Annotated in this window: 59 protein-coding genes; 46 read left to right on the top strand and 13 right to left on the bottom strand. The window is 73.7% G+C overall.

What is annotated here, in order from left to right; genetic code table 11:
- Positions 1-214: 214 nt before the first annotated feature.
- The 20 genes from rplN (at position 215) to LGQ04_RS09305 (ending at position 12,071) form a co-directional block, all read left to right on the top strand.
- Positions 215-583, top strand: coding sequence for a 50S ribosomal protein L14 (gene rplN / locus LGQ04_RS09400; RefSeq protein WP_021480431.1), 369 nt, complete (start codon positions 215-217; stop codon positions 581-583).
- 2 nt (positions 584-585) lie between these two features.
- Positions 586-927: a 50S ribosomal protein L24 gene (gene rplX, locus LGQ04_RS09395; protein WP_191612729.1), complete on the top strand. Its 342-nt coding sequence runs from the start codon at positions 586-588 to the stop codon at positions 925-927.
- The gene (rplE, locus tag LGQ04_RS09390; RefSeq protein ID WP_087471317.1) at positions 927-1,496 is read left to right on the top strand and encodes a 50S ribosomal protein L5; all 570 of its coding nucleotides are present in this window, start codon (positions 927-929) and stop codon (positions 1,494-1,496) included. Before rplX ends, rplE begins: the two co-directional genes overlap by 1 nt.
- 1 nt (position 1,497) lies before the next feature.
- Positions 1,498-1,683: a type Z 30S ribosomal protein S14 gene (locus LGQ04_RS09385; RefSeq protein ID WP_021480434.1), complete on the top strand. Its 186-nt coding sequence runs from the start codon at positions 1,498-1,500 to the stop codon at positions 1,681-1,683.
- A gap of 81 nt (positions 1,684-1,764) precedes the next feature.
- A complete protein-coding gene (rpsH, locus tag LGQ04_RS09380; protein WP_229243421.1) occupies positions 1,765-2,163 on the top strand; it encodes a 30S ribosomal protein S8 in 399 nt (132 codons plus the stop codon).
- Positions 2,164-2,184: 21 nt separating this feature from the next.
- Positions 2,185-2,721 carry a 50S ribosomal protein L6 gene (gene rplF / locus LGQ04_RS09375; protein ID WP_229243420.1) on the top strand — a complete coding sequence of 179 codons (537 nt, stop codon included), beginning with the start codon at positions 2,185-2,187 and terminating at the stop codon, positions 2,719-2,721.
- A 2-nt stretch (positions 2,722-2,723) separates the two neighbouring features.
- On the top strand, positions 2,724-3,095 hold the full coding sequence (gene rplR, locus LGQ04_RS09370; RefSeq protein ID WP_229243419.1) for a 50S ribosomal protein L18: 372 nt from the start codon (positions 2,724-2,726) through the stop codon (positions 3,093-3,095).
- Positions 3,096-3,135: 40 nt separating this feature from the next.
- Positions 3,136-3,789 carry a 30S ribosomal protein S5 gene (gene rpsE / locus LGQ04_RS09365; RefSeq protein ID WP_229243418.1) on the top strand — a complete coding sequence of 218 codons (654 nt, stop codon included), beginning with the start codon at positions 3,136-3,138 and terminating at the stop codon, positions 3,787-3,789.
- Positions 3,789-3,971: a 50S ribosomal protein L30 gene (gene rpmD, locus LGQ04_RS09360; protein WP_021480439.1), complete on the top strand. Its 183-nt coding sequence runs from the start codon at positions 3,789-3,791 to the stop codon at positions 3,969-3,971. The genes rpsE and rpmD overlap by 1 nt, the downstream gene beginning before the upstream one ends.
- Before the next feature lie 2 nt (positions 3,972-3,973).
- Positions 3,974-4,486 (top strand): 50S ribosomal protein L15, encoded by a 513-nt coding sequence (gene rplO / locus LGQ04_RS09355; protein ID WP_229243417.1) that lies wholly within the window; start codon positions 3,974-3,976, stop codon positions 4,484-4,486.
- A 309-nt stretch (positions 4,487-4,795) separates the two neighbouring features.
- Entirely contained in the window at positions 4,796-6,094 is a 1,299-nt protein-coding gene (gene secY / locus LGQ04_RS09350; RefSeq protein ID WP_229243416.1) for a preprotein translocase subunit SecY, read from the top strand.
- Positions 6,091-6,690 (top strand): adenylate kinase, encoded by a 600-nt coding sequence (locus tag LGQ04_RS09345; RefSeq protein ID WP_267494606.1) that lies wholly within the window; start codon positions 6,091-6,093, stop codon positions 6,688-6,690. The genes secY and LGQ04_RS09345 overlap by 4 nt, the downstream gene beginning before the upstream one ends.
- 48 nt (positions 6,691-6,738) lie before the next feature.
- Complete coding sequence (gene map, locus LGQ04_RS09340; protein ID WP_229243415.1) at positions 6,739-7,578, top strand: type I methionyl aminopeptidase; 840 nt, start codon at positions 6,739-6,741, stop codon at positions 7,576-7,578.
- A gap of 226 nt (positions 7,579-7,804) precedes the next feature.
- On the top strand, positions 7,805-8,026 hold the full coding sequence (infA, locus tag LGQ04_RS09335) for a translation initiation factor IF-1 (protein WP_012867920.1): 222 nt from the start codon (positions 7,805-7,807) through the stop codon (positions 8,024-8,026).
- 102 nt (positions 8,027-8,128) lie between these two features.
- Positions 8,129-8,242 (top strand): 50S ribosomal protein L36, encoded by a 114-nt coding sequence (rpmJ, locus tag LGQ04_RS09330; protein ID WP_003956441.1) that lies wholly within the window; start codon positions 8,129-8,131, stop codon positions 8,240-8,242.
- Positions 8,243-8,461: 219 nt separating this feature from the next.
- Complete coding sequence (gene rpsM, locus LGQ04_RS09325) at positions 8,462-8,836, top strand: 30S ribosomal protein S13 (protein WP_229243414.1); 375 nt, start codon at positions 8,462-8,464, stop codon at positions 8,834-8,836.
- 93 nt (positions 8,837-8,929) lie between these two features.
- Complete coding sequence (gene rpsK, locus LGQ04_RS09320) at positions 8,930-9,337, top strand: 30S ribosomal protein S11 (RefSeq protein WP_229243413.1); 408 nt, start codon at positions 8,930-8,932, stop codon at positions 9,335-9,337.
- Between the two features lie 231 nt (positions 9,338-9,568).
- Positions 9,569-10,588 carry a DNA-directed RNA polymerase subunit alpha gene (locus tag LGQ04_RS09315; protein WP_229243412.1) on the top strand — a complete coding sequence of 340 codons (1,020 nt, stop codon included), beginning with the start codon at positions 9,569-9,571 and terminating at the stop codon, positions 10,586-10,588.
- An 85-nt stretch (positions 10,589-10,673) separates the two neighbouring features.
- On the top strand, positions 10,674-11,219 hold the full coding sequence (rplQ, locus tag LGQ04_RS09310) for a 50S ribosomal protein L17 (RefSeq protein ID WP_229243411.1): 546 nt from the start codon (positions 10,674-10,676) through the stop codon (positions 11,217-11,219).
- Between the two features lie 138 nt (positions 11,220-11,357).
- On the top strand, positions 11,358-12,071 hold the full coding sequence (locus LGQ04_RS09305; RefSeq protein WP_229243410.1) for an alpha/beta fold hydrolase: 714 nt from the start codon (positions 11,358-11,360) through the stop codon (positions 12,069-12,071).
- On the opposite strand, the gene LGQ04_RS09300 is transcribed toward LGQ04_RS09305, so the two are convergent.
- Entirely contained in the window at positions 12,068-12,829 is a 762-nt protein-coding gene (locus tag LGQ04_RS09300) for an ROK family protein (RefSeq protein ID WP_229243409.1), read from the bottom strand. The genes LGQ04_RS09305 and LGQ04_RS09300 overlap by 4 nt on opposite strands.
- A 132-nt stretch (positions 12,830-12,961) precedes the next feature.
- Here LGQ04_RS09300 and truA point away from each other — a divergent pair, with 132 nt between their 5' ends.
- Positions 12,962-13,858 (top strand): tRNA pseudouridine(38-40) synthase TruA, encoded by an 897-nt coding sequence (gene truA, locus LGQ04_RS09295; protein ID WP_229243533.1) that lies wholly within the window; start codon positions 12,962-12,964, stop codon positions 13,856-13,858.
- A gap of 10 nt (positions 13,859-13,868) precedes the next feature.
- Here the strand turns inward: truA and LGQ04_RS09290 are convergent, their stop codons facing one another.
- Positions 13,869-14,267, bottom strand: coding sequence for a DUF5709 domain-containing protein (locus tag LGQ04_RS09290; protein ID WP_229243408.1), 399 nt, complete (start codon positions 14,265-14,267; stop codon positions 13,869-13,871).
- Between the two features lie 96 nt (positions 14,268-14,363).
- Between LGQ04_RS09290 and LGQ04_RS09285 the strand changes: the two genes are divergently transcribed.
- From LGQ04_RS09285 to LGQ04_RS09255, 7 genes are all read left to right on the top strand, one after another.
- On the top strand, positions 14,364-16,073 hold the full coding sequence (locus LGQ04_RS09285; protein WP_229243407.1) for an ABC-F family ATP-binding cassette domain-containing protein: 1,710 nt from the start codon (positions 14,364-14,366) through the stop codon (positions 16,071-16,073).
- A 37-nt stretch (positions 16,074-16,110) separates the two neighbouring features.
- The gene (trhO, locus tag LGQ04_RS09280) at positions 16,111-17,037 is read left to right on the top strand and encodes an oxygen-dependent tRNA uridine(34) hydroxylase TrhO (RefSeq protein WP_229243406.1); all 927 of its coding nucleotides are present in this window, start codon (positions 16,111-16,113) and stop codon (positions 17,035-17,037) included.
- 169 nt (positions 17,038-17,206) lie between these two features.
- Positions 17,207-17,650, top strand: coding sequence for a 50S ribosomal protein L13 (gene rplM, locus LGQ04_RS09275; protein ID WP_229243405.1), 444 nt, complete (start codon positions 17,207-17,209; stop codon positions 17,648-17,650).
- A 44-nt stretch (positions 17,651-17,694) separates the two neighbouring features.
- Positions 17,695-18,183 (top strand): 30S ribosomal protein S9, encoded by a 489-nt coding sequence (gene rpsI / locus LGQ04_RS09270; protein ID WP_229243404.1) that lies wholly within the window; start codon positions 17,695-17,697, stop codon positions 18,181-18,183.
- A gap of 148 nt (positions 18,184-18,331) precedes the next feature.
- Positions 18,332-19,690 (top strand): phosphoglucosamine mutase, encoded by a 1,359-nt coding sequence (glmM, locus tag LGQ04_RS09265; protein ID WP_229243403.1) that lies wholly within the window; start codon positions 18,332-18,334, stop codon positions 19,688-19,690.
- A gap of 3 nt (positions 19,691-19,693) precedes the next feature.
- Positions 19,694-20,323: a peptide deformylase gene (locus LGQ04_RS09260; protein WP_229243402.1), complete on the top strand. Its 630-nt coding sequence runs from the start codon at positions 19,694-19,696 to the stop codon at positions 20,321-20,323.
- Between the two features lie 249 nt (positions 20,324-20,572).
- On the top strand, positions 20,573-21,346 hold the full coding sequence (locus tag LGQ04_RS09255) for a DedA family protein (protein ID WP_229243401.1): 774 nt from the start codon (positions 20,573-20,575) through the stop codon (positions 21,344-21,346).
- 42 nt (positions 21,347-21,388) lie between these two features.
- Here LGQ04_RS09255 and coaA read toward each other — a convergent pair whose 3' ends face one another.
- Positions 21,389-22,378: a type I pantothenate kinase gene (gene coaA / locus LGQ04_RS09250; RefSeq protein WP_229243400.1), complete on the bottom strand. Its 990-nt coding sequence runs from the start codon at positions 22,376-22,378 to the stop codon at positions 21,389-21,391.
- A 142-nt stretch (positions 22,379-22,520) separates the two neighbouring features.
- Between coaA and glmS the strand changes: the two genes are divergently transcribed.
- Together glmS and LGQ04_RS09240 are read left to right on the top strand one after the other, a co-directional pair.
- Entirely contained in the window at positions 22,521-24,398 is a 1,878-nt protein-coding gene (gene glmS / locus LGQ04_RS09245) for a glutamine--fructose-6-phosphate transaminase (isomerizing) (protein ID WP_229243399.1), read from the top strand.
- A 161-nt stretch (positions 24,399-24,559) separates the two neighbouring features.
- A complete protein-coding gene (locus LGQ04_RS09240; RefSeq protein WP_229243398.1) occupies positions 24,560-24,910 on the top strand; it encodes a holo-ACP synthase in 351 nt (116 codons plus the stop codon).
- Between the two features lie 100 nt (positions 24,911-25,010).
- Here the strand turns inward: LGQ04_RS09240 and LGQ04_RS09235 are convergent, their stop codons facing one another.
- Entirely contained in the window at positions 25,011-25,934 is a 924-nt protein-coding gene (locus LGQ04_RS09235) for a type IV toxin-antitoxin system AbiEi family antitoxin domain-containing protein (protein ID WP_229243397.1), read from the bottom strand.
- A gap of 211 nt (positions 25,935-26,145) precedes the next feature.
- Complete coding sequence (locus LGQ04_RS09230; RefSeq protein ID WP_229243396.1) at positions 26,146-27,165, bottom strand: LLM class F420-dependent oxidoreductase; 1,020 nt, start codon at positions 27,163-27,165, stop codon at positions 26,146-26,148.
- A 129-nt stretch (positions 27,166-27,294) separates the two neighbouring features.
- On the opposite strand from LGQ04_RS09230, the gene LGQ04_RS09225 reads away from it, so the two are divergent.
- The 7 genes from LGQ04_RS09225 to LGQ04_RS09195 all read left to right on the top strand — a co-directional run bounded on the left by LGQ04_RS09225 (position 27,295) and on the right by LGQ04_RS09195 (position 34,140).
- Positions 27,295-28,854 carry a bifunctional ADP-dependent NAD(P)H-hydrate dehydratase/NAD(P)H-hydrate epimerase gene (locus tag LGQ04_RS09225; protein ID WP_229243395.1) on the top strand — a complete coding sequence of 520 codons (1,560 nt, stop codon included), beginning with the start codon at positions 27,295-27,297 and terminating at the stop codon, positions 28,852-28,854.
- A gap of 152 nt (positions 28,855-29,006) precedes the next feature.
- On the top strand, positions 29,007-29,915 hold the full coding sequence (locus LGQ04_RS09220; RefSeq protein WP_229243394.1) for a pseudouridine synthase: 909 nt from the start codon (positions 29,007-29,009) through the stop codon (positions 29,913-29,915).
- A gap of 14 nt (positions 29,916-29,929) precedes the next feature.
- A complete protein-coding gene (gene alr, locus LGQ04_RS09215) occupies positions 29,930-31,285 on the top strand; it encodes an alanine racemase (protein ID WP_229243393.1) in 1,356 nt (451 codons plus the stop codon).
- Positions 31,282-31,902, top strand: a complete 621-nt coding sequence (gene tsaE, locus LGQ04_RS09210) for a tRNA (adenosine(37)-N6)-threonylcarbamoyltransferase complex ATPase subunit type 1 TsaE (protein ID WP_372470030.1) — start codon at positions 31,282-31,284, stop codon at positions 31,900-31,902. The genes alr and tsaE overlap by 4 nt, the downstream gene beginning before the upstream one ends.
- A 35-nt stretch (positions 31,903-31,937) precedes the next feature.
- Complete coding sequence (tsaB, locus tag LGQ04_RS09205) at positions 31,938-32,660, top strand: tRNA (adenosine(37)-N6)-threonylcarbamoyltransferase complex dimerization subunit type 1 TsaB (RefSeq protein ID WP_229243392.1); 723 nt, start codon at positions 31,938-31,940, stop codon at positions 32,658-32,660.
- A complete protein-coding gene (gene rimI, locus LGQ04_RS09200; RefSeq protein WP_229243391.1) occupies positions 32,657-33,199 on the top strand; it encodes a ribosomal protein S18-alanine N-acetyltransferase in 543 nt (180 codons plus the stop codon). Before tsaB ends, rimI begins: the two co-directional genes overlap by 4 nt.
- On the top strand, positions 33,196-34,140 hold the full coding sequence (locus LGQ04_RS09195) for a sulfurtransferase (protein WP_229243390.1): 945 nt from the start codon (positions 33,196-33,198) through the stop codon (positions 34,138-34,140). Before rimI ends, LGQ04_RS09195 begins: the two co-directional genes overlap by 4 nt.
- A 27-nt stretch (positions 34,141-34,167) precedes the next feature.
- Here the strand turns inward: LGQ04_RS09195 and LGQ04_RS09190 are convergent, their stop codons facing one another.
- Positions 34,168-34,788, bottom strand: a complete 621-nt coding sequence (locus LGQ04_RS09190; protein WP_229243389.1) for a malonic semialdehyde reductase — start codon at positions 34,786-34,788, stop codon at positions 34,168-34,170.
- A 98-nt stretch (positions 34,789-34,886) separates the two neighbouring features.
- On the opposite strand from LGQ04_RS09190, the gene tsaD reads away from it, so the two are divergent.
- Positions 34,887-35,954, top strand: a complete 1,068-nt coding sequence (gene tsaD / locus LGQ04_RS09185) for a tRNA (adenosine(37)-N6)-threonylcarbamoyltransferase complex transferase subunit TsaD (protein WP_229243388.1) — start codon at positions 34,887-34,889, stop codon at positions 35,952-35,954.
- Positions 35,955-36,135: 181 nt separating this feature from the next.
- Here the strand turns inward: tsaD and LGQ04_RS09180 are convergent, their stop codons facing one another.
- Both LGQ04_RS09180 and LGQ04_RS09175 read right to left on the bottom strand, forming a co-directional pair.
- Positions 36,136-37,281 carry a glutamate--cysteine ligase gene (locus LGQ04_RS09180; protein ID WP_229243387.1) on the bottom strand — a complete coding sequence of 382 codons (1,146 nt, stop codon included), beginning with the start codon at positions 37,279-37,281 and terminating at the stop codon, positions 36,136-36,138.
- Positions 37,278-38,534, bottom strand: a complete 1,257-nt coding sequence (locus tag LGQ04_RS09175) for a class I SAM-dependent methyltransferase (RefSeq protein ID WP_229243386.1) — start codon at positions 38,532-38,534, stop codon at positions 37,278-37,280. The genes LGQ04_RS09180 and LGQ04_RS09175 overlap by 4 nt, the downstream gene beginning before the upstream one ends.
- A gap of 224 nt (positions 38,535-38,758) precedes the next feature.
- Between LGQ04_RS09175 and groES the strand changes: the two genes are divergently transcribed.
- The gene (groES, locus tag LGQ04_RS09170; RefSeq protein ID WP_229243385.1) at positions 38,759-39,055 is read left to right on the top strand and encodes a co-chaperone GroES; all 297 of its coding nucleotides are present in this window, start codon (positions 38,759-38,761) and stop codon (positions 39,053-39,055) included.
- A 108-nt stretch (positions 39,056-39,163) separates the two neighbouring features.
- Here the strand turns inward: groES and LGQ04_RS09165 are convergent, their stop codons facing one another.
- Positions 39,164-39,454: a WhiB family transcriptional regulator gene (locus LGQ04_RS09165; protein WP_229243384.1), complete on the bottom strand. Its 291-nt coding sequence runs from the start codon at positions 39,452-39,454 to the stop codon at positions 39,164-39,166.
- Positions 39,455-39,797: 343 nt separating this feature from the next.
- On the opposite strand from LGQ04_RS09165, the gene LGQ04_RS09160 reads away from it, so the two are divergent.
- Together LGQ04_RS09160 and guaB are read left to right on the top strand one after the other, a co-directional pair.
- The gene (locus tag LGQ04_RS09160; protein ID WP_229243383.1) at positions 39,798-40,868 is read left to right on the top strand and encodes a MerR family transcriptional regulator; all 1,071 of its coding nucleotides are present in this window, start codon (positions 39,798-39,800) and stop codon (positions 40,866-40,868) included.
- Positions 40,869-40,918: 50 nt separating this feature from the next.
- Positions 40,919-42,460: an IMP dehydrogenase gene (gene guaB / locus LGQ04_RS09155; protein ID WP_308016387.1), complete on the top strand. Its 1,542-nt coding sequence runs from the start codon at positions 40,919-40,921 to the stop codon at positions 42,458-42,460.
- 52 nt (positions 42,461-42,512) lie between these two features.
- Here the strand turns inward: guaB and LGQ04_RS09150 are convergent, their stop codons facing one another.
- Positions 42,513-44,126, bottom strand: coding sequence for a flavin monoamine oxidase family protein (locus tag LGQ04_RS09150; RefSeq protein ID WP_229243382.1), 1,614 nt, complete (start codon positions 44,124-44,126; stop codon positions 42,513-42,515).
- Between the two features lie 340 nt (positions 44,127-44,466).
- Here LGQ04_RS09150 and LGQ04_RS09145 point away from each other — a divergent pair, with 340 nt between their 5' ends.
- The gene (locus LGQ04_RS09145) at positions 44,467-45,105 is read left to right on the top strand and encodes a Rid family hydrolase (protein ID WP_229243381.1); all 639 of its coding nucleotides are present in this window, start codon (positions 44,467-44,469) and stop codon (positions 45,103-45,105) included.
- A gap of 48 nt (positions 45,106-45,153) precedes the next feature.
- Here LGQ04_RS09145 and LGQ04_RS09140 read toward each other — a convergent pair whose 3' ends face one another.
- Entirely contained in the window at positions 45,154-45,849 is a 696-nt protein-coding gene (locus LGQ04_RS09140) for an exonuclease domain-containing protein (protein WP_229243380.1), read from the bottom strand.
- A 145-nt stretch (positions 45,850-45,994) separates the two neighbouring features.
- Here LGQ04_RS09140 and LGQ04_RS09135 point away from each other — a divergent pair, with 145 nt between their 5' ends.
- From LGQ04_RS09135 to LGQ04_RS09120, 4 genes are read left to right on the top strand one after another with little or no spacing between them, the layout of a single operon-like run.
- Positions 45,995-47,119 (top strand): GuaB3 family IMP dehydrogenase-related protein, encoded by a 1,125-nt coding sequence (locus LGQ04_RS09135; RefSeq protein ID WP_229243379.1) that lies wholly within the window; start codon positions 45,995-45,997, stop codon positions 47,117-47,119.
- Positions 47,116-47,619: a GNAT family acetyltransferase gene (locus LGQ04_RS09130; protein WP_229243378.1), complete on the top strand. Its 504-nt coding sequence runs from the start codon at positions 47,116-47,118 to the stop codon at positions 47,617-47,619. The genes LGQ04_RS09135 and LGQ04_RS09130 overlap by 4 nt, the downstream gene beginning before the upstream one ends.
- A gap of 10 nt (positions 47,620-47,629) precedes the next feature.
- On the top strand, positions 47,630-48,676 hold the full coding sequence (locus LGQ04_RS17715; protein ID WP_229243377.1) for a GNAT family N-acetyltransferase: 1,047 nt from the start codon (positions 47,630-47,632) through the stop codon (positions 48,674-48,676).
- A gap of 9 nt (positions 48,677-48,685) precedes the next feature.
- Positions 48,686-50,338, top strand: a complete 1,653-nt coding sequence (locus LGQ04_RS09120; RefSeq protein ID WP_229243376.1) for a succinic semialdehyde dehydrogenase — start codon at positions 48,686-48,688, stop codon at positions 50,336-50,338.
- A 15-nt stretch (positions 50,339-50,353) separates the two neighbouring features.
- Here the strand turns inward: LGQ04_RS09120 and LGQ04_RS09115 are convergent, their stop codons facing one another.
- Positions 50,354-50,998, bottom strand: a complete 645-nt coding sequence (locus LGQ04_RS09115; protein ID WP_229243375.1) for a SanA/YdcF family protein — start codon at positions 50,996-50,998, stop codon at positions 50,354-50,356.
- Between the two features lie 9 nt (positions 50,999-51,007).
- Positions 51,008-51,970: a DUF4031 domain-containing protein gene (locus tag LGQ04_RS09110; RefSeq protein WP_229243374.1), complete on the bottom strand. Its 963-nt coding sequence runs from the start codon at positions 51,968-51,970 to the stop codon at positions 51,008-51,010.
- Positions 51,971-52,066 lie beyond the last annotated feature (96 nt).

The following is a 52,066-nucleotide window of genomic DNA, read 5'->3' as shown; positions in this document are numbered from 1 at the left end:
GGCCAGGGTGGGGGCGGGCGGCCCGCCCGCCCGCCACGACCGCTCTCGTGCCGCGCCACCGGTGCGGCAACCAGTGAGGACAGGACGACGCATCCACACGTCGCGCCTGGCCGGTTCACCCGGAGGGATCTCCCGTAGGGACCCGGCACTGACAGCTATCCGTTCGGCAAGGCTCGCCCAGCGGCGAGAACCGGCTCGACGACAGGAGTAATACATGATCCAGCAGGAGTCGCGACTTCGTGTCGCCGACAACACGGGTGCCAAGGAGATCCTCTGCATCCGTGTTCTCGGTGGCTCGGGCCGTCGCTACGCCGGAATCGGCGACGTCATCGTCGCAACCGTCAAGGACGCGATCCCGGGCGGCAACGTGAAGAAGGGCGACGTCGTCAAGGCGGTCGTCGTCCGCACCGCCAAGGAGCGCCGTCGTCCGGACGGTTCCTACATCAAGTTCGACGAGAACGCGGCCGTGATCCTCAAGAACGACGGCGAGCCGCGCGGGACGCGCATCTTCGGTCCCGTCGGTCGTGAGCTGCGCGACAAGCGCTTCATGAAGATCATCTCGCTGGCTCCGGAGGTGCTCTGACCATGGCCAAGATCAAGAAGGGCGACCTCGTCGTCGTCATCGCGGGCAAGGACAAGGGCAAGCAGGGGCGCGTCCTCGAGGTCCTCAAGGACAGCGACCGCCTGGTCGTCGAGGGCGTCCAGCGTGTCACGAAGCACACCAAGGTCGGCCAGTCGCAGCGCGGCACGCGGACCGGTGGCATCGAGACCGTCGAGGCACCGATCCACGTGAGCAACGTGATGGTGGTCGACCCGGAGACCAAGAAGGGCACCCGCGTCGGGTACCGCACCGAAGAGGTCGAGCGTGACGGCCGCAAGCGCACCGTGCGCGTGCGCGTCGCCAAGCGCTCCGGGAAGGACATCTGATGAGCACCGAGATCGTCGCCCCCGAGGTGCCCCGTCTGAAGCAGCGCTACCGCGAGGAGATCGTCGCCGGTCTGCGCGAGGAGTTCGGGCACGAGAACGTCAACCAGGTCGCCCGCGTCACGAAGATCGTCGTGAACATGGGTGTCGGTGACGCCGCCAAGGACTCGAAGCTCATCGAGGGCGCCATCCGCGACCTCTCCGCGATCACCGGCCAGAAGCCGCAGGTGACCAAGGCCCGCAAGTCCATCGCGCAGTTCAAGCTGCGCGAGGGCATGCCGATCGGCGCGCACGTCACGCTGCGCGGCGACCGCATGTGGGAGTTCCTGGACCGTCTCCTGTCGATCGCCCTGCCGCGCATCCGCGACTTCCGCGGCCTCTCGCCCAAGCAGTTCGACGGGCACGGCAACTACACGTTCGGCCTCACGGAGCAGTCGATGTTCCACGAGATCGACCAGGACAAGATCGACCGTGTCCGCGGCATGGACATCACGATCGTGACCACGGCGACGACCGACGACGAGGGCCGCTCCCTGCTGCGCCGTCTCGGTTTCCCCTTCAAGGAGAACTGACATGGCGAAGAAGGCCCTGATCAACAAGGCGGCCGCCAAGCCCAAGTTCGCGGTCCGTGCCTACACCCGGTGCCAGAAGTGCGGCCGTCCGCACTCTGTCTACCGCAAGTTCGGCCTGTGCCGTATCTGCGTGCGCGAGATGGCTCACCGCGGTGAGCTTCCCGGCGTCACCAAGAGCAGCTGGTAACCACTACGTCGTAGGTCCAGGCGGGCCGTGCCGCAGGGCGCGGACCGCCGGGATACCACGGCGAGGAAGGGCAAGAGCCCGATGACGATGACCGACCCGATCGCAGACATGCTCACGCGTCTGCGTAACGCGAACTCGGCGTTCCACGACACGGTGACCATGCCGTACTCGAAGCTGAAGTCGCACATTGCCGAGATCCTCCAGGCCGAGGGCTACATCACCGGCTGGAGCGTCGAGGACGCCCCGGTGGGCAAGAACCTCACCATCCATCTCAAGTACGGCCCGAACCGTGAGCGCAGCCTCGCCGGCGTGCGCCGCGTGTCGAAGCCCGGCCTGCGCAAGTACGTCAAGTCCACGGAGCTGCCGAAGGTGCTCGGTGGCCTGGGTGTGGCGATCCTGTCCACGTCCTCCGGCCTCCTCACCGACAAGCAGGCCGCCACGAAGGGCGTGGGCGGCGAAGTCCTCGCCTACGTCTGGTAATCCCGGAAAGGAGATACGCCAATGTCTCGAATCGGCAAGATCCCCGTTCCGGTCCCGGCCGGCGTGGACGTCACCATCAGCGGCGCGCTCGTGACCGTGAAGGGCCCGAAGGGTTCTCTCGAGCACAACGTGCCCACCCCCATCCAGGTCGCTCAGGAGGACGGCACCCTCGTGGTGTCCCGCCCGAACGACGAGCGCGAGTCCCGCGCGCTGCACGGCCTCACGCGCACCCTCCTGGCGAACATCGTCCAGGGCGTGACGCAGGGCTACGAGAAGAAGCTCGAGATCGTCGGTACCGGGTACCGCGTGACCGCGAAGGGCTCGGACCTCGAGTTCGCCCTCGGGTTCAGCCACCCGGTCGTCGTCACCCCGCCGGCGGGCATCACGTTCGCCGTCGAGAGCCCGACGAAGTTCTCGGTCTCCGGCATCGACAAGCAGCAGGTCGGCGAGGTCGCGGCGAACATCCGCAAGATCCGCAAGCCCGAGCCGTACAAGGGCAAGGGTGTGCGTTACGCCGGCGAGGTCGTCCGCCGCAAGGTCGGAAAGGCTGGTAAGTAACGATGGCTCTGAAGGTTCTCGGCAAGGGCAAGGCCGTCGCGCGTCAGCGCCGCCACCTGCGCCTGCGCAAGAAGATCAAGGGGACCGCCGTCCGCCCGCGCCTCGTGGTGACGCGTTCGACGCGCCACGTCGTGGCGCAGGTCGTGGACGACACGATCGGGCAGACGCTGGCCTCGGCCTCCTCGCTCGAGGCGGACCTCCGGGCGCTCGACGGCGACAAGAGCGCCAAGGCGCGCAAGGTCGGCGAGCTCGTGGCCGAGCGGGCGAAGGCGAAGGGCGTCGAGTCCGTCGTCTTCGACCGCGGCGGCAACAAGTACCACGGTCGGGTCGCTGCGGTCGCCGACGGCGCCCGCGAAGGCGGTCTGGCCCTGTGACGACGCCGACCATCCGTACACGGAAGAAGAGGATCCTCTGATGGCTGCAGGGCAGCGCAGCAACACCGGCGCCCCCACGGGTGCCGCCAACGAGTCCGGCGACCAGAACGCCCGCGGGGGCCGCGACAACCGTCGCGACAACCGCCGTGACGGCCGTCGCGGCGACGCAGCCGAGAAGAACGCCTTCGTCGAGCGCGTCGTCACCATCAACCGCGTCTCCAAGGTCGTCAAGGGCGGCCGTCGCTTCAGCTTCACCGCGCTCGTCGTGGTGGGTGACGGCGACGGGACCGTCGGTGTCGGCTACGGCAAGGCGAAGGAGGTGCCCGCGGCGATCGCCAAGGGTGTCGAGGAGGCCAAGAAGAACTTCTTCAAGGTCCCGCGCATCCAGGGCACCATCCCGCACCCGATCCAGGGTGAGGCCGCCGCCGGCGTCGTCTTCCTGCGTCCGGCCGCGCCGGGTACCGGTGTCATCGCCGGTGGTCCGGTCCGCGCCGTGCTGGAGTGCGCGGGCATCCACGACGTCCTGAGCAAGTCGCTCGGTTCGTCGAACGCGATCAACATCGTGCACGCGACCGTCGAGGCCCTGCGCAACCTGGAGCAGCCCGAGGCTGTCGCCGCGCGCCGTGGCCTCCCGCTCGAGGACGTGGCCCCGGCCGCGCTCCTGCGTGCCCGTGCCGCGGGGGTGAACGCCTGATGGCCAGGCTCAAGGTGACCCAGACGAAGTCCGCCATCGGCGGCAAGCAGAACCAGCGCGACACGCTGCGCACTCTGGGCCTCAAGCGGATCGGCGACACCGCCGTGAAGGAGGACCGCCCGGAGATCCGCGGCATGGTCGCGACGGTGGCGCACCTCGTCACCGTTGAGGAGGTCGAGTGACCATGGCTGAGAAGGCCACGAAGGACACCGCCGCCAAGGCTCCCGCGAAGGCTGCGGCCGAGCAGGAGCAGGGTGGCGCGCTGAAGATGCACCACCTGCGTCCTGCCCCCGGCGCCAAGAAGGCCAAGACCCGCGTGGGTCGTGGTGAGGCGTCGAAGGGTAAGACGGCGGGCCGCGGTACCAAGGGTACGAAGGCTCGCTACCAGGTGCCCGAGCGCTTCGAGGGCGGGCAGATGCCTCTGCACATGCGCCTGCCGAAGCTGCGCGGGTTCAAGAACCCGTTCCGCACCGAGTACCAGGTCGTCAACCTGGACAAGCTCGCGGCGCTGTACCCCGAGGGTGGCTCCGTCACCGTCGAGGACCTCGTCGCGAAGGGCGCGGTCCGCAAGGGCCAGCCCGTGAAGGTGCTGGGCACGGGCGAGATCACCGTCAAGCTCGAGGTGGCGGTCGACGCCCTCTCGGGTTCGGCTCGCGAGAAGATCCTCGCGGCCGGCGGTTCGGTCTCGGAGGACTGACCAGACGGACAGGGCCGGTGGCGCGCACGCGCCGTCGGCCCTGTCCGCGTCTCGGGGGAGCTCCCCGGCACGGACCGCCGTCCCGTCCGGCAGCGGGGCGCGGTTAGACTTCCCGTCGGTCCGTCGTCGGCGTCATCGCGGACGGCCGACCGACACCGGTGCAGGGCCCGACCGTCCGGTCGGCGGACACCGGTTTGCCGTTCGACGCGGCGCAACGGTTAGGGTGCCTCTTGGCGCCGGTGCCGTGCGTCACACCTCGCCGGGCCTCTCGGCGACACGAGATCCCGCCTCGGCGGGCCAGGAGGATAGGTGCTCAGCGCATTCGCCCGGGCTTTCCGGACGCCTGACCTGCGGCGCAAGCTGCTGTTCACGATCGCGATCATGGCGATCTTCCGTGTGGGTTCGTTCATCCCCTCGCCGGGAGTCGACTACCCCAACGTCCAGCAGTGCATCGCGGAGACCGCGGACGGCAACGATCTGCTCGGGCTCGTGAACCTCTTCAGCGGCGGGGCACTCCTGCAGCTGTCGATCTTCGCGCTCGGGATCATGCCGTACATCACCGCGAGCATCATCGTGCAGCTCCTGCGCGTCGTCATCCCTCGCTTCGAGGCGCTCCACAAGGAGGGCCAGTCGGGCCAGGCGAAGCTCACGCAGTACACGCGGTACCTGACGATCGCGCTCGCGATCCTGCAGTCGACGACCGTCATCACGACGGCGCGCAACGGCCTGCTCTTCCAGGGGTGCTCGGTCGAGGTGATCCCCGACGGCAGCTTCGTCACGATGGCCCTCATGGTCGTCACCATGACGGCCGGCACGGGTCTGATCATGTGGCTGGGCGAGCTCATCACCGAGCGCGGTGTCGGCAACGGCATGTCGCTGCTGATCTTCACGTCCATCGCGGCGAGCTTCCCGACCGCGCTGTGGTCGATCGCCGGTGGTGCGAACGGCCCGGTGAACTTCATCATCATGGTCGCGGTGATCGTCGTGGTCATCGGCCTCGTGGTCTTCGTCGAGCAGTCGCAGCGCCGCGTGCCGGTCCAGTACGCGAAGCGCATGGTCGGTCGTCGCATGTACGGCGGCTCGAGCACCTACATCCCGATCAAGATCAACATGGCGGGTGTCATCCCGGTGATCTTCGCGGCCTCGTTGCTCGCGGTCCCGGGTCTGATCGCGCAGTTCGGCGACCAGACGTCCGACTGGGTCGTCTGGGTGAGCACGAACCTCGCCGACCCGGCGGCGCCGCTGCACATCGCGCTCTACGTCGCGATGATCCTGTTCTTCTGCTTCTTCTACACGGCGATCACGTTCAACCCGGACGAGGTCGCGGACAACATGAAGAAGTACGGCGGCTTCATCCCCGGCATCCGTGCCGGGCGCCCGACCGCCGAGTACCTCGACTACGTCATCACCCGCATCACGTCCGCGGGCTCCATCTATCTCGCGCTCGTCGCACTGCTGCCGACGCTGGTCCTCATCGGGCTCGGCGTGAGCACGAACATCCCGTTCGGCGGCTCCTCGATCCTCATCGTGGTGGGCGTCGGCCTGGAGACGGTCAAGCAGATCGACTCCCAGCTGCAGCAGCGCCACTACGAAGGGTTCCTCCGTTGAGCAACGCCTCCCGTCCGTCGCACGTGCGCCTCGTCATCATGGGTCCCCAGGGGGCCGGCAAGGGCACGCAGGCGTCGCGGCTCGCCGAGCGCTACGAGATCCCCGCGATCTCGACGGGCGACATCTTCCGCGCCAACATCAAGGGCGGCACGGAGCTCGGCCGGCTGGCGCAGGAGTACTCGGCGAAGGGCGAGCTGGTGCCCGACTCGGTGACGAACGCGATGGTGCGCGACCGCCTGGGCCAGGACGACGTCGCTCGCGGCTTCATCCTCGACGGCTACCCCCGCAACGCGGCACAGGTCACGGAGCTGGACGCGATCCTCGGTGACCTCGGCTGGTCGCTGGACGGGGTGGTCGAGCTCGCCGCGGACCGCGACGAGCTCCTGGCCCGTCTCGCGAAGCGTGCCGAGATCGAGGGCCGCGAGGACGACACGGAGGAGGCGATCGCGCGCCGCCTCGACATCTACGCGGAGCAGACCGCCCCGCTGACGTCCGCCTACGCCGAGCGCGACCTGCTGGTCCGTGTGGACGGCATGGGCGACGTCGACGAGGTCACGGGCCGCATCGAGTCGGCCCTCGCGCCGGTGGTCGCCTGACGCTCGGCCCTGGACGGCGGGAGGCCGTCGGGGACGGGAGGGAGCACGGTGTTCGGTCGCGAGCGCATCGAGTACAAGTCGCCTGACCAGGTGCGGTCCATGCGACGTGCGGGCCTGGTCGTGGACCGTGCGCTGCGCACGGTGCAGGAGTCGGTGCGGCCGGGCATGACGACGGGCGACCTCGACGAGCTCGCGGCCGCCGTCATCGCGGACGCCGGGGCGACGCCGTCCTTCCTCGGCTACGAGGGTTTCCCGGCGACCATCTGCGTGTCGGTGAACGACGAGGTCGTGCACGGCATCCCGGGAGGTCGTGAGCTCCTGGCGGGCGACGTCGTCTCGGTCGACTGCGGTGCGGTCGTGGACGGCTGGCACGGCGACGCCGCGGTGTCGTTCGTGCTCGGTGACGCGGACCCGGCGGACGCCGCGCTGGTCGAGGCCACGCGGCGGGCGATGTGGGACGGGATTGCCGCGCTCGCCTCGGTGGAGCGTCTGGGGGACGTGGGCGCCGCGGTCGAGGACTCGGTCCGTGCGACGGGGGAGCGCGACGGTGCCGTGTACGGCATCGTCGAGGAGTACGTGGGGCACGGGATCGGTTCGGCGATGCACCAGCCGCCGGACGTGCCGAACTACCGGACGCGCGAGCGGGGTCCCCGGTTGCGCCCGGGCATGTGCCTCGCCGTGGAGCCGATGCTCACGCGGGGCGAGCACCTGACGCAGGTGTGCGAGGACGACTGGACGGTCGTCACGGACGACGGGTCGCGCGCGGCCCACTGGGAGCACAGCGTCGCGATCCTCGAGGGCGGCATCTGGGTGCTCACGGCGGCCGACGGCGGCGCGGAGGAGCTGGCCGCCCGAGGCGTGCGGATCACCGCGCTCGACGGGGTGTGAGGCCGGCGGGGGAGGTGGACGTCTCACCGTGCGTGTTTCCCGTCCCTTGCTCCATGCCGTAGGATGGTCCGTTGGGTGTAGTCCGTGTTCACCGATGCGCCCGGTCGGGTGGCCTCCGGGTCGGCGACCGGCGTCGACGCGCGGCTCCACACTTCACTCCACGCGCGCAGGTCCTCGGTCCTTCGCGCGTGGGACCGAGCAGTTCAGACGAGAGTTAGCGGAGGACATGGCAAAGAAGGACGGTGTCATCGAGATCGAGGGCAGCGTGGTCGAGGCCCTGCCGAACGCGATGTTCCGCGTGGAGCTGGCCAACGGGCACAAGGTTCTCGCGCACATCTCGGGCAAGATGCGCCAGCACTACATCCGGATCCTCCCCGAGGACCGCGTCGTGGTCGAGCTGAGCCCGTACGACCTGTCCCGCGGCCGGATCGTCTACCGCTACAAGTAGTCGTCGCCACGCGTCCATCACTCAACCAGCCGCCGCCTTCGCGGAGGGCCGGCCCGTCCGGCCCGTCCCGCTCGGGGGCGGAGCACCATCGAGGGAACACTGATGAAGGTCAAGCCCAGCGTCAAGAAGATCTGCGACAAGTGCAAGGTGATCCGCCGGCACGGTCGCGTCATGGTGATCTGCGACAACCTGCGGCACAAGCAGCGCCAGGGCTGAGTCCCTCGCTGCGCCACGGGTGACGGCCCTCGGGCCGGGTCACCGGGGAGTCCCCGCCGACGGCGGGAGCCCACCAGCGCACCACCACGAACCTGCGAGCAGGCCGCGCGAGCGGCCCGACGGCGCAGGGGAACCCTCGGCTCGGAGGCCGGGGCCCGCGGGGACGCGGGAGGGCGGTGCGGCAGACCTCCGAACGAAGTACGAGGAGCCGAAAGGCACATGGCACGTCTCATCGGCGTCGACCTCCCCCGCGACAAGCGGCTCGAGGTTGCGCTCACCTACATCTTCGGCGTCGGCCGCACGCGCGCCCAGCAGACGCTGGCCGCGACGGGCATCAGCCCCGACGCCCGCGTGAAGGACCTCGGCGACGCCGAGCTCGTCGCGCTCCGTGACTACCTCGAGGGCAACTACAAGCTCGAGGGTGACCTCCGTCGTGAGGTGGCCGCCGACATCCGCCGCAAGGTCGAGATCGGTACCTACCAGGGCCTGCGCCACCGCCGCGGCCTTCCCGTGCGCGGTCAGCGCACGAAGACCAACGCGCGCACCCGCAAGGGCCCGAAGCGCACCGTGGCCGGCAAGAAGAAGGCCCGCTAAGCAGCAGTCCGCCGTGCGGGCCCGAGCCGACGCCCGACGTCGCGCCGCCCGCCGCCGCGGTCCGACCACCTCAGACCAGGAGAAGAACAGCACATGCCTCCCAAGACTCGCGCTGCCGCCGGTTCGCGCAAGCCGCGCCGCAAGGACAGGAAGAACGTCCCCCACGGCCAGGCGCACATCAAGAGCACCTTCAACAACACGATCGTCTCGATCACCGACCCGACGGGCGCCGTGATCGCCTGGGCGTCGGCCGGGCACGTGGGCTTCAAGGGCTCCCGCAAGTCCACGCCGTTCGCGGCCCAGCTCGCCGCGGAGTCCGCGGCGCGCCGCGCCCAGGAGCACGGCGTGAAGAAGGTCGACGTCTTCGTCAAGGGCCCGGGTTCCGGTCGTGAGACCGCGATCCGCTCCCTCCAGGCCACGGGCCTCGAGGTCGGCTCGATCCAGGACGTGACGCCGCAGGCGCACAACGGCTGCCGTCCGCCGAAGCGTCGCCGCGTCTGAGCTTCTCGTCGTCGGCTCGCCCGCCGTCGACGGGTCCGTGGGTGCCTCGCGCACACCGGGGTCCCGTCGGCGGCAGCGGTCCGTCCGGCCTCCGGCCCGACGGTCCGGCCGACGGCACCCTTCCCGGACGGGTGGACCGAGTCCCGTCCGGGGCCCGCGCGTCGCAGGCGCGCACCTCGCCCTGAACCGTGCAGCGTCATATGGCGGACGCTCACCGAAAGGAAACCACCAGTGCTGATCGCACAGCGCCCCACCTTGACCGAAGAGGTCATCTCGGAGAACCGTTCGCGCTTCTCCATCGAGCCGCTGGAGCCGGGCTTCGGCTACACGCTCGGCAACTCGCTGCGTCGCACGCTGCTGTCGTCCATCCCGGGCGCGGCGGTCACCTCCATCCGCATCGACGGTGTGCTCCACGAGTTCACCACCGTGCCGGGTGTGAAGGAGGACGTCACCGAGATCATCCTCAACATCAAGAACCTCGTCGTCTCCTCGGAGAACGACGAGCCCGTCGTGATGTACCTGCGCAAGCAGGGCGCTGGCGCGGTCACCGCTGCGGACATCGTCCCGCCGGCGGGCGTGGAGGTCCACAACACCGACCTGCACATCGCCACCCTGAACGACAAGGGCAAGCTCGAGATCGAGCTGACGGTCGAGCGCGGCCGCGGCTACGTCTCGGCGTCGCAGAACAAGATGTTCGACGCCGAGATCGGCCGCATCCCGGTCGACTCGATCTACTCGCCGGTCCTCAAGGTGACCTACAAGGTCGAGGCGACCCGTGTCGAGCAGCGCACGGACTTCGACAAGCTCGTCGTGGACGTCGAGGCGAAGCCGGCGATCACGCCGCGCGACGCTCTCGCGTCCGCGGGCAAGACGCTCGTCGAGCTGTTCGGCCTGGCCCGTGAGCTCAACGTCGAGGCCGAGGGCATCGAGATCGGCCCGTCGCCGACGGACGCGGCCCTGGCCGCCGACCTGGCGCTGCCGATCGAGGAGCTCAACCTCACGATCCGCTCGTACAACTGCCTCAAGCGCGAGGGCATCCACCAGGTGGGCGAGCTCGTCGCGCGCAGCGAGGCGGACCTGCTGGACATCCGCAACTTCGGTGCGAAGTCCATCAACGAGGTGAAGGAGAAGCTCGCCGAGCTGGGCCTGTCCCTCAAGGACTCGCCGCTCGACTTCGACCCGACCGCCGCCGCGTACTACGACGGCGACGAGGGCGAGCCGACGTTCTCGGACACCGAGCAGCAGTACTGAGCCTGCGGCAGCCGGCGACTCCCACACCTTCTAGCGCGCCCCGGGCCGGTCCCGGGCCGCGACCACTTCCCAAGGAGCACATCCCATGCCTACCCCCACCAAGGGCCCGCGGCTCGGCGGTGGCCCGGCTCACGAGCGCCTGATCCTCGCGAACCTGTCCACGCAGCTCTTCGAGCACGGCCGCATCACGACCACGGAGACGAAGGCCAAGCGTCTGCGTCCGCTGGCCGAGCGACTCATCACGTTCGCGAAGCGTGGCGACCTGCACGCGCGCCGTCGCGTCCTGCGCGTCGTGCGCGACAAGTCCGTGGTGCACACGCTGTTCACCGAGATCGCCCCGCAGATGGCGGAGCGTGACGGCGGCTACACGCGCATCACGAAGGTCGGCACCCGCAAGGGCGACAACGCGCCCCTGGCGGTCATCGAGCTCGTGACCGAGCCGGTCAGCCCGAAGCAGGCCGTCGTCCGTGAGGCCGAGAAGGCCGCGGAGAAGGCGAGCAAGAAGAAGGCCGACAAGCCGGCGAAGAAGGACGACGCTCCGGTCGAGGACGCGCCCGTCGACGAGACTCCGGTCGAGGACGCGCCCGTCGAGGCCGCCGACGAGCAGGCCGAGGAGAAGAAGGAGGCCTGAGCCTCCTCCTCTCGTTCGCAGGGCCCGGGACCGCATGGTCCCGGGCCCTGCGGCGTCTCCCGGCCGGGCGCCGTCGTGCGACCGATGGGCCTGGTGCCTAGGGTCGAGGACGTGCCGGCCTCTCGTGTCCTCCCACCCGTGCTGCTCGTGCACGGGTCGCGCACGTCGCGCACGATGTGGCGGGGGCAGCAGGTCGCGCTGGACCGTGCGGGGGTCCGGTCGCTCGCGGTGGACCTTCCCGGTCATGGCGCGCGCCGGGGGCAGAGGTTCTCGCTCGACGGCGCGGTCGAGTCGGTGGGAGCCGGGCTGTCCGAGCTCGGCGGCCCGGCGGTCGTCGTCGGCCTGTCGCTCGGGGGGTACGTCGCGGTGGAGTCGCGTGCCCGGTGGCCGGAGCGGGTCCGTGGGCTCGTGGCGGCCGGGTGCTCCACCGTGCCGACGACCCGCCTGCGCGGGGCGTGGCTCCGGGCGGCGCGCGGGATCGAACGGCTCCCCGACGGCGGGGCGGCCCTGAACCAGGCTCTGGTGGACCGGGCGATGGACGCGCGGGCGGCGGCGGACCTGGGCGCCGGCGGGTTCGCGCTGGACGTGATGAGCGCGATCCTCGACGAGATGGCGCGCGCGGACCCGCTCGCCGCGCTGGCGGCCACGGACAGCCCGGTGTGGATCGTGAACGGCCGATGGGACCACTTCAGGACGGGCGAGCGGGCTTTCGTGGCGGCCGCTCGTCGGGGTGGCGCCCGGACACGCCTGGTGGTGGTGCCCGGGGCGCGGCACCTGGTGAGCCTGGACCGTCCGGTCGCGTTCTCCCGCGTGCTGCTCGAGGCGGTCCGGGACGTCGCGACGGCCCGCTAGGCCGGGGGGAGGTCCCAGGCGCGCGCCCCGCCCACGAGGGCGGCGGAGTTCGGCACGACGACGACGTCGTCGCCGAGCCGGTCGAGGACGGCCGGGGTGATCCGGCGGGAGTTCCCGCCTCCGAGGTAGAGGCGGTCCCACCAGAACACGGGCCGTAGGCCGGTGACGACGGTGAGGACGCGCCGCGACCACAGGGCGTCGCCGAGCCTGCGTCGCTCGGGCTCGCCCACGTAGGCGTCGTAGCTGGTGCCGCGTCGCACCGGGGCACGGGACCACTCGAGGTGGGGCGCGAGGCGGCCGCCGTGGAAGAGGGCAGAGCCCAGCCCGGTGCCGAGGGTGAGGACGAGCTCGAGCCCGGTCGCGGCGACGACCCCGGCGCCGTGGACCTCCGCGTCGTTGAGCACGAGGGCGGGGACGCCGAGGCGCGCTCCGACGGCGGCCTGCACGTCGAAGCTGGACCACGCCTCGACGAGCGCGGGGTCGACGCGGGTGCGAGGGCCGTTGCGCGTGACGTAGTGCGGCGTGTGGACGACGACGCCCCGGCGGATCATCCCCGGCATCCCGACGGTCACGCGGTCGGCGCGGGGGAGTCGCGCCGCGAGGTCCGCGACCGTCTCGACGAGCCGGTCGGGCGGCAGGGGATACGGCGTGGGGACACGGACGGCGGAGGCGTGGGCCGTGCCGGGCGCGTCGAGGACGTTCGCCTTGATGCCGCCCCCGCCGCAGTCGACGGCGAGGGTGCGCAGGTCCGCGGTCATGGCTCGCAGCGTAGGTACGGCGCCGGTCGGGCGCACGGGAGCGCCGTCGGGCGGTCCCGCCCGGCGCGTCCGTGGCGGGTACCGTGATCTCCCGTGACCAGCCCGACGTCCGCCGTCCCCTCACCCGCCGGTGTGCCCGACGGCGCCCCCACGCCCGGGACGGTCCGGGTGCGGCTGGACCTCGCCTACCAGGGGACGCGGTTCGCGGGCTGGGCCCGCCAGCCCGCCCTGCGCACCGTGCAGGGCGCGCTGGAGGACGGCCTCGCGACGCTGCTGCGCGGCGCCGCGCCCCGGCTCACGGTCGCGGGCCGCACCGACGCGGGCGTGCACGCGCGCGGCCAGGTCGCGCACGTCGATCTCCCGCAGGACCGGTGGGACGCGCTGCCCGGCCGGTCAGACCGGGCACCGGGGGACGCGCTCGTCGCCCGCCTCGCCGGGGTGCTGCCGGGCGACGTCGTGGTGCACCGGGCCGCACTCGCCCCGGCCGGGTTCGACGCGCGGTTCTCGGCCCTGCACCGCGCGTACACCTACCGGGTCGCGGACGACCCCGCGCTGCGCGACCCGCTGCGGCGCGAGTGGACGCTGTGGAACCGCAGGCCCCTCGACGTCGACGCCATGGACGCGGCGGTGCGCCCCCTCCTGGGGGTGCGCGACTTCGCCGCGTTCTGCAAGCCGCGCCCCGGCGCCACGACGATCCGCGAGCTCCAGCACCTGTCCTGGTCGCGGCCGGTCGACGGTCCCGACGCGGGGCTCGTCGTCGCGCGCGTCCGCGCGGACGCGTTCTGCCACAACATGGTGCGCGCGCTGGTCGGCGCGTCGCTCGCGGTGGGCGAGGGACGGCGCGACGTCGCGTGGCCGGCCGCGCTCCTGGCGAGCCGACGGCGCGACGGAGGGGCCGGCGTCGTCCCCGCGCACGGGCTCGTGCTGGAGGAGGTCACCTACCCGCCCGACGCGGAGCTCGCGCTCCGCGCGGAACAGATCCGTGCGGTCCGGAACGAGGAGGACGTCTGGGACGACGGCACTCCGTGACGTCGAGGGCTCAGGGCTCCTCGACCACGTGCACCGCCGCCTCCTCGGCGCTCGCGCCCGCACCGGAGATGCCCTCGTCCTGCCCGTAGGTGTCGTTCTGCCGACCGTCGAGGGCGTCGGCGTCGGCCACGAGGCGGCCTGCGCGCGACGTGTCGGGCCGGTCGAGAGGGTCGCTCTCCCACTCGTCCGGCTCCTCCTCGGCGAGACGCTGGTCCAGGGTCTCGCCGTGGACCTCCTCCCACGGCGTCTCCCCGAAGTGGTTCTTCCGGTCGCGGTCGGGCGGGGAGTACCCCTCGTCGAGGACGTCGTCGACGCCGCGGTCGAGCAGCGTGTCCTCGGCCTGGAGCTGGTCGTTGTCGCCCTCGGCCCCGGTCTCCGGGTCGGGGCTGGTGCCCGTCGTGTCGCTCATGCCCCCACCGTCGCACCTCACGCGGCCGGTCGCAGCGCGACCGCGCCGCACGAAAGGACGTGACCCCGACCCCGCCGGTGGGGGACCATGCGGGACGTGGGCCACCTCGACATCTCCGACGTCACGTACCACCTGCCCGACGGCCGCACGCTCCTCGACGCGGTGAGCCTGCGGGTCGGCGACGGGGCGCGCGTCGCGCTCGTCGGGCCTAACGGGGTGGGCAAGTCCACCTTGCTGCGGATCGTCACGGGCGACCTCGCCCCGCACGGCGGGACGGTCGCCCGCAGCGGCGGCCTCGGCGTCATGCGCCAGCAGCTCGCCCGCGGTGACGACGAGCGCACCGTGCGCGACCTGCTCGTCGACCTCGCGCCCGCCGCCGTCCGGGACGCGGCGCGCGAGCTCGCCGCGGCCGAGCACGACATCATGACCGTCGACGACACGGCGGCGCAGATGCGGTATGCGCAGGCGCTCGCCGACTGGGCGGACGTCGGCGGGTACGACGCCGAGACCGCGTGGGACCAGGTGACCGACGAGGTGCTGTCCGTCCCGTTCGAGAAGGCCCAGTGGCGCGACCTGCGCACCCTCTCGGGCGGGGAGCAGAAGCGGCTCGCCCTCACGACGCTCCTCGCCGGCCCCGAGCAGGTGCTCCTGCTCGACGAGCCGGACAACGCGCTCGACGTGCCGACGAAGCGCTGGCTCGAGGACCGGCTCGTCGCGTCGCCGAAGTCGGTGCTGTACGTCTCCCACGACCGCGAGCTGCTCGCACGGACCGCGACGCAGGTCGCGACCCTCGAGCCCACGCCGGGCGGCGGCACGGTCTGGGTGCACGGCGGCGGCTTCGCGACGTACGCGCAGGCGCGCGCCGACCGGCGCGAGCGGCTCGCCGAGCTCGCCCGCCGGTGGGAGGAGGAGCGCCGCAAGCTCGTCGAGCTGGTGCAGACGCTCAAGGCGAAGGCCGCGTTCAACGACGGGCTCGCCAGCCGCTACCAGGCTGCGCGCACGCGCCTGCGGAAGTTCGAGGAGGCGGGCCCGCCGGAGGTGCTCTCGCGCGAGCAGCGCGTCACGGTGCGGCTGACGGGCGGGCGCACCGCCAAGCGCGCCGTCACGTGCCACGACCTCGGGCTCACGGGGCTCCTGCGACCGTTCGACCTCGAGGTGTTCTTCGGCGAGCGCGTCGCCGTGCTCGGGTCGAACGGGTCGGGCAAGTCCCACCTCCTGCGGCTGCTCGCCGCGGGCGGTACGGACCCCGAGCCCGGCACCGTGCCCGACGCCGCGCCGTCGGCCCCGGGGCCCCGCGCACCGGGGGACCCGGCGCCCGTCGCGCACACGGGCCGCGCCGTGCTCGGGTCGCGCGTGCGCCCTGGCTGGTTCGCGCAGAACCACGACCACCCCGGCCTGCGCGGCCGAACGCTGCTCGAGATCCTGCACCGAGGCGAGGGCGACCGCGCCGGGATGGGCCGTGAAGCGGCGAGCCGCGCGCTGGACCGGTACGAGCTCGTCGGGCAGGCGGAGCAGCGGTTCGAGTCGCTCTCCGGCGGCCAGCAGGCCCGCTTCCACGTCCTGCTCCTGGAGCTCGCCGGCTCGACGCTGCTGCTGCTCGACGAGCCGACCGACAACCTCGACCTGCACTCCGCCGAGGCGCTCGAGGCCGGGCTCGCCGCGTTCGAGGGCACGGTCCTGGCCGTGACGCACGACCGCTGGTTCGCGCGCGGGTTCGACCGGTTCCTCCTCGTCGGCGCCGACGGCCGGGTCGTCGAGACGCCCGAGCCGGTGTGGGACGTCGAGCGCGTGGCGCGCCCGCGCTGAGGGTGGGGCGTGCGGGGACGGTCTTTATCCTGGGGCCATGGCCGTCCACAAGATCGTGCTGTTCTACGCCTTCACGCCGCTGCCCGACCCGCGCGCGGTCCAGCTCTGGCAGCTCGCGCTCGCCGAGCGGTGGGGCCTGAGGGGCCGTGTCGTGGTGTCGCCGCACGGGATCAACGCCACGCTGGGCGGCACCGTCGAGGACCTCAAGCAGTACGTGAAGACGACGCGGCGCTACCCCGGGTTCGAGGGGACCGACGTGAAGTGGTCCGACGGGACGGGCCGCGACTTCCCGCGCCTGTCCGTGAAGGTCCGGGACGAGCTCGTGGCGTTCGGCGCGGCGGACGAGCTCGTCGTGGACGAGCGCGGGGTCGTCGACGGGGGAGAGCGGCTGAGCCCGCAGGACCTGCACGACCTCGTGGCGCGGCGGGGCGACGACGTGGTGATGTTCGACGGCCGGAACGCGTTCGAGGCGGCGATCGGGCGGTTCCGCGGTGCGGTGGTCCCGGACGTCGCGACGACGCGGGACTTCGTGGCCGAGATCGACTCGGGCCGGTACGACGACCTCAAGCAGCGCCCGGTGGTCACGTACTGCACGGGCGGCGTCCGGTGCGAGGTGCTCTCGGCGCTGCTGCGGCGACGGGGGTTCGAGGAGGTGTACCAGCTCGACGGCGGGGTGGTGCGCTACGGCGAGGCGTTCGGCTCCGAGGGCCTGTGGGACGGGGAGCTGTACGTGTTCGACGGCCGGATGAACGTGCCGCTGGGCCCGGGGTCGGCGCCGCTGGGGGAGTGCACGACGTGCGGTGCCGCGACGGGCGCGTACACGAACTGCGCGGACCCGGGCTGCCGCACGCTGCGGCTGTTCTGCGGGGCGTGCACGGAGGCGGCGCGCGCGGAGCGCTGCCCGGTGTGCGTCGAGGCGCGGCCCGACCTCCCCGCTTTGACCGGACCCGGCGTGCCCGGGTAACCTGGTGAGTCGTTGTGCTCATCTCACGACACCCGTGTCGCTAGCGCGCCCACTCGCTGCCGGCCCAGGAGCGGGTGTCGATCGAGCCCGCCGCGCAACGACACGCCCTCTCGGCCGCCCGCTTCAGCAGCCGACGAAGACACACCTGACAGAAACGAAGGCTACGACCGTGCGTACGTACACCCCGAAGCCCGGCGACGTCCAGCAGGACTGGTACGTCATCGACGCTACCGACGTCGTCCTGGGCCGCCTGGCCAGCCACGTGGCCACCCTGCTGCGCGGCAAGCACAAGCCGACCTTCGCTCCGCACGTCGACGGCGGTGACTTCGTCATCGTCATCAACGCCGACAAGGTCGCCCTCAGCGGCAACAAGCGCGAGCAGAAGATGGCCTACAACCACTCCGGCTACCCGGGTGGTCTGCGTGCCGTCGCGTACGGCGACCTGCTCGACAAGCACCCTGAGCGTGCCGTCGAGAAGGCCGTGCGCGGCATGCTCCCGAAGACGAGCCTCGGCCGTGCGCAGCTCGGCAAGCTCAAGGTCTACGCGGGCGCCGAGCACCCGCACGCCGCTCAGCAGCCGAAGCCGTTCGAGATCACCCAGGTCGCGCAGTAATCGCCCCCGGGCGACGCCGACAGAGAGACGCGAGGACACACACCGTGGCCGAGACCACCGTCGACACCGACACGCTGGGTGACGAGACCCCCAGCAGCTACACCTCCGAGTCCGCTGCCCCCACGGGCCGCGGCCAGAGCATCACCGCCCCCGGCCAGGCCCTGGGCCGCCGCAAGGAGGCGGTCGCCCGCGTCCGCCTCATCCCGGGCACGGGCCAGTGGAAGATCAACGGGCGCACGCTCGAGGACTACTTCCCGAACAAGGTCCACCAGCAGCTCGTGAACTCCCCGCTGAAGCTGGTCGACGTCGAGGGCCGCTTCGACGTCGTCGCCCGCATCTCCGGTGGGGGCACCTCGGGCCAGGCCGGCGCGCTGCGCCTCGGCATCGCGCGCGCGCTCAACGCGATCGACGCCGAGAGCAACCGCCCCGCTCTGAAGAAGGCCGGCTTCCTGACGCGCGACGCCCGCGTGGTCGAGCGCAAGAAGGCCGGGCTCAAGAAGGCCCGCAAGGCCCCGCAGTACTCCAAGCGCTGATCCTCAGCGTGTGACGTCGGCCCCGGTGGACATGGTCCACCGGGGCCGACTGCTTTTTGTCAGCACTGGTGACTAGCCCTCGAGGGTGCGGGCGCGACGGGGTGGCCGTACGGTCGGCGTGCGGCCCCGGTGATGGGGAGGACTTTCCATGGGACGACTGTTCGGGACCGACGGCGTGCGGGGCCTGGCGAACGGGAACGTGACGGCCGAGCTCGCGCTCGACCTCGGCGTGGCCGCGGCACGAGTGCTCGCCGACGGGCCGCAGGGCCACCGGCCTCGTGCCGTCATCGGGCGCGACACCCGCGTCTCGGGGGAGTTCCTCGGGGCGGCGGTCGCTGCCGGACTGGCGAGCGCGGGCGTCGACGTCCGTGACGTGGGCGTCCTGCCCACCCCGGGCGTGGCCTACCTGACGAGCACCATGGACGTGGACTTCGGCGTCGTCATCTCCGCGTCGCACAACCCCATGCAGGACAACGGGATCAAGTTCCTCGCGCGCGGCGGCGTGAAGCTCGACGACGCGGTCGAGGACGCCATCGAGCAGATCCTCGGGCAGGACTGGTCCCGGCCGACCCACGGCGAGGTCGGGCGCCTCTCCCGCGACCAGGGGCGGGCCGGCAGCGCGTACGTCGAGCACCTCATGGCGAGCATCGGCGCGGACGAGGACACGAAGCCGCTCGCCGGCCTGCGCATCGCGGTCGACTGCGCGAACGGGGCGGCGAGCGACGTGGGACCGGCGGCGCTGCGCGCGGCCGGGGCGGACGTCGTCGTCATCAACGCGAGCCCGGACGGGCGCAACATCAACGCGGCCTGCGGGTCGAACCACCCGGAGCAGCTCCAGGCCGTCGTCGTCGCCTCGGAGGCGGACTTCGGCGTCGCGTTCGACGGCGACGCGGACCGGTGCATCGCGGTGGACCACGGCGGCACGGTCGTCGACGGCGACCAGATCCTCGGCCTGCTCGCCCTCGCGCTGCAGGAGGAGGGCGCGCTGCCCGACGACACGCTCGTCGTCACCGTCATGAGCAACCTCGGCCTGATCCTCGCCATGCGCGACGCCGGGATCCGCACGGTCCAGACCGCGGTGGGCGACCGGTACGTCCTCGAGGAGATGCGGGCCCACGGCTACGGGCTCGGCGGCGAGCAGTCGGGGCACATCATCCTGTCGCGGTACGCCACCACGGGCGACGGCGTCCTCACCGCCCTCCAGGTTGCCGCCCGCGTGCGGGCCACGGGCCAGAAGCTCGCCGACCTCGCGGGCGTGGTGCAGAGGCTGCCGCAGACGCTGCTCAACGTCGCGGGCGTCGACAAGTCCCGCGCCGGGACGGACGAGGAGCTGCTCGCGGCGGTGGCCCGGGCCGAGGCGCGACTCGGCGAGACCGGCCGCGTCCTGCTCCGCCCGTCCGGCACCGAGCCGCTCGTGCGGGTCATGGTCGAGGCCGCGTCCCAGCAGCAGGCGGACGCGGTCGCGGCCGAGCTGGCCGGCGTCGTGCGCGAGCGACTGGGGCTCTGACGGGTGCGCGACAGGACCAGCCCTCGGGAGGCGACGGACACGGTGCTGCGCGAGCACGTGCTCGCCCTCCTCGACCGGTACGACGACGGCCTGCTCCCCATCGTGCAGGCGGGTCACCCCGTGCTGCGCACGCCGGCAGTGCCGTACACGGGCCAGCTCGGTGACGTGCTCGCGCCCCTCCTGGCCGCGATGCGGACCACCATGCACGCGGCCCCCGGGGTCGGCCTCGCCGCGCCGCAGGTGGGGATCGGCCTGGCCGTGGCCGTCGTGGAGGACCCGGGCATGCCGGGCGACGACGAGCGGGAGCGGGCGCCGCTGCCGTTCCGCGTGGTCGTGAACCCGCGCTACACGGCGGTCGGCGACGAGACGCGCACGTTCGTCGAGGGCTGCCTGTCCGTGCACGGCTGGCAGGCCGAGCGGGAGCGGGCACGCAGCGTGCGACTCACGGGGGAGGACGAGACGGGCGCGCCGCTCGACGAGGTGCTCACCGGCTGGTCGGCACGCATCGTCCAGCACGAGACCGACCACCTGCGGGGCGAGCTCTACGTCGACGCCGCCGACCTGCGCACCCTCACGTCGACGCTCGGCCCGGTCCGCCGGCCCGGGCCGGACCGGGCCGTCCCCGCGCGGTGACGCACGCCGCTCGTCCCCGCGACGTACGACCCCTGGCCGGATGTCGTCCGTCGGGATGACGACGCCCGAGCCGGAAGACGCCAGACTCGGCACCGAGCGCGGCGGGACCTGTCGGGATCTCCGGGGTGAATCGGGGGAATTCCTGATGGTCGACGTCGTCGGGCTCCGTAGGCTTGTCGTGGTGCAGGACACCCGACCTGCCGCCGCCGCCAGCCTGGCCTCCCCGCCAGCCGACGAACGAGGACCGTGTTGCCCGAGGTCGTGTCCACCTTCCTGGAGAATCTGGAGCACTGGATTCTCGCGCTCGCGGCGTCCGCGTGGATCTACCCGGCGCTGTTCGGCTTCGCGACCATCGACGGGTTCTTCCCGCCGATCCCCAGCGAGTCGGTCGTCATCACGCTGGCCGTCTCCGCGCACGCGACCGGCGAGCCCAACCTCGCGCTCGTGCTCCTCGTCGCCGCGCTCGGCGCGTGGACGGGCGACCAGATCGCGTTCAGCATCGGTCGCTCGATCGGGACCGAGCGGGTCCGCTTCCTCCGGACGGCGCGCGGTCGCCGGGCCGTCGCCTGGGCGGAGCGTGCGCTCGCGCACCGGGGCGCGTCGTTCATCCTCGCCGCGCGCTACATCCCGGTCGGCCGGGTCGCGGTGAACATGACGGCCGGGGCCGTGGGGTACCCGCGACGGCGGTTCATGGCGTTCTCCGGCATCGCGGCGGTCACCTGGGCGATCTACTCCGTGCTCATCGGCTTCGCCGCCGCCCAGTGGCTGGGCCACGAACCCCTGCTGGCCATGGTGATCGGCGTGGTGGTCGGCATCGCGGGCGGGTTCGTCATCGACCGCGTGCTCATGGCCCGTGCCCGACGCCGCGGCGAGGCCCCCGCGACGCTCGTGCTGCCCGTGCCCGCCGAGCCGGTCGCCGACGCTGTCGCGGCCGAGGGCGGGCGGCCGACGGCGGGCGCGAGCCCGACCGTGGGTCAGGACGACGACGCGACCGCCGGACGGTCCACCCCCCGCGCGTCCTGACCCGCCGCGCGCCGCATCCGGCCACCCGGCGTCGGGCGCCCGTCAGAGCTTGCGCAGGCGGACCCGCTGCACGGAGTGGTCCGAGCCCTTCGTGAGGACGAGGGTGGCGCGACCGCGCGTGGGCAGGATGTTCTGCTCCAGGTTCGGGGCGTTGATCGAGTCCCAGATCGACCGGGCCTTCTCCACCGCCTGGTCGTCCGTGAGGTCGGCGTAGCGGCGGAAGTACGACGCCGGGCGCGAGAAGGCCGTGCGGCGCAGCGTGAGGAAGCGGTCCACGTACCACTGCCGGATGTTGCGCGTGCGCGCGTCCACGTAGATCGAGAAGTCGAAGAAGTCGGACACGGCGACGCTCGACTCGTCGTGCGCGCTCGGACGGGCGGGCTGGAGCACGTTCAGGCCCTCGACGACGAGCACGTCCGGCTTGCGGACCACCGTCTCCGCGCCGGGGACGATGTCGTACGTGAGGTGGTCGTAGACGGGTGCGCGGACCTCGTCGTGCCCCGCCTTCACCCTCGACAGGAACCGGATGAGCGCGCGCCGGTCGTACGACTCCGGGAAGCCCTTGCGCTCCATGAGGCCACGCCGGGCGAGCTCCGCGTTGGGATGGAGGAACCCGTCCGTCGTGATGAGCTCGACGCGCGGCGTCTCCGGCCATCGCGCGAGCATCTCGCGCAGCACGCGCGCGGTCGTCGACTTGCCGACAGCGACCGACCCCGCGACACCGATCACGTACGGCGTCGACCCGGTGTCCTCGCGCAGGAACGTCGACGTCGCCTCGTGGAGCCCCGTCGTCGCCCGGACGTAGAGGTTCAGCAGCCGCGACAGCGGCCGGTAGACGGCGTCGACCTCCGCGAGGTCGATCGGGTCCCCGAGCCCGCGCAGCCGGGCCACGTCCTCGTCGGTGAGAGGCAGGGGGGTCGACTCCGACAGCCGGCTCCACGCGGCGCGGTCCAGGTCGACGTACGGCGACGACGTGGACGACGGTATCCGGGACGTGAGGGCGTCGATCGACTCGGGTGCGGAGGAGGACACCCGACCGATTCTGCCGGATGTGCGCCGCAGGCCCCGCACCAGGCCCGTCGCGCGCGTCCCGAATCTGTTAGTGGAGGGAACGAAGAACCGCGGGATCCCGCCGTTCCTGCGGTCCGGCAGGGCGTGGCTAGACTCGATCACCATGTGCGGAATCGTGGGCTACGTGGGCCCTGGAACGACAGCGGGCGAGGCGTCGGGGCGACCCCTCGACGTCGCCCTCGAAGGACTCGGACGGCTCGAGTACCGCGGGTACGACTCGGCGGGCGTGGCCCTCGTCGGCCCCGGGATCGACGCCGTGGCGTTCGCGAAGAAGTCGGGCAAGCTCGCCAACCTCGTCGAGGAGATCGACCTGCGCCCGCTGCCCGCGGCGACGGCGTCGATCGGCCACACGCGGTGGGCGACTCACGGAGGCCCGACGGACACCAACGCGCACCCGCACCTCGCGGACGACGACCGGCTCGCGGTGATCCACAACGGGATCGTCGAGAACTTCGCGACCCTCAAGGCCGAGCTCGCCGCCGACGGCGTGACGTTCCGCTCCGAGACCGACACCGAGGTCGCGGCGCAGCTCCTCGCGCGCGCCTACCGCGGGACGAAGGACCTCACCCTCGCGATGGGCCAGGTCGCGCGACGCCTCGAGGGCACGTTCACGCTCCTCGCGGTCCACGCGGACGCACCGGACACCGTGGTGGGGGCGCGGCACGACTCGCCGCTCGTCGTCGGGCTCGGGGAGGGCGAGAACTTCCTCGGCTCGGACGTCGCGGCGTTCATCGCGCACACCAAGGAGGCGCTGGAGCTCGGCCAGGACCAGATCGTCACCATCACGCCGGGGTCGGTCGAGGTGACGGACTTCGACGGCAACCCCGCCGAGGCGAAGCGCTACACGGTCGACTGGGACGCCGCCGCCGCGGAGAAGGGCGGCTACGCGTCCTTCATGGACAAGGAGATCCACGACCAGCCCCACGCCGTCGCCGACACGCTGCTCGGACGGACCGACACGTCGGGCAAGCTCGTGCTCGACGACCTGCGCATCGACGAGTCCGTCCTGCGCTCGGTGGACAAGATCATCGTCGTCGCGTGCGGGACGGCCGCCTACTCCGGCCACGTCGCCAAGTACGCCATCGAGCACTGGTGCCGCATCCCCGTCGAGGTCGAGCTCGCCCACGAGTTCCGCTACCGCGACCCCATCGTCGACGAGCGCACCCTCGTCGTCGCCGTGACGCAGTCCGGCGAGACCATGGACACGCTCATGGCCGTGCGGCACGCGCGCGAGCAGGGCGCCAAGGTGATCTCGATCGTCAACACGCACGGGTCGACCATCCCGCGCGAGTCCGACGCCGTGCTCTACACGCACGCCGGTCCCGAGGTCGCCGTCGCGTCGACCAAGGCGTTCCTCGCGCAGATCACCGCCGCGTACCTCCTCGGGCTGTACCTGGCCCAGCTGCGCGGCAACAAGTTCCCCGACGAGATCGCCGCGATCCTCGAGGACCTGCGCTCCATGCCGCGCAAGATCCAGACCGTCATCGAGCGCGGCGAGTACGTGCGCGCCACGGCTCGCTCCATGAAGGACTCGGACAAGGTCCTCTTCCTCGGCCGGCACGTCGGGTTCCCCGTCGCGCTCGAGGGCGCGCTCAAGCTCAAGGAGCTCGCCTACATCCACGCCGAGGGCTTCGCGGCCGGCGAGCTCAAGCACGGGCCCATCGCGCTGATCGACGAGGGCCAGCCGGTGTTCGTCGTCGTGCCGTCGCCGCACGGCCGCGAGGGACTGCACTCGAAGGTCATCTCGAACATCCAGGAGATCCGGGCCCGCGGCGCGCGCACGCTCGTCATCGCGGAGGACGGCGACGACGCGGTGCGGCCGTTCGCGGACGAGATCTTCTGGGTCCCCGCCTCGCCCACGCTGCTCTCGCCGCTGCTCGCCGTCGTCCCGCTGCAGATCTTCGCGATGGCGCTCGCCACGGCGAAGGGCCTCGACGTCGACCAGCCGCGGAATCTCGCGAAGTCGGTCACGGTCGAGTAGGGGGTCGGTTCCGGTCGAGGTGGGGGACGGGCGCGCGCGACCTACCATCCGCCCGCTCGTTCCTCGCGGGCTCCCGCCAGACCCGCCACGGTCGTGCGCGCCCGTCCCCCACCTCGACCGGCGGGAAGGGTGCCGGAGGCCCGCCGCCGTAGGGTGGGCGCATGATCATCGGGGTTGGGATCGACGTGGTCGACGTCGCGCGGTTCATGGAGACGGTCGAGCGCACGCCCCGGTTGCGGGACCGGCTGTTCACCGAGGCGGAGCGTGACCTGCCCCCGGCGTCGCTCGCCGCCCGGTTCGCGGCGAAGGAGGCCATCGCCAAGGCCCTCGGTGCGCCCGGGGGGATGCACTGGCACGACGCGACGGTCCACCGCGTGGTCGGCGGCCCGCCGGAGGTGGAGGTCACGGGGACCGTCGCGGCGCGCGCCGAGGAGCTGGGCGTCCGCGCGTTCCACCTGTCCATCTCGCACGACGCCGGCATCGCGTCGGCGATGGTCGTCGCGGAGGGCTGAGCGCCCGGACCCAGCCGAGCATGCGGTTGGCTCCCGTTCCGGGTCGGGATCGGGCGCCAGGCGCATGGTCGGCGGGCGGGAAGCGCATGCTCGGCAGGGCTCAGGACGCCAGCGCAGCGCGGACCGTCCGCCCGATGCGCCCGACGTCGCGCCCGGTGAACCGCAGCACGTCCACCCGTCCGGTCGCGACGAGCAGGTTCTGGCGAGCCCGGTCGGCGTAGACGGCGTCCGGGGCGTCGTGCACCTCCCGACCGTCGATCTCGGCGACGAGCCATCGCCCGCCCCGGCGTCTCCAGGCCAGGTCGCCGCGCGCCTCGGTCCCCGCCGTACGGACCGGGAGCTGGAGCACGTCCGGCGGGACGCCGTCGTCGACGCAGTCGAGCCGCGCGAACGACTCCAGCGGCGACTCGGCCCTCGCGTCGGCGAGCTCGAACAACGGGTGTCGTGACGCGATCCCGCGTCGGCCCCGCGCGGCGTCGTGCGCGCGACGCAGCCCGGCGCCGTCGAGCAGCCCGCGGTACAGGGACGAGTCGAGGACGGCGAGGCCGTTCGGCCGTGGCAGTTCCGGAACGGCCTGGGCAAGGGCCCACTCGAGCGACGCGACACGCCTCCCGGCGATCTCCACGGTGGTCATCCCGGCGTCGAACTGCCGCAGACGGAGCCCGTCGCGGTCCCGGCGGTTCGCCGCTCGCGCGACCGCCACCTCGGGACGCAGGTGCGGCGGCAGGCCCTGGACGCGGTGGAGCACCAGGGCGCTCGTCCCGACGGCGACGGCCTCGTCGCCGTAGGCGAGCAGCCCGGACCAGGCGGCTCTGCGCCGGCGCTCGTCCCACGGTCGGGCGGCGAGCGGGGAGACGACGGTGTCGTACACGCCCCGCGTCAGGCGGGCGAACCGTCCTCGACGGACGAGACCGGCGACCTCCTTGTCGGTGAGACCGGCGTCTCGGCACTGGGCGAGCGCGACGAGCCCGCCCTGCGCCGACGCGCGGGCGAGCAGGGCGTGGGGGAGCGGGTCGGTGCGCACGGCGACGAGTACAGCGTGGGGCGACCCGCGCGCCGTCGGGCACGGGTGCGTCCTGTGGACGACGCCTCCGCGACCGGGCCTGTGCACGGCCACGTGGCGCCATCCGCCCGCTGCCGCGTCGCCACCGACCATGCGCCTGACGACCGTCGAACATGCTCTGGGCTCCCGCTCCGGGACGAGAACGGGAGCCCAGGGCATGTTCGGCCGGCGGTCAGCCCTGGAGGGCGGGGATCACCTCGCGTTCGAAGAGCTCGATGCCGCTGCGGTCGTACGCCGCTTCCGCGAAGTACGTGATCGCGTACGTCATCCCGAGCCCCTGCAGCGTCGTGAGCTTTTCGACGAGCTGCTCCGGCGTGCCGACGAGCGGGCCGTGGCGCAGCGACTCGGCCATCGTCGGGGCGCGCTCCGGCAGGACGCGCGCGTAGTGCTCCTCCAGCCAGGCGACGCGGTCGTCGACCTCGGCCTCGGTGGCGCCGACGACGACGTTGTAGTTCGCCGAGCGGGTGATCTCGTCGAACGGCCGCCCGATCGCGTCGCAGTGGTCGCGCAGCACGGCGGACTTGTGGGCGAACCCGTCCGGCGACCCGTCGAAGTTCGTGTACTGCGCGTGCTCGGCGGCGATGCGCAGGGTCTTCTTCTCCCCGCCGCCCGCGACCCACAGGGGCGGGCCGTCGACCTGGAGCGGGAGGGGCGCGAGGCGCGCGCCGTCGACCTGGTAGTGCGCGCCGTCGAGCGTCGCGACGCCGTTGGTCCACAGCTGCTTCATGATCTGCACGCCCTCGTCGAGCATGGCGAGCCGTTCGCCCGCGCGGGGGAACCCGTAGCCGTAGGCGCGCCACTCGTGCTCGTACCAGCCGGCGCCGATGCCCATCTCGACCCGGCCGCCGCTGACGGCGTCGACCGTCGCGGCGACCTTCGCGAGGTAGGCGGGGTTGCGGTACGCCATGCACGTGCACATCTGGCCGAGGCGCACGCGCTCGGTCGACGCGGCGAACGCCGCCATGAGGGTCCACGCCTCGTGGGTGGCCTCGTCGGTGGGTTCGGGCGTGGTGTGGAAGTGGTCGTACACCCACACGGACTCCCACGCGTTCGCCGCGCCGGGCAGCGGCTCGCCGGCGGGCGCGGTGTCGGCGTGCCGGGCGAGGGACCGCATGGTCTCCCACTGGTCCGCGGGGTCGATGCCGACGAGGTCGAGTCGCCAGCCCTGGGGGATGAAGAGTCCGAAGCGCATGCTCGCCACCCTAGGGTGCGACGTCGCCGCCCGCTCTCGCGCGGGCCGTCGGGACACGCGCGGACCTCCGCCGGTCCGCGCGCGGGACGCGCGTAGGCGCGCCCGGCGGGGCGTGGGCAGGATGGGGGCATGATCGAAGCCTGGACCGCCGCCGACGTGCGCGCCGCCGAGCGTCCCCTCCTCGACGCGGGCGTGCCGCTCATGGAGCGTGCGGCGTTCGCCCTCGCGACGGTGGTGGCGCGCGACCTCGCCCGGGCGCGGTCCGTCGTCGGGCCCGACGGCGGCCGGCGCGACGGGCGCGTGACGGGCACTCGGGTGGTGCTGCTCGTGGGCGCCGGCAACAACGGTGGCGACGCGCTGCACGCCGGTGCGTACCTCGCACGGCGCGGGGTGCGCGTGACGGCCGTGCTCACGAGCGACCGGACGCACGAGGGCGGCCTCGTCGCGCTGCGCCGCGCCGGAGGATCGACCCTCGACCTCGACCTCGACCTCGGCGATGACGCGCTCGCCCGCGCCGTCCGCGAGGTCCGGGCGGCCGACGCGGTCCTCGACGGCCTCGTCGGGATCGGCGCGACCGGGCCGCTGCGCGGCACGCCGGGCGTCCTCGTGCGGCGGATCGTCGACGACCTCGACGGTGCCCCGCGCCGGCCGTGGGTCGTCGCGGTGGACGCGCCGAGCGGGGTCGGGGTCGACGACGGCACGGTGCCCGGGCCGGTGCTGCGGGCCGACCGGACGGTGACGTTCGGCGCGGCGAAGCCCGGTCTGCTCGTCCCGCCCGCGACGCACCTCGCCGGGCGCGGCGCCGTCGTGGACCTCGGGCTCGACCTGAGGGCCGGGCCCGCGGTGCGCCGCCTCGAGCGGCACGACGTCGCGGCGCTGTGGGCGGTGCCCGGTCCGGACGATCACAAGTACACGCGCGGCGTCGTCGGCGTCGTCGCGGGGACGTCGACGTACCCGGGGGCGGCGGTCCTCGTGTCGAGCGCCGCCGTGCGCACCGGGCCCGGCATGGTCCGCTACCTCGGGCCCGACGACGTCACGCAGGCCGTCCTGGCGGCCCACCCCGAGGTCGTGGCCGGCGCGGGGCGCGTGCAGGCGTGGACCCTCGGGTCCGGGGTGCCCGCCGCGGGCGGCGACCCGGTGGACGACGGGGGCCAGCACGACCGCGTCCGTGCGGCCCTGGCCCCCGCCGACGTCCCGGCGGTCGTGGACGCCGGAGCGCTGTCGCTCCTGCCGGGGCGGTGCCCGGCGTCGGTCGTCCTGACCCCGCACGCGGGCGAGCTCGCGACGCTGCTCGGGGCGCGCGGCGAGGACGTGACGCGCGCGGACGTGGAGGCGGAGCCGCTGCGGTGGGCCCGGCGTGCGCACGACCTCACCGGCGCGACGGTGCTGCTCAAGGGGTCGGTGACGCTCGTCGTCGGGCCCGGGGTGGTGTACGCGCAGGCGGACGCGCCGCCCTGGCTCGCGACGGCGGGCGCCGGGGACGTCCTCGCCGGGATCCTCGGGACGCTGCTCGCCGCGCACGCCGAGCGGGTCCGCGCCGAGCCGGCGCTCGCGGCGGAGCTGGGCGCCGCCGCGGCGCTCGTGCACGGCCTCGCGGCCGAGCGCGCGAACCCCGGTGGTCCGGTCGCGGCGCGCGACGTCGCGGACCAGGTGCCGCGCGTCGTCGCGGACCTCCTCGCGACGCGCTGACGTCGCCCGCCGAACCCCGGATCGTCCGGCACCCGACCTCGCCGAACCCGGGGTTGCACGGCAGACCGGGCGGATCGTGCCGCGCAACCCGGGGTTCGGCAGCCGCGGTGACCCCGGTCGGGTGACTCGTCGCCGGCGGCTACCGTGGACGGGTGGTCCCTCTCCCCGTGCGCGACGGCCTCAACCCGACGCGCCTCGTCCTGCCGCACGACGCCGCGAGCGTCGCGCGCTGGACGCGCACGCTCGACTACGTGCGCCACCGCTTCCCCGACGACGCCGCGCGGCTCGCGGAGAAGGTCGCCGCCGGCGAGGTGGTCGACGGGCGCGGGCGACCCCTCGACGACCGCACGCCCTACGAGCCGCGCGGGTTCGTGTTCCTGTACCGCGACCCGCCCGTCGAGCCCGACGTGCCCTTCGAGGTCCGGGTGCTGCACCGCGACCGCGACCTGCTCGTCGTCGACAAGCCGCACTTCCTCGCGACGATCCCGCGGGGCGCGTACGTCGCGCGGTCGGTCCTCGTGCGCCTGCGGCGCGACCTCGACCTGCCCGACCTCAGCCCCGCGCACCGGCTCGACCGGGTGACCGCCGGGGTGCTGCTCCTCACGCTGCGCCCGCAGGTGCGCGGCGCCTACCAGGAGCTCTTCGCGCGGCGCGAGGTCCGCAAGACGTACGAGGCCGTCGCGCCCCTCGACCCCGCGCTCGACCTGCCGACGACGGTCCGCAGCCGCATCGTCAAGCGTCGCGGCGTCATGCGGGCGGAGGAGGTCGACGGGGAGCCCAACGCGGAGAGCCGCGTGGACCTCGCGGAGGCCGACACGGACCGCGGCCTCGCCCGCTACCGGCTGGAGCCGCACAGCGGCAAGACGCACCAGCTCCGTCTGCACATGGCCCGCCTCGGCGTGCCGATCCTGCACGACAACTTCTATCCCGAGCCGTACGACGTCGCGCACGACGACTACGCGCACCCCCTCCAGCTCGTGTCGCGGTCGCTGGCGTTCGTCGACCCGCTGAGCGGGCGCGAGCGACGGTTCGAGACGGACCGCGTGCTCGACGCGTGGTGAGAGAATCGTCGACCGTGAGCGACACCCAGCGCACGCACCTCGCCGAGCCGTCCGACGCGCACACCCACCCGGCCCGCGCCGTCGTCGACCTCGCCGCGCTCCGCGACAACGTCCGCGCCCTCGCCGGTCACGCGCCGTCCGCGCAGGTCATGGCCGTCGTCAAGGCGGACGCGTACGGGCACGGGCTCGTGCCGAGCGCCCTCGCGGCGCTCGCGGGCGGGGCGACGTGGCTCGGCACGGCCCAGCCGGGCGAGGCGCTGGCGCTGCGGGCGGCGGGCGTCGGGCCCGAGCGCGCGTGGATCCTCACCTGGCTGTTCGCCCCCGGTGCGCCCCTGCAGGAGCTCGTCGCGGCGGACGTCGACGTCACGGTCGCCGCGACGTGGGCGGTGGACGCAGTCGTGGCCGGGGCCCGCGCCGCCGGACGCACGGCGCGCGTGCACGTCAAGGTCGACACCGGCCTGGGGCGCAACGGCGTGATGCCGGCCGACCTGCCGGTCGTGCTCGACGGGCTGGCGCGTGCCGCGGCCGAGGGGCTCGTCCGGGTCGTCGGGGTGTTCTCCCACCTCGCGTGCGCCGACGAGCCCGGTCACCCGAGCGTCGTCGCGCAGGCCGACGCGCTCGACGACGCGGTCCGGCTCGCCGAGGCGTCGGGCGCCGACCTCGAGGTGCGTCACCTCGCGAACTCCGCGGCGACCCTCACGGCGCCCCGCACGCACTACGACCTCGTGCGCCCCGGCCTGGCCGTGTACGGCATGTCGCCGGTGCCGCAGGTCGGTCCGCCGCAAGACTTCGGGCTCACGCCCGTGATGACGCTGGAGGCGCGGCTCGCGAACGTCAAGCACGTCCCGGCGGGGCACGGCGTGTCCTACGGGCACCGGTACACGACGTCGCGCGACACCGTGCTCGGCGTCGTGCCGCTGGGGTACGGCGACGGCATCCCGCGCCACGCCTCGGGCCTCGCGGGCGACCCGGCGAGCCCGGGCGGCCCCGTCCTCGTCGGCAGGGGACCCGGGGCACGGGTGCTGCGCGTCGCGGGGCGGGTCTGCATGGACCAGTTCGTGCTCGACCTCGGCCCGGGCGCCGCGGAGCGCGCGGGCGACGTCGTGACGCTCTTCGGCGCCGGGGCGGGCCTGGGGCGCGGCGGCGACCCCGCCGCGGAGGACTGGGCGCGGGCCGCCGGGACCATCGGCTACGAGATCACGACGCGGCTCGGCACGCGGGTGCCGCGCGAGCACGTGCGCCTCGACGTGCTCGACGACGCCGCGCGCGGCCTCGTCGTGCGCCGCCTCGCCGGCCGAGGTGGTACGGCCCCGCACGACCTCCCCCCGACCCCGACCCCCGCACCCGACGAGAGGACACCGGCACGGTGAGCGAGAGCACGAGCGGCACGAGCGTCCCAGCGGCGTCGGGGGCTCCCGCCCCGGTCGAGCAGACCGTCCACCTGACCCTGGTCGACGCCGACGCGACCCGCGCGTTCGGAAGGGCGCTCGCGGGCGTCCTGCGGGCCGGGGACCTCGTCGTCCTCACCGGCGACCTCGGCGCCGGCAAGACGACGCTCACGCAGGGCGTCGGGGCCGGGCTCGGGGTGCGGGGGCAGGTCGCGTCGCCGACGTTCATCGTCGCGCGCGAGCACCCGTCGCTCGTCGGCGGCCCGGCGCTCGTGCACGTCGACGCCTACCGACTGGGCTCGCTCGACGAGGTCGACGCCCTCGACCTCGACTCCAGCCTGGACGAGTCCGTGACGGTCGTCGAGTGGGGGGCGGGCCTCGTCGAGTCGCTCGCCGGCGACCGGCTCGAGGTCGTGCTGGAGCGCCCGCGCGGCGCGGCGGGCTCGACTGCGGCCGACAGCGCGGACGACAGCTCCGCCGACGGCTCGGACGACACCGCGGACGACGCCGCCCCGGAGGCGGGCGAGCGACGCGTGACGCTGCGCGCCGTCGGGCCGCGCTGGGCCGGGGTCGACCTCGTCGCCCTGACGCGGGGGTAGCCGCGCCGCGCGAGACGCGGCCGTAGTCTTGTCCCGTGCCTGTTCTCGCGCTCGACACCTCTGCCTCCGTGACCGTCGCCGTCGTCGGGGACGACGGCGCCCGCCTCGCCCGCCGCGAGGTGCCGGAGCGGCGTCGGCACGCGGAGGCGCTCGCCCCGCTCGTCGAGGAGGCGCTCGCGGAGGCCGGCGTCGCGCGCTCCGCGCTCACCGCCGTCGTCGTGGGGACGGGTCCCGCGCCGTTCACGGGGCTGCGCGTCGGTCTCGTCACCGCCCGGGCCCTGGGCTACGCGCTCGGGGTGCCCGTGCTCGGGGTGCCCAGCCTGGACGCCGTCGCGGTCCAGGCCGTCAGCGACCTCGGTCTCGTGCCCGACGACGAGGTGCTCGTCGCGACCGACGCGCGCCGCCGCGAGGTCTACTGGGCGCGCTACCGGGTCGTCGCGCACGAGGGGCCGCACGGCGTGCCCGTCGTGGCCACCGTCGCCGGTCCCGACGTCGCCGCGGCGGCCGCCGTCGCCGAGCACGCGGCGGGCGCGGTCGTCGTCGGGGAGGGGGCCTCGCTCTACGCCGACGTCCTCGGGGTCGCCGAGGACGCGCCGCTCGTGCCGGACGCCGCCGTCCTCGCGCGCATCGCGCTCGCCCGCCGCGACGCCGGCCAGGACCAGCCGACGGAGCCGCTGTACCTGCGGCGTCCCGACGTGCAGGAGCCCGCCGGGGCCAAGCGTGTGAGCGACGCGCCGGCCGCCCGGGGTGCGTCGTGACGCGCGCCCGCTACGACGTGCGGCTGCGCCCGCTGCGCGCGGCCGACCTCGACCGCGTGGTCGAGCTCGAGCGCGCGCTGTTCGGGCGCGGTGCGTGGACGTACGGGATGCTCGCCGACGAGCTCGCGGGGCTCGGCCGCTGGTACGTCGCGGCGGAGCCCGTGCGCCCCTACGCCGCGGGGCCGCAGCCCGTGGTCGGCTACGCGGGGCTGTGGTTCGACGGCGACGTCGCGCAGATCATGACCATCGGGGTGGACCCGTCGTTCCAGCACCAGGGCGTGGGGTCGACCCTCCTCGAGGCGCTGGTCGCGCGGTCGCGCGAGCTGCGGGCCGACGCGGTGCTGCTCGAGGTCCGCGTCGACAACGACCCGGCGCTCGCGCTCTACGCGAAGTACGGGTTCGAGCAGCTCGGCGTCCGCAAGCGGTACTACCAGCCCGAGGACGTGGACGCGTACACGATGCGGCTCGAGCTCGCGGGCGCGCGCGACGACGACCCGGACTACGGCTCGCCCCCGGACGCGGGGAGCGTCGTCGCGTGAGCCCCGGTCCCGGCACGGGCAGCGATCCGGGCACGAGCACCGGTCCGGGCGAGGGTGCGGGCCCGCGCACCGCGCGCGAGCAGGTCCTCGTCGACGCCCCGGCGCTCGCGGCGGTCCTCGGCGGTCCGGGCGCCCCCGTGGTGCTGGACGTCCGGTGGGCGCTCGGCGTGACCAACGGGCGGGAGCGGTACCTCGCGGGGCACGTCCCCGGTGCGGTGTTCGTGGACCTGGAGACGGAGCTCGCGGGACCGCCGTCCGCGGGAGCGGGCCGGCACCCGCTCCCCGACCCCGACGACCTCCAGGCGGCGGCGCGCCGCTGGGGCGTGCGCGCGGACCGGCCCGTCGTGGTCTACGACGCGGTCGGCGGCACGTCCGCGGCGCGGGCCTGGTGGCTGCTGCGGTGGGCGGGGCACGCGGACGTGCGGATCCTCGACGGCGGCCTCGCCGCGTGGGAGCGGGCCGGTCTGCCCGTCGAGGCGGGGGACGTGCGGCCCGAGCCGGGCGACGTCGTCGTCACCCCGGGCGGGCTGCCGGTGCTGGACGCCGACGGCGCGGCCCGCCTCGCGGCGTCGGGCACGGGCGTGCTGCTCGACGCGCGGGCGGGGGAGCGCTACCGCGGCGAGGTGGAGCCCGTGGACCCGCGCGCGGGCCACGTCCCCGGGGCGGTCAGCGCGCCGACGACGGCGAACCTCGCCGCCGACGGGTCGTTCCTCGACGACGCGGCGCTGCGGGAGCGGTTCGCCGGGCTCGGGGCGCTCGGCGAGGGCGGCGCGGTCGGCGAGGGAGACGGCGTGGGCGTCTACTGCGGCTCGGGGGTCACCGCGGCCCACGAGGTCGCCGCGCTGGCGACGCTCGGGGTCGACGCGGCGCTGTACGCCGGGTCGTGGTCGCAGTGGTCGAACGACCCGCGACGACCCGTGGCGACCGGGCCGGACACGTAGCCGGCGGGCGCCACGGGGTCGGCGGGGTCAGACCGTGGTGACGGCCTGCTCGGCGGACAGGCGCGGGGCGCGGGGGTAGGGTGTGCCCTCGCCGTCCGCGACGCCGACGTTGATGACGAGGAGCGACTTCCAGCCGCTGTCGGCGAAGAACTCGGCGTCGACCCCCGCGAAGTCCATGCCGTTCATCGGGCCCGCGGCGAGCCCGGCGGCGCGCAGGCCGACGACGAGGTAGCCCGTCTGGATGAGCGCGCTCGTGCGACCCATGTCGTCACGCACCTCGGGGACGCCGTCGAGGTTCTCGCGGACGCCCGGGACGTGCGGGAAGAGCGTGTCGAGGTGCAGGTGGAACGCCGGGTCGTAGGCGACGACGAGCGAGAGCGGCGCGGCGGCGACGCGGTCCTTGTTCCCGTCGGCCATGTGGGCGACCAGGCGCTCGCGCGCCTCGGGCGACCGGACGGCGAGGATTCGCAGGGGCAGCGTGTTCATCGCGGTCGGGCCCCACTTGATGAGGTCGTACACGGCCGCGAGCTGCTCGTCGGTCACCTCGGCGTTGGTGAACCGCGCCGTGGTGCGCGCGGTGCGGAAGAGCCGGTCCGCGGTGGTGGCGTCGATCTGCAGGTCGACGGGGGCGAGGGTGTCGGTGCTCATGCCGGAGGAACAGTACAACCTTCAATCATCTTCCAGGCAGAACATGTGAGGTGCGCGACAGGACGGCCGACGCCGGGCTCGCGACTACCCTGGTCCCCATGGCTTCCCCAGCGCCCACCGGCGGCGGCGACCCGCTCGTCCTCGGCATCGAGACGTCCTGCGACGAGACCGGCGTCGCCCTGGTCCGCGGGCGCGAGCTCCTCGTCGACACCGTCGCGAGCTCCATGGACGAGCACGCCCGCTTCGGCGGCATCATCCCCGAGGTCGCGTCCCGCGCCCACCTCGAGGCCATGATCCCCACGCTCGAACGCACGCTCGGCACCGCCGACGTCGACCTGTCCGAGATCGACGCGATCGCCGTCACCGCCGGCCCCGGCCTCGTCGGCCCCCTGACGATCGGCGCGTCCGCCGCGAAGGCCCTCGCCCTCGCCCTCGGCAAGCCGCTCTACGGCGTCAACCACGTCATCGGCCACGCCGCCGTCGACGAGCTCGTGCACGGCGCGTTCCCCGACCGCGTCATGGCGCTCGTCGTCTCGGGCGGGCACAGCTCGCTGCTGCTCGTGGACGACGTCGCGACGTCCGTCACCGAGCTCGGCTCCACCCTCGACGACGCGGCGGGGGAGGCGTTCGACAAGGTCGGCCGCCTCCTCGGCCTGCCCTACCCCGGCGGCCCGCACATCGACCGCCTCGCGCGCGAGGGCGACCCGACGGCCATCCGGTTCCCGCGCGGCCTCACCGCCCGCAAGGACCAGGAGAAGCACGCCGCCGACTTCTCCTTCTCCGGCCTCAAGACGGCCGTCGCTCGGTGGGTCGAGGCCCGGCAGGACGCCGGCGAGGAGATCCCCCTGCACGACGTCGCGGCGTCCTTCGCCGAGTCCGTCGCCGACGTCCTCACGGCCAAGACGATCGCCGCGTGCGAGCGCCACGGCGTCGACACGCTCGTCGTCGGCGGCGGCTTCTCCGCGAACTCGCAGCTGCGCGACATGGCGGCGAAGCGCTGCGCCGAGGCGGGCATCGAGCTCCGTATCCCGCCGATCCGCTACTGCACAGACAACGGCGCCATGATCGCCGCGCTCGGCTCCGCCGTCGTCCGCGCGGGCGTCGCGCCGTCGTCGCTCGACATCGGCGTCGACTCGTCCATGCCGCTCACCACGGTCACCGTCTGACCTCAGCAGGTGACCTCGCCCTGAAGCGACGACGGCTCCTGCTCTGCGAGCGCGTGGTGCGGACGAGGGGGCGCGGGTCGTGGCGGGTTTGGCGGGAGGCCGCGAGGCACGAGCGGCCGGATGGTAGACCCGCGCCCCCTCGTCCGCACCACGCGCGACCAGCACCACGGGCGAAGGCCGCTCAGAGCGGACGACCCGCCCGCATCTCCGCGACGAGCGACCGCACGACGGCGTCGAGCTCGCCCCCGTTGCGCCGCGCGACGGCCCGCTGCCGCTGGTACGACGCGCCGCGCCGCAGGATCGTGCGCACGCCGTCGAGCTCGTCGAGGCACCCGAGCCGGGCGGCGACGGGTTCGAGGTCGGTGAGGAGGCGGGCGACGGCGTCGGTCACAAGCTCCTCGTTCCCCGCACGGTCGAGGATGATGATGGCGTCCATGCCGTAGCGCGCCGACCGCCACTTGTTCTCCTGGGCGAACCAGGGTGGCAGGGTGGGCAGCTCGCGGCCGTCGTCGAGCACCGTGGAGAAGTGCTCGACGAGGCAGTGGGTGAGGGCGGCGAGCGCGAGGAGCTCGGTGAGGTTGGTGGTGCCGTCGCAGATGCGGGTCTCGAGCGTGCCGAAGCGGGGTGCCGGGCGCAGGTCCCACCGGACCTCGTCGAACGCGTCGATGACGCCGGTGTGGAGCATGTCGCCGACGTAGCCCTCGAGGTCGGCCCAGTGCTCGAACTGGAAGGGGAGCCCGGCGGTGGGGAGCTGCTGGAACATGAGGGCGCGGTTCGACGCGTAGCCGGTGTCCTTGCCGCCCCAGAAGGGCGAGCTGGCGGACAGGGACTGGAGGTGCGCGAAGCAGGTGAGCATCGCGCGCTGGATCGGCAGGACCTTGTCCCGGTCCTCGATGCCGACGTGCACGTGCACGCCGTAGATGAGCATCTGCCGCCCCCACCACTGGGTGCGGTCGATGAGGGTGTTGTAGCGCTGCTTGTCGGTCACCTTCTGCTGGGCCCAGCGTGCGAAGGGGTGCGTGCCGGCGCACATGAGCTCGACGCGCAGGGGGTCGGTGACGGCGCGGATCTCCTCGATCGACCGTTCGAGGTCGTGCCCTGCCTCGCGCACGGTGCGGCGGACGCCGCTCACGACCTCGACGGTGTTGAGGAGGAGCTCCTGCTTGATGGAGGGGTGGTCGGAGCCGTCGGCGGGGCGGACGGCGTCGAGCACGGTCCGGGCGACCTGGCGCAGGTCGCCGGAGTCGGTGTCCACGAGCGCGAGCTCCCACTCGAGGCCCACGCTGGACCGTGCGGAGCGGGCGAACGGGATCTCGACGCCGCTCACGGGGCGCTCCCGGTGCCGAGGGGTTCGACGACGAGGACGCTCTGGCGGCCCCCGACACGGGTCAGGACGATCGTCGCCTCGCGGGAGCCGTTCAGCGCGAGCTGTCTGCGCAGCTGTTCGGGGGTGACGGCGGTGCCGCGCTTCTTGATGGTGAGGCGCCCGACGTCGCGCTCGCGCAGGTAGGCGCGCAGCCGCTTGAGCCCGAACGGCAGGGTGTCGAGGACGCGGTACCCGCGCGCGAGTCCTGCCGCGAGCCCGGCGTCGCCGACGGGGGCGGGCGTGTCCGCGGTGACGTAGGCGATGGTGCGGTCCACGAGGCGCCCGCCGAGCTCGGCCGCGGCGTGCCCGACGAGGCCCGCCCGGATGACGGCGCCGTCCGGCTCGTAGAGGTACTGCCCGACGTCGCCCACGTCCGGGACGACGTCGTCCTCGCCCGGTCGGTGGGCGAGCGTGCGTGCGGAGGTGGTGGGTGCGCCGTCGGGCCCGGGGCGGGTGGTGAGGACGAGCGCCGACCGGCCGGGACCGGCGGGTGCGAGCGGGCCGAACCAGAGGGCGGCCTCGACGACGTCGCCGTCGACCGACACCCACTCGGTCTCGGCGTCGGCGGGCAGGCCGTCGTGGGAGATGCCGGGGCCGACCTTCACGCCGACGGCGGGGACGCGGTCGCGCAGCGCCCAGACGGCGTCGAGCGGCGGCGCGTAGGCGCCGGGGTCGAACACGCGGGAGCCGGACCGGGTGCGGCGTGCCGGGTCGGCGTACACGCCGTCGACCCCGTCCGCCGCGAGGTCGAGGGCGAGGCCGTCGCCGTGGCGCACCTCGGCCTCGGGGAAGTGGCGCAGGTTGACGGTGGCGATCGCGGCGGTGAGCTCGTCGACGTCGCACGCGAGGACCTGCAGCCCGCTGCCCGCGAGGGCGAGCGCGTCGGCGCCGATGCCGCACGTGAGGTCGGCGACCTTGGTCGCCCCGGCGGCGAGGTAGCGCTGCGCGTGCCGTGCGGCGACGACGAGCCGGGTGGCTTGCTCCAGGCCGGCCTGGGTGAACAGCATGCCGTCGGCGAAGGCGCCGAACTTGGCGCGCCCGGCGGAGCGCAGCCGGGACTGGGTGAGGGCGGCGGCGGCGAGGTCGGGGTCGACGCCCTTCGCGCGCAGGCCCGCGGCGAGGACGAGGGCCTGCTGCTCGTCGTAGGGCGGGAGCGCGCCGAGCAGCGTCCAGCCCTCGGGGCTGAGCAGCTTCGTCAGGGTGGCGGCGTCCATGACGTCGATCCTTCCACGGAGCCGGGGGCCGGTGCGCGACGGCGCGTCGTTGGCACTCACCTTGACCGAGTGCTAACCGCGACCTAGATTTGATCGCGCGTCACGGCCGCCCTTCCCGGGCGTCGGTGGCGCGCGAGCGCGGCTCCCGGCCGGCACCCGCGACGACGTCCGGAGACCGCTCGACCCATCCGTTGCAGTTCTCATCGCGAAAGGGGAGGTCCGACGTGTCGGTCCCCATCAAGCCGCTCGAGGACCGGATCGTCGTGAAGGCCCTCGAGGCCGAGACCACGACCGCATCCGGCCTGGTCATCCCGGACACCGCCAAGGAGAAGCCCCAGGAGGGCGAGGTCCTGGCCGTCGGTCCGGGCCGTGTCGACGACAACGGCAACCGCGTCCCGCTGGACGTGGCCGTCGGCGACAAGGTCATCTACAGCAAGTACGGCGGCACCGAGGTCAAGTACGGCGGCGAGGACTACCTCGTCCTGTCCGCGCGCGACATCCTCGCCGTGGTCGTCGGCTGACGCAGCCGGCACCGAACGCCGCAGGACCCCGCGACCGTCGGTCGCGGGGTCCTGTCGTGTATCGGGTCCGGCCGGTGGGCCGGTGCGGCAGAGGGTGTGGGTGTGGTGTCAGCCGGCGCGGCGGGCGCCGCCGGCGAGGATGGCGGCGCGCTCGTCCTCGCTGAGGCCGCCCCACACGCCGTACGGCTCGCGGACGCGCAGCGACTGCTCGCGGCACTGCATCATCACGGGGCACGACTGGCAGATCGCCTTCGCGGCCTCTGCGCGGCGTCGGCGGGTCGAGCCGCGCTCGCCCTCGGGGTGGAAGAACAACGTGTCGTCCTGGTCGCGACACGAACCCTGGTACTGCCATTCCCAGAGTTCCATCACCGGTCCGGGGAGCCTTGAGATCTCTGCCATGGCGAACAACGTACAAGCGTTGCAGAGGTTGTTCAAGTCCCTGTGGCGAAAAAGTGAAGCCGCTGGTCCACGCGGTCCGGTCGCGAGCGATCGCGCCACCCCTGCCGAGCTGCCCTGTCGAGTTCGTGACGGCCTGCCCGCGCTGTCCGGTTTGGCGCGATATGCACGACGGGCGGCTCGTTTGGGCGCATGGTGAACAAACTTCGCACAGGGGCCGACGCGATGCAGGTCACGGTGTGGTCGAGGTACGCCGGGGCAAGTGGCGAGGCTGCGGACCCGTCGGCAGAATCGATCCATGACCTCCGCGCGGTCCGCCCCCGAACCCGAGGGAGTACGACCGACCATGTCCACCGACCCCGGGCTCGCCGTCGCCGTCGTCGCACGGCGCCTCGGCGTCGCCCCTGCGACCCTGCGCACGTGGGACCGGCGCTACGGGCTCGGCCCCTCCGAGCACCAGGCCGGCGCGCACCGCCGCTACACGCAGGACGACGTGGCGCGCCTCGTGATCATGCGCCGCCTGACGCTCGACGGCGTCGCGCCCTCCGACGCGGCCCGCGCCGCGATGGACGCCGACGGCGACGAGCTCGCCGCGCACCGCGACGCCACGACCGTGGACGCCGCGCTGGCCGCGGCCGCGGACGAGGACGCCCCCGACGACGACGCCGAGGCCGCCCCGCGCGCCGCGGTGCGGCCCTTCCTGCGCGCCGTCCCGGGCGGGAATGACGCGCCGCCCGGCACACCGCGCGTCGTCGGTCAGGACCCGCGCCCCACCCGTGTCTCGGACGTCGTCGACGCCGCGATCGCCTACGACCAGCGCACGTGCGACCGCCTGCTGCGCATCGCGCCCGGCGGCGACCCGGCCGACTGGTGGTCCGACCTGGTGGAGCCGGCCCTCGAACGGCTCGCCGAGCGCACGGTCCTCGCGGGACCGGGCGAGGTGCCCGAGATCGTCCTCGCCAACGCGACGCTCGCCGCGCTGCGCGAGCACACCCAGGAGCGCGAGGACGCGATCGTCGCCGCGGGCGGCCCGCCCCGGAACCACCCCAGCCGCATGCGGCGCATCGTGCTCGTCTTCGCCGCGCCCGACGAGCCGCTCCCGCTCGCCGCCCACGCCCTCGCCGCGTCGCTCGGGGCGCACGGTGCCATGGCGCGGATCGTCACGGGGCCCGCGAACGTCCACCGCACGCTCGAGCTCGTCACGATGGTCCGTCCGTCCGCCGTCGCCATGGTGACCACGCAGGCGCGTCCGGACCTCGAGATCATCCACGCGACGCTCGACGCCAACTCGACGCTGCCCGTGTTCGTGGGGCTGCCGAGCGACGACGCCGCCGCGGAGCTCCCCCTCGCGCCGACCGTGCACCGGGTGCGCAGCTTCACCGGTCTCCTGCACGAGCTCCTGGCCGTCGTGCGCTGAGCCGTCGGGTCCTGCGCCCGGCGTAGAATCGCCGGGTGACCGCCTCGCCCGTGCCCCCCGGTTCCTCGACCCCCTCGACGCCCGCCGCACCGCCCGAGCGCGACCCGTTCGGGTTCGTCGGCCTCACCTACGACGACGTCCTCCTGCAGCCCGGGTTCTCCGACCTCGCGCCCTCGGACATCGACACCACGACGCGTCTCACGCGCGAGATCTCGCTGCGGGTGCCGCTGGTCTCCGCCGCGATGGACACGGTCACCGAGTCGCGCATGGCGATCGCGATGGCCCGCCAGGGCGGCATCGGGGTGCTGCACCGCAACCTGTCCATCGAGGACCAGGCGTACCAGGTGGACCTCGTCAAGCGGACGCAGACCGGGATCATCTCGAACCCGGTCACGATCGGCCCCGACGCGACCCTCGAGGAGCTCGACCAGCGTGCGGGCGAGTACCGCATCTCCGGGTTCCCCGTCGTGGACGGCGACCAGCGCCTCATCGGGATCGTCACCAACCGCGACCTGCGCTTCACGCCCGTCGCCGAGTGGGCCACCACGAAGGTCGACGAGGTCATGACCCCCGCCCCGCTCATCACCGGCGGCGCCGGCATCTCGCGCGAGGACGCGACCGCGCTGCTGCGGCGCCACAAGCTCGAGCGCCTCCCGCTCGTCGACGCCGACGGCCGCCTCGCCGGGCTCATCACCGTCAAGGACTTCGTGAAGTCCGAGCAGTTCCCCCAGGCGTCGAAGGACGGCCAGGGCCGCCTCCTCGTCGGTGCCGCCATCGGCTACTTCGGCGACGCGTGGCAGCGCGCCACCACCCTCATCGACGCCGGCGTCGACGTGCTCGTCGCCGACACCGCGCACGGCAACGTCCGCATGCTCATCGACATGGTGCGCCGTCTCAAGACCGATCCCGCGACGCGTGACGTCCAGGTCATCGGCGGCAACGTCGCGACCCGCGAGGGCGCGCAGGCGTTCGTCGACGCGGGGGCCGACGCGATCAAGGTCGGCGTCGGACCCGGCTCCATCTGCACCACCCGCATCGTCACGGGCGTCGGCGTCCCGCAGGTCACCGCCGTCTACGAGGCGTCCCTGGCCGCGCGGCCGGCGGGCGTGCCGGTCATCGCGGACGGCGGCATGCGGCACTCGGGCGAGATCGGCAAGGCGATCGTCGCGGGCGCGGAGAGCGTCATGCTCGGCTCGATGCTCGCCGGCACGGAGGAGTCGCCCGGCGACACCATTCTCGTCAACGGCAAGCAGTACAAGGCCTACCGCGGCATGGGCTCGATGGGCGCCATGTCGTCGCGCGGCAAGAAGTCCTACTCCAAGGACCGCTACTTCCAGGCCGAGGTGACGAGCGATGACATGATCGTCCCCGAGGGCATCGAGGGCCAGGTGCCCTACAAGGGGACGCTCGGCACCGTCGCGCACCAGCTCGTCGGCGGCCTGCACCAGACCATGTTCTACGTCGGCGCCCGGACCGTCCCGGAGCTGCAGGACAAGGGCCGGTTCATCCGCATCACGTCGGCGTCGCTCAAGGAGAGCCACCCGCACGACGTCCAGATGACGGTCGAGGCGCCGAACTACACCGGGTTCTGACCCACGGGGCGGTCGGCGGGCCCGCGGTGGCGGGCCCGCCGACCGGCCGGGCTCAGGACGTCATGACGCGGGTGTGCAGCGCCTGGACGGCGTACCTGGCCGCCCAGAACGCCCCGTGCTGCCACGCGGAGATCTCCGACATCCAGTCCCCGGCGAAGTAGACGTTGCCGGCCCCGGTCTGGAGCTGCTTGAAGCGCGAGGACTGGGTGTTGGGGAACGCCCAGGCGCCCTCGATGTACGGGACCTTGTGCCACGCGATGGAGAACGAGCTCTCGAGCTCGGTCCGGTACTTCTCGCCGTGGATCTTCACGCCCTGCTCGACGGCGCGCAGCTCGCGCTGCTTGGGAGCCATGTCCCCGTACGTGCGGGCGTTGGTCCCCGTGTTGTAGTAGCCCACGACGAGGCCCTTGCGCTCGCCGTACCCGTAGGACGGGTACCAGACGTGCGCGAGGTCCATGTCCGTCTCGGTGATGCCACCGAAGATCCGGTGGTCGTCCTCCCAGAACCGGGTCTTGTACTGGAGACCGATCTTCCCCGCCGGTGACCCCACGGCGAACTCGCCGAGCGCCGCGTCGATGTCGGACCCCCAGTTGGTCTCCCACCGCCGCATCAGGCCCGCAGGCGCCGTGACGATCGCGAAGTCGGCGTCGAGCTGACGCACCTTGCCGTTGTGCGCGGTGTAGGTGACCTTGACACCCCCGGGCGTGCTCTCCACGGCCGTGACCGGCGAGCTGAGCTGGACGTTCTGCTTGCCGATCGCGCGCACGAAGTAGTCGTAGGTCGTGTCCATGCCACCCTTCGGCTGGAACATGAGCATCGACTGCTCCCAGTTGATCTCGAACGGGAAGTACATGCCCACCCGGGAGGCCAGCACCTCCGAGACGCTCGCCGGTCCCGGCAGGGGCGTCCCGTGCGCGTTCCACGCCGAGGGGTAGACCTCGAACCCGCGGTTGTTGCCGCCCTTGTAGGTGCCGTCGGACTGCAGGGATCCCCAGCTGCGGAGGAAGGCACGCAGGTTCTCCTTGTCGGCGGCGGTGAGCTGCTGGTCGAGCGCGCCCTGGTTGGTCGCGTAGTTCAGCAGCTCGGACGTGTACCCGAAGACGTCGGCCTTGGCGGTCCGGTACCGGACGGGGTTGCCCGGCGTGGCGCCGGTGCGCTCGTTGTAGAGGTAGGCGTCGGCGTTGGCGTTGGTGAAGACCTCGTAGGGCACGCCCAGCTCGCGCAGGTAGTCCATCGTGACCATCCACTGGGCGATGCGCCCGGCGCCGGCGTTCATGTAGATGTTGCGGTCGAAGCGCGCGGTCTGCGTCACGCCGTTGATGTCGGTCTCGGAGTCTCCGCCCCTGATGGTGAGCGTACGTCCGCCCACCCGGTGCCGCGCCTCGAGGACGGTGACCTTGTACCCGGCCTTCTGCAGCTCGTACGCGGACGCCAGCCCCGCGGGGCCGGCGCCGACGACCACGACACGCTTCGCCGAGCGCCCCGTCAGGGTGAAGTCGCTCTTGGTCGGGGCTATCCAGGACTCGTTCCGCGGCTGCGCGGCGGCCGTCGGGGCGAGTCCGACGGCTCCCATCGTGGCGAACATGACGCCGGCGCCGGAGGTGGCGCCCACCGCCTGGAGGAAGCTGCGCCGGGAGACGCCGGTCGTGCTCTCGTCTGTGACCATGTGTCGGACCCTTCGTCGTGAAAGGCCTGACGGGCGGCCGTCCCGGTCCTTCGACGCCGGCGCCGCCGTCAGCACCGCCACCGACGCTAAGGACGATCGGTCGCAGCCACGGGTCCGCGACGTTTCAGCGCTGTCACGGCTTGTCGGTTGTCGTAAACGTCATGTTTCCGTGCATCCCGCCGGGACCGGACGACCCTCGTGAACCTCGTCTCTCGCCGATACACCCCCTTCACACCGGCGAAACGACCCGTCGTTAGCGTCGCCGCTGCGGGCCGGCTACCACGGTCGGGCCACCCGTCCCGGCGCCACGAGGCGCCCGAGCATCTCGCCAGGAGGCGTCATGAAGAACCGCACGAAGGTCGCCGTCGCCGTCGTCCTCACCGCTGCCGTCGCGGTTCCGGGGACGGCCGTCGCGGCCGGCCGCCTGTTCGAACCAAAGCCCACCGAGTCGTACTCCTTCGTCACCGGCAGCACGCCCTCGATCGCGGACGGCGTCGCGTTCGGCAAGAACGTGGGCTGGTACAAGTCGTCCGGCCTGGGGCCCGCGGCGCTCAACTCGGGGCCGGGGGTCAGCGCGGAGCAGCGCTACATCCCGACCGACGTGTTCCCGGGCGGGGTCCTCCCGGCAGGCGTGACCCTCACCGAGGCACAGGGCATCAACGTGCTCATGCGGATCGGGGAGAACCTGGAGAGGGCAGGGCTCTCGTACGACGACGTCGTGTCGATGCGGGTGTTCCTCCAGAACCCGGCGGGCGAGGAGAAGATGGACTTCGCCGGGTGGAACCGCGCGTACCGGCAGTTCTTCGCGAACACGAACCTCACGACCGGCGCCACCCTGGACGTCCAGCTCGGCTCGACGACGACCGCACCGATGGTCGTGAACCCGGCGCGGCCGTCGCGGTTCGCCCTCGAGATCGAGAACCTTCCGGTGAACGGCTGGCTCGTGGAGGTCGAGGTGGACGCCGTCTACCCGAAGTGAGCCTCGCGGTCGCCGACGGGTGCGGTCTCCCGGCCGAGAGGGTCGCGGTCAGACCGGCCACCGCCCGTCGGCGCCCGCGCCGACGTACGGCTGCTCGCGGGGTCGCTCGGCGAGCTCGTCGACCCAGCGCCGGTGCGAGCCCACCTGGTGGTCGTGCAGCGCGTCGGCGCTCGCGGCGGCGAGGTCGGGGTGGGCCCGGACGAGGCCGTCCAGGAGGTCGAGCGTCGTGCGGGCGTCGACCTCGGCCGTGTGCAGCCCCGCGGGCACGGGGACGCCGTAGTGCACGCACAGGTCGGCGAGGCGGCGCTTGCCCTCGCGCGACCCGTCGGCGGCGCGGTCGAGGACGAGCGGGTCGAGCACCGGGCGCACGGGTCGGCCGAGGCGTTCGTGCAGGGTGGGCAGGCCGTGGCGGGCCAGCTCGACCTCGAGCAGCATGAGGTCGAACGCCGCGTTGTACGCCACCAGCGGGGTGCCGGCACGCTGGTGCGCGACGAGCAGGCCGGCGACCTCGTCCAGGGCGACCCGGGGCGCCGTGCCGTGCGCGGCGGCGTGCGCGGTCGAGATGCCGTGGATCGCGGCGGCCTCCGGCGGGATGCCCACGCCCGGGTCGAGGAGCCAGGTGCGCGTCGTCGTGCCCCGGTGGCCGCGGACCACGACGGCGGCCGTGACGACGCGGTCGACGTCGACGTCGAGCCCCGTGGTCTCCGTGTCGAACGCCACGAGCGGGCCCGCCGTCCAGGTCATCGTCGCTCCTCCGTGCTGCCGTCGTGCCGGGCCGGCGCTGCCGTCGCGCCTGGGCGTCACCCTCCCAGCGGCCACCCACACCCGGGCGCCGCGGCGTGCCCGGACGGGCCGACGCGCTGCCCCGGCCCGCCGGTAGGCTGGACCGGTGAGCAACGAGATCGAGATCGGACGTGGCAAGCGCGGTCGGCGCGCGTTCTCCTTCGACGACGTCGCGGTCGTCCCGTCGCGGCGCACGCGGGACCCGGAGGAGGTCTCGGTCTCCTGGCAGATCGACGCCTACCACTTCGACCTGCCGATCGTCGCGGCCCCGATGGACTCCGTGATGAGCCCCGCCACGGCGGTCGCGCTCGGCAACCACGGCGGCCTCGGCGTCCTCGACCTCGAGGGCCTGTGGACGCGGTACGAGTCGCCCGAGCCGCTGCTCGCGGAGATCGCGACGCTCGACCCGGCCGCGGCGACGCGCCGCATGCAGGAGATCTACGCCGAGCCGATCAAGCCCGAGCTCATCACCCAGCGTCTCAAGGAGATCCGCGCGGCGGGCGTGACGGTCGCCGGCGCGCTGTCGCCGCAGCGCACCCAGGAGCACTACCAGAGCGTCGTCGACGCCGGGGTCGACCTCTTCGTCATCCGCGGCACGACCGTCTCCGCCGAGCACGTCTCCGGCGTCGCGGAGCCGCTCAACCTCAAGCGGTTCATCTACGAGCTCGACGTCCCCGTGGTCGTCGGGGGCGCGTCGACGTACACCGCCGCGCTGCACCTCATGCGCACGGGCGCGGCGGGCGTGCTCGTCGGCTTCGGCGGGGGAGCGGCGCACACGACGCGCGTCTCCCTCGGCATCCACGCGCCGATGGCGAGCGCGGTGGCCGACGTCGCGGCGGCCCGTCGCGACTACCTCGACGAGTCGGGCGGCCGGTACGTCCACGTCATCGCCGACGGCGGTGTCGGCCGCTCGGGCGACCTCGTCAAGGCGGTCGCGTGCGGTGCCGACGCGGTGATGATCGGTGCGGCGCTCGCGCGCGCCGAGGAGGCGCCCGGCCAGGGCTGGCACTGGGGTCCCGAGGCGCACCACCCGCAGCTCCCGCGCGGCGAGCGCGTGCACGTCGGCACCGCGGGCACGCTGGAGGAGGTCCTCTTCGGGCCGGGCCGCCAGGCCGACGGCACGCTCAACATCGTGGGCGCACTGCGTCGCGCCATGGCGACCACGGGCTACTCGGACCTCAAGGAGTTCCAGCGGGTCGAGGTCGTCGTCTCGCCCTACCAGCCGCGATGACGGCGTCGGCCGCGCGGCCCGCACCTCTGGAGATCGCGGACGTCGCGGACGGCGACGTCGAGGCGGTCGTCGCCCTGTGGCGCGCGTGCGGGCTGACACGGCCGTGGAACGACCCGTACCGCGACGTCGCGGACGCACGCCTGGGGGAGACGTCGACCGTCCTCGTCGGCCGGGTCGCGGCGTCGGACCCCGGCGTGCCCGACGCCGCCCCCGCGCCCGACGGCGCACCTCGCCCCGGCGAGGTGGTGGCGTCGGTGATGGTCGGCGTCGACGGGCACCGCGGCTGGCTGTACTACCTCGCGGTGGACCCGCGCGTGCAGGGCAGCGGTCACGGTCGCGCGATGGTCGTCGCGGCGGAGGCGTGGCTCGCGGCCGCGGGGGCGCGCGCCGTCCGCCTCATGGTCCGCACCACGAACGACGCGGTCCAGGGCTTCTACCGCACCCTCGGCTACAGCGACCAGGAGTGCACGGTCCTCGGGCGCCGGCTCGACGACGCGTGAGCACGACGCCGTGACCGGGCCCGGCGTGGCGCCGTCGCCCGAGGAGGTGGCGGCGGTGGAGGCGGGCCACCGCGCGCGGGTCCGCGACGCGGACCCGGTGGCCGTGGTCCCCGACCTGCTCGGCCCGGGGGCGGGGACGGGCGGGCTGCTCGTCGCCCGGCTCGCCGACGGCTCGTGCGCCGTCGGCGAGGCGTCGTCCACGGACGTGAGCGCCACGTCGCCCCTCGCCGCGTCGCGGGCCCTGCGCGAGCACCGGCTGCGGGCGCGCGCGTCGGGGCCGGACGTCGCCGGGGCCCTGCGAGCCCTGCTCGGGACGTGGTCCGCGCAGGTCGCGACCCAGGGCACCGGCGCGGGCGGGCCGACGGGGGAGCCGGACGAGGCGCTCAGCGTGACGTGGCCCAGCCGCGACGTCGAGGCCGTCCCCGCGCTCCTCGCGGCCGGACTGCGCCCGACCGTCCACCTCGCCCTCCGGCGCGGCGCACCCGGGGGCACCGTGCCGCGCGTCGCCCCCGAGGTGGTGGTCCGCGACGCGACGGCGGCCGACGTCGAGGCGATCGTCGAGCACCAGGTCGCCGAGCTCGCCTACGACGCGCTCGTCGGGGCCGCGCGCTCGCGCCCGGCCGCCCGGAAGGCCGTCGCGCCTCAGGTCGCCGCCGCCGTCGCCCGTCCGGGGTCCGTCGTGCTCGTCGCGGCGGGGCCGGACGGCCAGGTGCAGGGGGTCGTGGCGGTCGAACCGCCCGACCGGTCCGGCTGGGTGGCCGGGACCGTGACGACCACGCCCGTCGCGTACCTCGTGCTCCTGCACGTGCGGCGGACCGCACGCGGCGCGGGCACGGGCGGCGCACTGCTCGACGCCGCGCTCGCACGCCTGCACGCCGCCCACGGACCCGCCACCGCCGTGCTGCTGCACCACGGGGTGCTCAACCCGCTGTCCGCGCCGTTCTGGGCACGCCACGGGTTCCGGCCGGTCCTCACCACCTGGGAGGCCGACCGGGACGACGACCGGGAGGCGGACCCGGCGACGACGCGGGAGCGTCGTGTCAGCACGACGACGTAGCCTGTCACCATGACGAGCTCCTCGGGCGGCGCCTCGAACCCCGTGCCCGGTCCCCACGACGACGCCGTGCTCGACGGCCTCCTCGACCCCGAGAACCCCGCCGCGACGTACGTGCTGGAGCCCGACGTCGTCGCCCCCCTCGTCGGCCGCCTCGTGACGAGCGCGGCGTCCGGCACGCACCGGTCCGTCCTGCCGTTCACGGGCGCGCCCCTCGCCTCGTTCCCCACGTCGTCGCCGGACGACGTCGCGCACGCCGTCGAGCGGTCGCGCGCGGCCCAGCGCGCCTGGTCCCGCGTCCCGGTCACCGAGCGGGCCCGAGTCCTGCAGCGCTTCGGCGCGCTCGTCCTCGCCGAGCAGTCCGACGGGCTGGACCTCGTGCAGATGGAGTCGGGCAAGTCGCGCCGCAGCGCCTTCGAGGAGGCGGCCGACCTCGCGATCCTCACCCGCCACTACGGCGTGCGCGGGCCCCGCTACCTCGCGGACCGTCGCGTGCCGGGCATGCTCCCGCTGCTCACCGGCACCCGGGTGCACCGCCGCCCGGTCGGGGTCGTCGGCGTGATCGCCCCGTGGAACTACCCGCTCTCGCTCGCCTTCGCCGAAGCAGTCCCCGCCCTGCTCGCCGGCAACGGCGTCGTGCTCAAGCCCGACCCGCAGACCACGCTCACCGCGCTCTGGGGAGCCGAGCTGCTCGAGCGCGCCGGGCTGCCCTCCGACCTCTTCCTCGTCGTCGCCGGCGGCGGGGACATCGGTGCGGCGCTCACGGACCACGTCGACCACATCGCGTTCACGGGCTCGACCGCCACCGGCCGGAAGGTCGCCGCCCGCGCCGGCGAACGGCTCATCGGCGCGACGCTCGAGCTCGGCGGCAAGAACCCCCTGTATGTCGCGGCCGACGCCGACGTGCGCGTCGCCGCGAAGGCCGCCGTCCGAGCCTGTTTCGGCAGCTCCGGGCAGCTCTGCGTCTCCATCGAGCGCCTCGTGCTGCACGAGTCGGTGGCCGACGCGTTCCTCGACGAGTTCGTCCCCCTCGTGCGCGGCATGCGCCTCGGCGCCGGCCTCGACTACTCCGCCGACATGGGTTCCCTCACCTCCCAGGCCCAGCTCGACCGCGTCGTCGCCCACGTCGACGACGCGCTGTCCCACGGAGCACGCGTCCTCGCCGGCGGCGTGCACCGCGCCGACATCGGCCCCCTGTTCTACGCCCCCACGGTGCTCGACGACGTCCCCCACGACGCGCTGTGCGCGCGCGAGGAGACCTTCGGCCCCGTCGTGTCCGTCGTGCGCGTCGCGAGCGACGACGACGCCGTGCGCGTCATGAACGACACCGAGTACGGCCTCAACGCGAGCGTGTGGACCCGCGACGTCGCCCGGGGTCGTCGCATCGCCGCGCGCGTCGAGGCGGGAACCGTCAACGTCAACGACGGGTACTCCGCCGCCTACGGGTCGGTCGGCGCGCCCATGGGGGGCTTCAAGGCGTCCGGCCTCGGCCGGCGCCACGGCCGCGAAGGGATCGAGGCGCTCACCGAGGTCCAGACGATCGCCGTGCAGCGGGGCGCCCACCAGGGCCTCGGCCTCGACCGGCTCTACGAGCTCGGCGGCGACCTCCCCAGCACGGTCCTCACCGCCGCCCTCGACGTCATGCGGCGCCTGCGCCTGCCCTGACGAGAGCCGGTCCGCTCAGCGCACGACCGCGTCGACCAGGGCCTTGACCGCCGCCGGGACCTCACGGAACCGGTACAGCACCGCCTTCGCCGGCTCCACGCTCGCCGCGCTCACCCCCACCCCGGTGGCGTCCAGCCCCGCGACACGGCACGAGAACAGGGCCCGCGGCAGGTGGTAGTCCTGCGTGACCACCACCGCCGTCCCCACCCCGAACTCCGTCACCGCACGCGTGCACGTCGCATGCGTGTCGAACCCCTCCCGGTCGAGGAGGATCGCGGCGTCGGGCACCCCCCGGTCGAGGAGCCACGCCCGCATCGCCCCCGGCTCGTCGTAGTCGTCGTGCGCGTCCCCGCTGACCAGCACCACCGGCGCCACCCCGCGTGCGTGCAGGTCCGCCGCCGCGTCCAGCCGCCGACGCAGGTACGTCGACGGCGTGCCGTCCGGCCGCAGCCCCGCCCCCAGCACCACCACGGCGTCGCTCGGCGGCGCGTCCGCGGGCGACGTCACGTGTGCCCGACCCACCCCCTGCACCACGAGGAACGGGGCGAGCGCCACCACCGCGAGCCCGGCGGCGCCGAGCACCACGGTCCTCCGGCGCGGACGGGTGCGCGCCCCACGGACACGATCGGGTCGGGACGCAGGAACGGGCGGCTCGGTCACGGTGCGACCCTAGCGGCGCGCGCCACTACCGCCCGCCGCGTCCGCGGCCAGCGCCGCGAGCTCGCCCTCCACGTTCGCCCGGGCGGTCACCTCCCACCGCTCCGCCGCCGACGGCGACCGGAACAGCGGACCCGCGCCCAGCAGCCCGCTCAGGACCGCGGCCCGCCCCGCCCGGAACGCGTCGTCCGGGACATGGGCGTACTCCGCGCGCACCTGGCGCACGTACCGCGCGTACCGGTCCGGCGCCGCCGCGAGGATCGCGAGGTCCGCGTCGCACACCAGCGCGCCCGCGACGTCGCCCGGGGCCGGGTCGTGCCGCGTCGTGAGAAGGACCAGCCGCGCCACCTCCGCCACCGGACCCGGCGGGAGGTACGGCGCCAGCGCCGTCGTCGCCAGAGCGGCCGACCGCTCCTCGTCCCCGCCCGCCACACCCTCGTGCACGGCGTCGTGGAACCACACCGCGAGCTGCGTCACCGACGGACCCACCACCCCCGACGGACCCGCCGCCCGGGCCGGCCGCGCGGCGTCGGGCACACCACCCGGCCGCCCCTCCAGGAGCGCCAACGAGTCCAGCGCGTGCACCAGGTGCTCCGGGCCGTGATACACCCGGTGCGGCTCGTGCCACCGCCGCACGAGATCCCTCCCCACCGCGCCCGCACCCGGCAGCAGCACGTCCCACCGCGCCAGCAACGCCCCGGCCTTCGCCGCACGGCGAGCGTGCCCCGGCACCCGCAGCCCCGACGCACCCAGCCGACGCGCCAGCTCACGCCCGTCCACCGGCACCGCCCCCGCAGCGACCGCGGCGTCGTACCGCTCCGCCGCGACGTCGTAGTGGTCGAGGTCGAACGCCCGGCGGCTCAGCCCGATCACCTCGGCGAGGGCGTGCAGCTCCACGAGCGACGTGTCGGACACCAGATGGCTGAAGAGCGTCCCGTGCGCGGGCCACGCGGGCGGGTCGACGTAGACGGTCACGCCCCCGAGCATGCCACCGTGCGGGGTTCTGGGGTTCTGGGGTTCTGGGGTTCTTGGGGTCTGGGGTGCCGGGGTGGGGGGGGGGGGGGGGGGGGG

The organism is Cellulosimicrobium marinum (assembly GCF_020551945.1).
In the GTDB taxonomy this organism is placed as follows: domain Bacteria; phylum Actinomycetota; class Actinomycetes; order Actinomycetales; family Cellulomonadaceae; genus Cellulosimicrobium; species Cellulosimicrobium marinum.
Note: the sequence above shows the minus strand (reverse complement) of the source record. Positions and strands in the feature narration are given on the sequence as shown.

Excerpts from the sequence above, each read along its gene's own strand:
- LGQ04_RS09175 (WP_229243386.1), bottom strand. The coding sequence starts at position 38,534 with ATGGACGCCGCCACCCTGACGAAGCTGCTCAGCCCCGAGGGCTGGACG.
- LGQ04_RS09120 (WP_229243376.1), top strand. The coding sequence starts at position 48,686 with ATGACGAGCTCCTCGGGCGGCGCCTCGAACCCCGTGCCCGGTCCCCAC.
- rplQ (WP_229243411.1), top strand. The coding sequence starts at position 10,674 with ATGCCTACCCCCACCAAGGGCCCGCGGCTCGGCGGTGGCCCGGCTCAC.
- rplR (WP_229243419.1), top strand. The coding sequence starts at position 2,724 with ATGGCTCTGAAGGTTCTCGGCAAGGGCAAGGCCGTCGCGCGTCAGCGC.
- rpsK (WP_229243413.1), top strand. The coding sequence starts at position 8,930 with ATGCCTCCCAAGACTCGCGCTGCCGCCGGTTCGCGCAAGCCGCGCCGC.
- rplF (WP_229243420.1), top strand. The coding sequence starts at position 2,185 with ATGTCTCGAATCGGCAAGATCCCCGTTCCGGTCCCGGCCGGCGTGGAC.
- infA (WP_012867920.1), top strand. The coding sequence starts at position 7,805 with ATGGCAAAGAAGGACGGTGTCATCGAGATCGAGGGCAGCGTGGTCGAG.
- LGQ04_RS09300 (WP_229243409.1), bottom strand. The coding sequence starts at position 12,829 with ATGACCGCGGACCTGCGCACCCTCGCCGTCGACTGCGGCGGGGGCGGC.
- LGQ04_RS09150 (WP_229243382.1), bottom strand. The coding sequence starts at position 44,126 with ATGGTCACAGACGAGAGCACGACCGGCGTCTCCCGGCGCAGCTTCCTC.
- LGQ04_RS09190 (WP_229243389.1), bottom strand. The coding sequence starts at position 34,788 with ATGAGCACCGACACCCTCGCCCCCGTCGACCTGCAGATCGACGCCACC.
- LGQ04_RS09145 (WP_229243381.1), top strand. The coding sequence starts at position 44,467 with ATGAAGAACCGCACGAAGGTCGCCGTCGCCGTCGTCCTCACCGCTGCC.
- rpmD (WP_021480439.1), top strand. The coding sequence starts at position 3,789 with ATGGCCAGGCTCAAGGTGACCCAGACGAAGTCCGCCATCGGCGGCAAG.
- rpsH (WP_229243421.1), top strand. The coding sequence starts at position 1,765 with ATGACGATGACCGACCCGATCGCAGACATGCTCACGCGTCTGCGTAAC.
- LGQ04_RS09385 (WP_021480434.1), top strand. The coding sequence starts at position 1,498 with ATGGCGAAGAAGGCCCTGATCAACAAGGCGGCCGCCAAGCCCAAGTTC.
- trhO (WP_229243406.1), top strand. The coding sequence starts at position 16,111 with ATGGCCGTCCACAAGATCGTGCTGTTCTACGCCTTCACGCCGCTGCCC.
- rplO (WP_229243417.1), top strand. The coding sequence starts at position 3,974 with ATGGCTGAGAAGGCCACGAAGGACACCGCCGCCAAGGCTCCCGCGAAG.
- rpsE (WP_229243418.1), top strand. The coding sequence starts at position 3,136 with ATGGCTGCAGGGCAGCGCAGCAACACCGGCGCCCCCACGGGTGCCGCC.
- LGQ04_RS09225 (WP_229243395.1), top strand. The coding sequence starts at position 27,295 with ATGATCGAAGCCTGGACCGCCGCCGACGTGCGCGCCGCCGAGCGTCCC.
- LGQ04_RS09230 (WP_229243396.1), bottom strand. The coding sequence starts at position 27,165 with ATGCGCTTCGGACTCTTCATCCCCCAGGGCTGGCGACTCGACCTCGTC.
- glmM (WP_229243403.1), top strand. The coding sequence starts at position 18,332 with ATGGGACGACTGTTCGGGACCGACGGCGTGCGGGGCCTGGCGAACGGG.
- LGQ04_RS09165 (WP_229243384.1), bottom strand. The coding sequence starts at position 39,454 with ATGGCAGAGATCTCAAGGCTCCCCGGACCGGTGATGGAACTCTGGGAA.
- rplN (WP_021480431.1), top strand. The coding sequence starts at position 215 with ATGATCCAGCAGGAGTCGCGACTTCGTGTCGCCGACAACACGGGTGCC.
- glmS (WP_229243399.1), top strand. The coding sequence starts at position 22,521 with ATGTGCGGAATCGTGGGCTACGTGGGCCCTGGAACGACAGCGGGCGAG.
- LGQ04_RS09290 (WP_229243408.1), bottom strand. The coding sequence starts at position 14,267 with ATGAGCGACACGACGGGCACCAGCCCCGACCCGGAGACCGGGGCCGAG.
- rpmJ (WP_003956441.1), top strand. The coding sequence starts at position 8,129 with ATGAAGGTCAAGCCCAGCGTCAAGAAGATCTGCGACAAGTGCAAGGTG.
- rplE (WP_087471317.1), top strand. The coding sequence starts at position 927 with ATGAGCACCGAGATCGTCGCCCCCGAGGTGCCCCGTCTGAAGCAGCGC.
- rpsM (WP_229243414.1), top strand. The coding sequence starts at position 8,462 with ATGGCACGTCTCATCGGCGTCGACCTCCCCCGCGACAAGCGGCTCGAG.
- tsaD (WP_229243388.1), top strand. The coding sequence starts at position 34,887 with ATGGCTTCCCCAGCGCCCACCGGCGGCGGCGACCCGCTCGTCCTCGGC.
- LGQ04_RS09240 (WP_229243398.1), top strand. The coding sequence starts at position 24,560 with ATGATCATCGGGGTTGGGATCGACGTGGTCGACGTCGCGCGGTTCATG.
- LGQ04_RS09130 (WP_229243378.1), top strand. The coding sequence starts at position 47,116 with ATGACGGCGTCGGCCGCGCGGCCCGCACCTCTGGAGATCGCGGACGTC.
- LGQ04_RS09160 (WP_229243383.1), top strand. The coding sequence starts at position 39,798 with ATGTCCACCGACCCCGGGCTCGCCGTCGCCGTCGTCGCACGGCGCCTC.
- rplX (WP_191612729.1), top strand. The coding sequence starts at position 586 with ATGGCCAAGATCAAGAAGGGCGACCTCGTCGTCGTCATCGCGGGCAAG.
- LGQ04_RS09140 (WP_229243380.1), bottom strand. The coding sequence starts at position 45,849 with ATGACCTGGACGGCGGGCCCGCTCGTGGCGTTCGACACGGAGACCACG.